44 protein-coding genes and 2 pseudogenes (2 of these 46 cut by a window edge) are annotated in these 57,272 nt (G+C 65.5%); 16 read left to right on the forward strand and 30 right to left on the reverse strand.

Going from position 1 to position 57,272, the window contains the following annotated elements; genetic code table 11:
- The 9 genes and pseudogenes from ACOAPY_RS20350 to desA all read right to left on the reverse strand — a co-directional run.
- Positions 1-811, reverse strand: partial view of a S8 family serine peptidase gene (locus ACOAPY_RS20350; protein WP_465154519.1) — the 5' portion only. It extends 566 nt beyond the left edge of the window; the window shows 811 of its 1,377 coding nt (coding positions 1-811); its start codon is at positions 809-811; its stop codon lies beyond the left edge, outside the window.
- The gene (locus ACOAPY_RS20355; protein WP_465154520.1) at positions 808-1,431 is read right to left on the reverse strand and encodes an anti-sigma factor family protein; all 624 of its coding nucleotides are present in this window, start codon (positions 1,429-1,431) and stop codon (positions 808-810) included. Before ACOAPY_RS20355 ends, ACOAPY_RS20350 begins: the two co-directional genes overlap by 4 nt.
- 60 nt (positions 1,432-1,491) lie before the next feature.
- On the reverse strand, positions 1,492-2,055 hold the full coding sequence (locus ACOAPY_RS20360) for a sigma-70 family RNA polymerase sigma factor (protein ID WP_465154521.1): 564 nt from the start codon (positions 2,053-2,055) through the stop codon (positions 1,492-1,494).
- On the reverse strand, positions 2,052-3,593 hold the full coding sequence (locus ACOAPY_RS20365) for a hypothetical protein (RefSeq protein WP_465154522.1): 1,542 nt from the start codon (positions 3,591-3,593) through the stop codon (positions 2,052-2,054). Before ACOAPY_RS20365 ends, ACOAPY_RS20360 begins: the two co-directional genes overlap by 4 nt.
- Before the next feature lie 37 nt (positions 3,594-3,630).
- Positions 3,631-5,784 carry a TonB-dependent receptor gene (locus tag ACOAPY_RS20370; RefSeq protein ID WP_465154523.1) on the reverse strand — a complete coding sequence of 718 codons (2,154 nt, stop codon included), beginning with the start codon at positions 5,782-5,784 and terminating at the stop codon, positions 3,631-3,633.
- Positions 5,785-5,843: 59 nt separating this feature from the next.
- Positions 5,844-7,415 carry a CARDB domain-containing protein gene (locus ACOAPY_RS20375; RefSeq protein WP_465154524.1) on the reverse strand — a complete coding sequence of 524 codons (1,572 nt, stop codon included), beginning with the start codon at positions 7,413-7,415 and terminating at the stop codon, positions 5,844-5,846.
- A 78-nt stretch (positions 7,416-7,493) separates the two neighbouring features.
- Positions 7,494-7,946 carry a methyl-accepting chemotaxis protein gene (locus ACOAPY_RS20380; RefSeq protein ID WP_465156886.1) on the reverse strand — a complete coding sequence of 151 codons (453 nt, stop codon included), beginning with the start codon at positions 7,944-7,946 and terminating at the stop codon, positions 7,494-7,496.
- Between the two features lie 90 nt (positions 7,947-8,036).
- Positions 8,037-8,810, reverse strand: a pseudogene (locus tag ACOAPY_RS20385) (PAS domain-containing protein); the annotation flags it as partial.
- A 141-nt stretch (positions 8,811-8,951) separates the two neighbouring features.
- A complete protein-coding gene (gene desA / locus ACOAPY_RS20390) occupies positions 8,952-10,136 on the reverse strand; it encodes a delta-9 fatty acid desaturase DesA (protein WP_076581329.1) in 1,185 nt (394 codons plus the stop codon).
- 167 nt (positions 10,137-10,303) lie between these two features.
- On the opposite strand from desA, the gene dibA reads away from it, so the two are divergent.
- Positions 10,304-12,574 carry a phosphodiesterase DibA gene (gene dibA / locus ACOAPY_RS20395; protein ID WP_465154525.1) on the forward strand — a complete coding sequence of 757 codons (2,271 nt, stop codon included), beginning with the start codon at positions 10,304-10,306 and terminating at the stop codon, positions 12,572-12,574.
- 6 nt (positions 12,575-12,580) lie between these two features.
- Here dibA and ACOAPY_RS20400 read toward each other — a convergent pair whose 3' ends face one another.
- From ACOAPY_RS20400 to ACOAPY_RS20430, 7 genes are all read right to left on the reverse strand, one after another.
- The gene (locus ACOAPY_RS20400) at positions 12,581-12,796 is read right to left on the reverse strand and encodes a TOBE domain-containing protein (protein ID WP_076427208.1); all 216 of its coding nucleotides are present in this window, start codon (positions 12,794-12,796) and stop codon (positions 12,581-12,583) included.
- Positions 12,797-12,841: 45 nt separating this feature from the next.
- Positions 12,842-13,642, reverse strand: coding sequence for an aliphatic sulfonates ABC transporter ATP-binding protein (gene ssuB, locus ACOAPY_RS20405; RefSeq protein WP_286948668.1), 801 nt, complete (start codon positions 13,640-13,642; stop codon positions 12,842-12,844).
- Positions 13,639-14,433, reverse strand: a complete 795-nt coding sequence (gene ssuC / locus ACOAPY_RS20410; protein WP_465154526.1) for an aliphatic sulfonate ABC transporter permease SsuC — start codon at positions 14,431-14,433, stop codon at positions 13,639-13,641. The genes ssuB and ssuC overlap by 4 nt, the downstream gene beginning before the upstream one ends.
- Before the next feature lie 160 nt (positions 14,434-14,593).
- Positions 14,594-15,742 carry an FMNH2-dependent alkanesulfonate monooxygenase gene (ssuD, locus tag ACOAPY_RS20415; protein WP_465154527.1) on the reverse strand — a complete coding sequence of 383 codons (1,149 nt, stop codon included), beginning with the start codon at positions 15,740-15,742 and terminating at the stop codon, positions 14,594-14,596.
- Between the two features lie 148 nt (positions 15,743-15,890).
- Positions 15,891-16,859 (reverse strand): sulfonate ABC transporter substrate-binding protein, encoded by a 969-nt coding sequence (locus tag ACOAPY_RS20420; protein WP_465154528.1) that lies wholly within the window; start codon positions 16,857-16,859, stop codon positions 15,891-15,893.
- 104 nt (positions 16,860-16,963) lie between these two features.
- On the reverse strand, positions 16,964-17,557 hold the full coding sequence (gene ssuE, locus ACOAPY_RS20425) for an NADPH-dependent FMN reductase (RefSeq protein WP_076427198.1): 594 nt from the start codon (positions 17,555-17,557) through the stop codon (positions 16,964-16,966).
- 9 nt (positions 17,558-17,566) lie between these two features.
- The gene (locus ACOAPY_RS20430) at positions 17,567-18,205 is read right to left on the reverse strand and encodes a peroxiredoxin (RefSeq protein ID WP_465154529.1); all 639 of its coding nucleotides are present in this window, start codon (positions 18,203-18,205) and stop codon (positions 17,567-17,569) included.
- A gap of 205 nt (positions 18,206-18,410) precedes the next feature.
- Between ACOAPY_RS20430 and ACOAPY_RS20435 the strand changes: the two genes are divergently transcribed.
- A complete protein-coding gene (locus ACOAPY_RS20435) occupies positions 18,411-19,406 on the forward strand; it encodes a sulfate ABC transporter substrate-binding protein (protein WP_280054907.1) in 996 nt (331 codons plus the stop codon).
- Positions 19,407-19,475: 69 nt separating this feature from the next.
- On the opposite strand, the gene ACOAPY_RS20440 is transcribed toward ACOAPY_RS20435, so the two are convergent.
- Entirely contained in the window at positions 19,476-19,676 is a 201-nt protein-coding gene (locus tag ACOAPY_RS20440; RefSeq protein WP_465154530.1) for a hypothetical protein, read from the reverse strand.
- Between the two features lie 33 nt (positions 19,677-19,709).
- On the opposite strand from ACOAPY_RS20440, the gene ACOAPY_RS20445 reads away from it, so the two are divergent.
- Positions 19,710-20,330 (forward strand): LysE family translocator, encoded by a 621-nt coding sequence (locus ACOAPY_RS20445; RefSeq protein ID WP_465154531.1) that lies wholly within the window; start codon positions 19,710-19,712, stop codon positions 20,328-20,330.
- Positions 20,331-20,379: 49 nt separating this feature from the next.
- On the opposite strand, the gene ACOAPY_RS20450 is transcribed toward ACOAPY_RS20445, so the two are convergent.
- From ACOAPY_RS20450 to ACOAPY_RS20465, 4 genes are all read right to left on the reverse strand, one after another.
- Positions 20,380-21,099: an ABC transporter ATP-binding protein gene (locus ACOAPY_RS20450; RefSeq protein WP_280001173.1), complete on the reverse strand. Its 720-nt coding sequence runs from the start codon at positions 21,097-21,099 to the stop codon at positions 20,380-20,382.
- Between the two features lies 1 nt (position 21,100).
- On the reverse strand, positions 21,101-21,949 hold the full coding sequence (locus ACOAPY_RS20455) for an ABC transporter permease (RefSeq protein WP_465154532.1): 849 nt from the start codon (positions 21,947-21,949) through the stop codon (positions 21,101-21,103).
- Positions 21,950-21,955: 6 nt separating this feature from the next.
- A complete protein-coding gene (locus ACOAPY_RS20460; protein WP_465154533.1) occupies positions 21,956-22,945 on the reverse strand; it encodes an aliphatic sulfonate ABC transporter substrate-binding protein in 990 nt (329 codons plus the stop codon).
- A gap of 78 nt (positions 22,946-23,023) precedes the next feature.
- Positions 23,024-24,358 carry an OprD family porin gene (locus ACOAPY_RS20465; RefSeq protein ID WP_465154534.1) on the reverse strand — a complete coding sequence of 445 codons (1,335 nt, stop codon included), beginning with the start codon at positions 24,356-24,358 and terminating at the stop codon, positions 23,024-23,026.
- Positions 24,359-24,701: 343 nt separating this feature from the next.
- Between ACOAPY_RS20465 and ACOAPY_RS20470 the strand changes: the two genes are divergently transcribed.
- From ACOAPY_RS20470 to ACOAPY_RS20480, 3 genes are all read left to right on the forward strand, one after another.
- A complete protein-coding gene (locus ACOAPY_RS20470) occupies positions 24,702-25,676 on the forward strand; it encodes an aliphatic sulfonate ABC transporter substrate-binding protein (protein WP_465154535.1) in 975 nt (324 codons plus the stop codon).
- Positions 25,666-26,892 (forward strand): acyl-CoA dehydrogenase family protein, encoded by a 1,227-nt coding sequence (locus ACOAPY_RS20475; RefSeq protein ID WP_465154536.1) that lies wholly within the window; start codon positions 25,666-25,668, stop codon positions 26,890-26,892. Before ACOAPY_RS20470 ends, ACOAPY_RS20475 begins: the two co-directional genes overlap by 11 nt.
- Positions 26,893-26,993: 101 nt before the next feature.
- Positions 26,994-27,305 carry a hypothetical protein gene (locus ACOAPY_RS20480; RefSeq protein WP_465154537.1) on the forward strand — a complete coding sequence of 104 codons (312 nt, stop codon included), beginning with the start codon at positions 26,994-26,996 and terminating at the stop codon, positions 27,303-27,305.
- A gap of 36 nt (positions 27,306-27,341) precedes the next feature.
- Here ACOAPY_RS20480 and ACOAPY_RS20485 read toward each other — a convergent pair whose 3' ends face one another.
- The 4 genes from ACOAPY_RS20485 to ACOAPY_RS20500 all read right to left on the reverse strand — a co-directional run bounded on the left by ACOAPY_RS20485 (position 27,342) and on the right by ACOAPY_RS20500 (position 31,919).
- Positions 27,342-29,051, reverse strand: coding sequence for an amidase (locus tag ACOAPY_RS20485; RefSeq protein WP_465154538.1), 1,710 nt, complete (start codon positions 29,049-29,051; stop codon positions 27,342-27,344).
- Between the two features lie 235 nt (positions 29,052-29,286).
- Positions 29,287-30,198, reverse strand: a complete 912-nt coding sequence (locus ACOAPY_RS20490; RefSeq protein ID WP_465154539.1) for a sigma 54-interacting transcriptional regulator — start codon at positions 30,196-30,198, stop codon at positions 29,287-29,289.
- A gap of 89 nt (positions 30,199-30,287) precedes the next feature.
- Entirely contained in the window at positions 30,288-30,869 is a 582-nt protein-coding gene (locus ACOAPY_RS20495; RefSeq protein ID WP_465154540.1) for an RBBP9/YdeN family alpha/beta hydrolase, read from the reverse strand.
- A gap of 99 nt (positions 30,870-30,968) precedes the next feature.
- A complete protein-coding gene (locus ACOAPY_RS20500; RefSeq protein WP_465154541.1) occupies positions 30,969-31,919 on the reverse strand; it encodes a GGDEF domain-containing protein in 951 nt (316 codons plus the stop codon).
- A 266-nt stretch (positions 31,920-32,185) separates the two neighbouring features.
- Between ACOAPY_RS20500 and oscA the strand changes: the two genes are divergently transcribed.
- The 7 genes from oscA (at position 32,186) to ACOAPY_RS20535 (ending at position 38,025) form a co-directional block, all read left to right on the forward strand.
- On the forward strand, positions 32,186-32,368 hold the full coding sequence (gene oscA, locus ACOAPY_RS20505) for a sulfur starvation response protein OscA (protein WP_465154542.1): 183 nt from the start codon (positions 32,186-32,188) through the stop codon (positions 32,366-32,368).
- A 122-nt stretch (positions 32,369-32,490) separates the two neighbouring features.
- Positions 32,491-33,489, forward strand: coding sequence for a sulfate ABC transporter substrate-binding protein (locus tag ACOAPY_RS20510; RefSeq protein ID WP_465154543.1), 999 nt, complete (start codon positions 32,491-32,493; stop codon positions 33,487-33,489).
- Positions 33,490-33,589: 100 nt separating this feature from the next.
- The gene (gene cysT, locus ACOAPY_RS20515) at positions 33,590-34,408 is read left to right on the forward strand and encodes a sulfate ABC transporter permease subunit CysT (protein WP_076427156.1); all 819 of its coding nucleotides are present in this window, start codon (positions 33,590-33,592) and stop codon (positions 34,406-34,408) included.
- A 10-nt stretch (positions 34,409-34,418) separates the two neighbouring features.
- Entirely contained in the window at positions 34,419-35,291 is an 873-nt protein-coding gene (cysW, locus tag ACOAPY_RS20520) for a sulfate ABC transporter permease subunit CysW (protein WP_465154544.1), read from the forward strand.
- Between the two features lie 3 nt (positions 35,292-35,294).
- Entirely contained in the window at positions 35,295-36,284 is a 990-nt protein-coding gene (locus ACOAPY_RS20525) for a sulfate/molybdate ABC transporter ATP-binding protein (protein ID WP_465154545.1), read from the forward strand.
- An 82-nt stretch (positions 36,285-36,366) separates the two neighbouring features.
- Entirely contained in the window at positions 36,367-36,945 is a 579-nt protein-coding gene (locus ACOAPY_RS20530) for an MliC family protein (RefSeq protein WP_465154546.1), read from the forward strand.
- Positions 36,946-37,347: 402 nt separating this feature from the next.
- Positions 37,348-38,025, forward strand: a complete 678-nt coding sequence (locus tag ACOAPY_RS20535; protein WP_465154547.1) for a hypothetical protein — start codon at positions 37,348-37,350, stop codon at positions 38,023-38,025.
- 60 nt (positions 38,026-38,085) lie between these two features.
- On the opposite strand, the gene ACOAPY_RS20540 is transcribed toward ACOAPY_RS20535, so the two are convergent.
- Positions 38,086-38,988: a LysR family transcriptional regulator gene (locus ACOAPY_RS20540; protein WP_465154548.1), complete on the reverse strand. Its 903-nt coding sequence runs from the start codon at positions 38,986-38,988 to the stop codon at positions 38,086-38,088.
- Between the two features lie 178 nt (positions 38,989-39,166).
- Here ACOAPY_RS20540 and ACOAPY_RS20545 point away from each other — a divergent pair, with 178 nt between their 5' ends.
- Positions 39,167-40,348, forward strand: a complete 1,182-nt coding sequence (locus ACOAPY_RS20545; protein WP_465154549.1) for an acyl-CoA dehydrogenase — start codon at positions 39,167-39,169, stop codon at positions 40,346-40,348.
- Positions 40,349-40,490: 142 nt separating this feature from the next.
- Positions 40,491-41,714, forward strand: coding sequence for a CaiB/BaiF CoA transferase family protein (locus ACOAPY_RS20550; protein ID WP_465154550.1), 1,224 nt, complete (start codon positions 40,491-40,493; stop codon positions 41,712-41,714).
- 3 nt (positions 41,715-41,717) lie between these two features.
- On the opposite strand, the gene ACOAPY_RS20555 is transcribed toward ACOAPY_RS20550, so the two are convergent.
- Positions 41,718-43,196 carry a FadR/GntR family transcriptional regulator gene (locus tag ACOAPY_RS20555; protein WP_465154551.1) on the reverse strand — a complete coding sequence of 493 codons (1,479 nt, stop codon included), beginning with the start codon at positions 43,194-43,196 and terminating at the stop codon, positions 41,718-41,720.
- 82 nt (positions 43,197-43,278) lie between these two features.
- On the opposite strand from ACOAPY_RS20555, the pseudogene ACOAPY_RS20560 reads away from it, so the two are divergent.
- A pseudogene (locus ACOAPY_RS20560) lies at positions 43,279-43,362 on the forward strand (hypothetical protein); the annotation flags it as partial.
- A 51-nt stretch (positions 43,363-43,413) separates the two neighbouring features.
- On the opposite strand, the gene ACOAPY_RS20565 reads toward ACOAPY_RS20560, so the two are convergent.
- From ACOAPY_RS20565 to ACOAPY_RS20575, 3 genes are all read right to left on the reverse strand, one after another.
- The gene (locus tag ACOAPY_RS20565; protein WP_465154552.1) at positions 43,414-48,969 is read right to left on the reverse strand and encodes a calcium-binding protein; all 5,556 of its coding nucleotides are present in this window, start codon (positions 48,967-48,969) and stop codon (positions 43,414-43,416) included.
- Between the two features lie 611 nt (positions 48,970-49,580).
- A complete protein-coding gene (locus ACOAPY_RS20570) occupies positions 49,581-53,825 on the reverse strand; it encodes an RHS repeat-associated core domain-containing protein (protein ID WP_465154553.1) in 4,245 nt (1,414 codons plus the stop codon).
- 63 nt (positions 53,826-53,888) lie between these two features.
- Positions 53,889-57,272: the 3' portion of a fibronectin type III domain-containing protein gene (locus ACOAPY_RS20575; RefSeq protein WP_465154554.1), read on the reverse strand. The gene runs 3,099 nt beyond the window's last position; 3,384 of the gene's 6,483 nt are visible here — the last part of the coding sequence; its start codon lies off the right edge, out of view — the gene reads right to left on this strand; the stop codon is at positions 53,889-53,891.

A 57,272-nucleotide genomic window follows, 5' to 3' on the forward strand; every position in this document is an offset into this window, starting at 1 on the left:
GGACACGGCCGACCAGCAGGGCCGCCACCGCCGTGCCATGGCGCTGCGCCTCGGCGCTGCGGGCGGCGTACTGCGCCGGCGGCAGGCTCTGGTAGTGCAGATCGGCGCCAGCGAACTCGGCCAGCGCGCTGTTCACCGGGCCATCGAGCATCGCCAACTGCAGGCCACGCCCGCATTCGGTCGGTGCCGGTTGGCCACGGCCCATGGCGCGCTGGCCCCAGTTGCGCAGCTGCAGCTCGGCCGCATCCGGTTGCGCCAGCGGTCGGTAGCGCTGGTTGAGCTCCTGCTGCCAGTCCGGAAAGCGCGCCCGCAGCTCGCGTTCCAGCTGCAGCACATCGGCCTCCGCCGGCAGGCGGAACACGCTGAGCACCAGGCCCAGGCTGGGCAGCTGCTGGCGGCGCAGGATACGCAGGCCGAGAGGCTGCAGCGCCAGGCGCTGCCGTTCGGCCTCGGCCCGGTCGGCAGCGAACACCAGCCACTCGCGCAGCGGCGGCAGATCGTCCGCCGGCGGCGGCGCCACGCCGCGCCACTGCACCGGCGCGGCCTGCAGCGGTGGCTGGTCGAGCAGGCTACCGCTGCGCCGCGGTGGCGGTATCGGCGGCGGACTGGGTGCCGGCGCCACCCCGGGTAAGGGCGCGGCAGGAGCAGGTGCCGGCACGGCAGCCGGAGCTGGCGCCGGCGCGCTCGGCGCCGGGCTGGGCGCAGGGCCACCCGGCACCGGCACACTGCTGGAGGGTGCGCCAGTGGGGTCGCTGGCAGCCTGTAGCGGCAGGCTCAGGAACAGCACCAGCAGCAGCGCCCAACGCCTCATGGCTGCTCCCGCGCCAGCAGCGCGGCGTGCTGCACCACGGCCTGCTGTTGCAGCCACTGCAGCAGGGCCTGGCCATCACGGAAGCGCTTGTCCGCCGGCACATGCACCTGCACCACGCCCAGCGCCGAGGGGCCGTCGACCAGCACCGCGTCCAGCTCCAGCAACAGAGCCCGAATCTGCTGCCACTGGGCATGCTCGACGAAGCGCAGCTGCACCCTGTAGCCCCCGCTGAGCACCTGCTCACTGCCGCCACTCTGCAGCTGCCAGTCGCTGTCGACCTGTGCCGGGCGCATCAGGATGCCCAGCTGCAGGGCGATCACCAACGCGGCCGCGGCGGCCAGCCCCGGCTTCCACCAGTCGCGCCGCGGCGCCGGCCGCGCCTCCTGCTGCAGGCTGCGCTGCAGCCGTGCCCAGCCCAGCTCAAAGGGCGGCGCCTCGTGCGCCTGCTCCTGCTCGCGCACGGCAGCGGCCAGGCGGCGCAGCACTTCCAGCTCCTCGCGGGCCTCGGCCGAGCGCAGCAGCAGGGCCTCCACGGCGGCCAGTTCGGCGCCCTCCAGGGTGCCGTTGAGGTACCAGGGCAGCAGCTCCAGCAGCGCCCGATCATCGAGTTCAGTGTTCATGCTTCACCTCCAGGGTCTGTGCCACTGAGTCGTGGGGGGCAGCCCGAGGGTTCATTGTGTTCATGGCGCAGCACCGCCCAGCAGGCGGCGCAGGCACTGCAGCAACTGCTGCTTGGCGTGCAGCATGCGGGTCTTCACGGTGCCGTTGGGGATGGCCATGATCTCGGCGATCTGCGGGTAGGACAGCTCCTCGAAGAAGGTCAGGTAGACCACCTGGCGATGGCCGTCCTTGAGGCGGTCGAGGCACTGGCGCACCTGCGCGCCCTGCTGGCCCAGCTCGATGGCCAGGCTGGCCGGGCAGGCCTCGCCGGCGGCCTCGTCCTCCAGCGCGGCCTCGTCGAGCAACTCGGTCGGGCGCTTGCGGCGCAGCAGGTCGATCGACTTGTAGCGGGTGATCGACAGCAGCCAGGTGCGCACCTGCGACTGCCCGGCGAAGGTCGCGGCGCGCCGCCACACCTCCAGCATCACCTCGTTGAGCACTTCGGCAGCGTCCGCGCCGTTGTGCAGCGTGCGCAGGGAGAACTGGTAGACCACGCCGTGGAAGCGCTCGTAGAACTGCCGCAGCGCACGCTGGTCGCCGCCGGCGATGCGTTGCAGCAGTTGCTCGTCGGTATCGGTGCTCATGGCTGGTAGCGCACTCTCCATTCCTGGCTGCGGCCGATCATCGCGCCGCCCTGGTCGTGGGCGGTAACCCGCCACAGATAGTACTGCCCCGGCTGCAGCTTGCTGCGCAGCAGCGGCGAGAGTGCGCTGCGGTTCACGCTGGCCGGCAGCAGCATGCCGGCGACGAAGCTGGGCGACTCGCCGAGCACCGCGCCGTCGTCGCCGCGCGGGCCGTCGGCGGCGAACAGCTGCAGCTGGTAGACCACCGCGCCCGCCACCGGCTGCCAGTGGAACTGGCTGGCGCCATCGACCGCACCCTCGCGCGGGCCGGCCTCGATCAGCGGGCCGCGGCGCAGCTCGCCGGAGCCGAGCACCTCGTACACCGTCTCCACCGTCAGGCCGTCCAGCGGGCAGCCGGCGTCCACCACCAGGGCATCGGCCGGGATCAGCTCGCGGTTGGTCACGCAGAAGCGCACGCGGTACTTGCCGGCCTTGTCGGTGGGCAGCGGCGGGCTGTTGAGGCTGCTCTGCTGGGCATTGCGCAAGTAGCTGCGCACCAGGGTCAGGGTGCGGTACACCGGTTTGCCCTCGGTGCTGCCTGGTTCGGCCACCTGCCAGCGGCCTTCCAGCAGGCCGTTGCCGCTGTAGGCCAGCAACACCTTGGCCAGCAGATCGGTATTGGCCGGCACCACCTTGACCCGCTGGTTGTCGCTGAAGCTGAGGCTCAGGCGCTGCACCAGCAGCTCGCCGCTCTGGTTCTCGCGCGGCGCGCGCAGGCCGCTGGCGACCAGGTTGAGGGTGACCTGGCTGCGCAGACGCGAGCTGCCACCGATGAATTCACGTTGCAGAAGCAGCCGGCGCAGGCCGCGCGCGTACCAGCCCTGCACGATGGCCGCCGGCAGCTCCAGCTCCTCGCGCAGCAGGAAGGGGCCGCCGCCCTCGGCGGCAAGACGCCCTCCGAGTGTCGTCAGCACGCTGCCGCTGGCGGGGTCGATCACCCGCGCCTGGGTGGAACTCACGCCATCGCTGTAGCCCTGGCTGGCCACCACCTGCCAGGCCAGCGCCAGCCGGTTGTTCTGGCTGGCCAGCAGTTGACGCTGCGCCGGCTGGATCTGCACCGCGCGTAGCGCACCGGACACCGCCGGCAGGATCAGCACCTGCTGGGCGCGTACGGTGCCACCACCGGACACCGGCGAGAAGTCGCGCACCAGCAGCACCCGGCGCAGGCCGTTGGCCTGCCAGGCCTGCACCGTGGCCTGGGGCACGGCAATGAACTCGCCGAACAGGAAGGGCCCCGTGCCGCCCTGGCTGAGCGTGCCGCCGACCGTGGCCAGGACGGCGCCGCCGGAGGGGTTGACGATGCGCGCCACGGGCGAGGCAGCGCCGGTGGAGTGGGCAGAATCGCTGGTGACGGTCCAGTTCACCGCCCAGTTGTTGTCCTGATTGGCCAGCAACTGGCGCTGCGCCGGTTGCGCGCTGGCGCCCAGCAACACGGCCTCGGCGGCCAGTGGCAGCCAGGGCAGCAGCACGGCCAGGAGGAGTCGAGGGAGAGCTTTCATGGTTCACCTTCCGCCCGCGCCAGGCGCGGGACTCTCATCAATAGTTGTGGGTATCCCAGCGCAGGTCGAAGCCCAGCAGCAGCTGCCAGTCCTCCTGCGCCTGGTCATAGAGGCGACTGTCTTGCTGCGCGTAGCTGCCCTTGAGGAACCAGTCCAGCCCCGGGCTCAGCCCGTCGGGCTGGGCCACGGTCCAGGTCAGCTGCAGATGGGCGCTCTGCTGCAGCACGCTGTCGCCGAGGAAATCGGTGTCGCCCAGGTGGCTGGTGTCGCGGCCACGGTAGTAGGAGGCATTCAGGCGCCAGCGCTCGGGCACGATCTGCCAGGCCAGGTCCAGGCCACGGCTGATGCCGCGGTAGACGTTGTCGTCGTCGGTTTCCTGCAGCTTGTTCCACTGCCAGCTGGTGGACAGGCTCAGCGAGTCCAGCGGCATGTAGCCGACCTGCAGGGTGGTGAAGCGGTTGCGCTGGTCCGACGGCGGCTCGTAGATCAGGTAGCCGTTCTGCTCGACCGCCTGCGAGCGGTCATCGGTGCCCTGCACGGTGTGCTGCACCGACCAGTTCCAGCGCGCGTGGTAGAAGCTGGCGCCGAACAGCGACTCGCGGGTGCGGTCGTCCAGGTCGAAGCCAACCCGCTGCGCGTCCTCCTCGTCCTGCCGGCGGCGGGTGTTGCTGTAGCCGGCGTTCAGCGAGGGCAGGCCGAGCAGGCGCCAGGGCAACGCCTCGCCATCCACCGTCGGGTAGTAGTAGAGGTTGAGCACGCGGCGGTCGGCGATCTGGTCGGCCACCTGGTCCTGATCGTCGAGGTTGTTGGTCTCGCGCGCCAGCTCGGCATCGAGCTGCAGGTTGCCCAGGTAGCCTTGCCAGTTGAGGCGGTCCAGGCGCAGGTCGCCGGGCAGCGACAGGTTGCCCAGGGTGAAGAAATCCAGGCCCACCTCGCGCCGCTGCAGGGTCAGGTTCCACTGGTCGAAGGGCCCGGCCGGGAACCACTGGCCGGAGCTGAACTGTGCCTGCAGGTCGTGTGAGGTGTCGTCCTGCTCATCTTCGCCACGACCGAGGCCGTCGCTGTCGAAACTCGACCACGCATAGTCGGCATGCAGCCACAGGCTGTTCTCGCCCAGGCGCGAATCCACCGCCAGGTTCCAGCTGTCGCCGCCGTAGCGGGTCTGCTGATCCGGCGACAGCCAGGCGGTGCCGCTGTCGGTGGTCTCGCCGTTGATATAGGCGGCGCTCAGCTGCAGCAGCTGCGGGTCGTCCTGCAGCGGGGTGAAGGTGAGCAGACCGCCGCTGCTGCGCTCGCTGCCACTCTGCGGGAAGCCGAGGCGGCGGTTGTAGTCGGTCAGCGGCTCGCTCTGCAGGCCGAACACATCCAGCTGCAGCGGCCCCTCCAGCGCATCGCCCAGGGTGACCACGGCGCCGCGACGCTGGTAGGCGCTGAACAGCAAATCCTCGCGCAGCACGCCGTAGTTGCCCAGGGCCACGCCCTGGCGCTGCAGGCCACTGCCGCGCGTGGCGGCCAGGCGGTAGTTGGGCAGCTCCCACTCGTTGCCGGTGGGGTTGTTCTCGCTGAGGTTGTCGTACAGCGCATCAACCTCGGCCTGCCACTGCCAGTCACCACCACCGCCTTCGCCGCGATAGCTGAGGCCGCCGTTGCTGGCGTAGCGCGGGGTGTCCGGATAACTGGCCGCATCCTTCTCGTCGACCCGGTAGCTGTTGCTGAGCAGGCCGTAGAGGGTGTAGCGATGCGCCGGCGAGGACCCGACCTGAGCGGCCTCGCCGGCGTCGGCCGGCAACGGCCCGACCAGCTCGTCCGCGACGGCCACCTCGCCTTGCGGCGCAGCACCATCCTCCGGCAGCGGTGCGGCGCCAACCTGCACCTCCGCCTCCAGCAGGGTGGCGACGTTGCCATCGGCGTGGAACACCATCACCAGCAACGGGTGGCTGCCCTCGCCCAGCGGGCCGCTGAGGTCGAGGAGAAACGCGGCGTCGCTGCGACTGACCAGCGCGGTGACGTCGTAGCCGTCGAGCTCGACGGCCAGCTGGTCGCCCGCGCCGACGCTTTCCAGCCCCGGCACGCTGAAGCTCAGCTGGGTCTGCCCGGGTTCGAGGGTCAGCGTCTCCGCGGCGCCGGCCTGGCCGACCAGCCCGGCCAGCAGCAGCGCACAGCAGTGACGGTTAAGGTGCAGGAGTTTCATGGCCTGTTCCTGACGTTCGCACCAGCGGCCGCCCACGCCTGGCGGGCGGTCGGCGTGGCTCACTGGGGCAGGACCGGAGCGCGCAGCGGCGCCCGGCCGGGTTGGGTTTGGCCACAGTTGCGCACTTCCACCGTGACCCGTGCTTTGTTATTGCTCTCGTTGCTTTCCCCAACCTGCTGCTGGTCATCGACCGACAGAGTCAGCAGGTGCGTGCCGTTGCCCAGGTAGATCAGGCCGGACACCCTGTGTTGCGCGCTACCGCCCAACCCAGCAATGGCCGCGTGGTGCAGCTGCTGCTGGTCCTCGCGCACACGGCTGACGAAGGCGCCAGCTGCGGCCTTGCCCAGGTTCATCACATCGTAGACCAGGCGCAGCTCGCAGCGCCCCTCGCGTTGCCGGCCCGCCTGGCTGGCGTCGACCTGGAGGCTGCCACCCCACTGGCCGGTGGTGCTGCCGATGGTGAGCCCGGGCGCATAGGACAGGTCGATCTGCGCCGGCCTGGGTTGCGGCGCGCTCAGCTGATCCGGGGCCGGCTTCGGCGGCTCCTTGCAGGTCACCTGGTAACCGGCGCTGGCACGCTTGGCCTTGCTCCAGTCCTGCTCGCCGGCTGGCAGCACGCGCAACTCGACCTGGCCACTGTGCACGTTGTCGGCATGCGCCTTGAGCGGCAGTCCGCCTTGCTGCGCCTGCGGCTTGGGCTGAGCCAGCTTGAGGTTGCCACCGCCGACCTTGCCGATGTCCTTGAGCTGGGTGCTGACACTGCGCCAGCCGCTGGTGTTGAGAGTGGTGGTGTAGACGGGTCCCAAGCCGCCGTTGTGCGCCCAGCGGTACTGCACCTGTTTCTGCCCCTGATTGCCCTTGAGCGTGCCCTCGGCCTTGAGGGTGACCGGGCAGCTGCCGCTATAGGGCGTCGGCTCGACCTTGAGCTTGGGCGCTTCCAGGGCAAAGGCAGCGGCCAGGTCCAGGCCCTGCGGCTTGGGTGCGCTGGGCGGGAACGGATAGCCCTCGCAGAGGGTTTCCACCTTCACGTTCTGCCAGGCATGGGCGTTGAGCTCGTCCAGCCCCGCGCACTGCAGAAACACCACGCCACCCAGCATCGGCTTGTCGCTGGCCGGCAGACGGTGCGCCTGCCCCAGCACCTGGCGCAGCTCACGCCCCTTGCCCAGCTCCGCCTTGAGGTGGGCATTGCAGGCCTGCACGGCGGCATTGGCCAGCTGCGCACCAACCGGCACGGCGATGCTGCCGCTGCTGCTGCGGGCGTTGTGCTTGGACTTGATGGTGATCCAGTCCTTCTGCGCCAGACGCTTGTGGTAGGCGTAGTAACTGTGCGGGTTGGCCTGGCTGTTGTCGTTGAGCCACCAGATCAGTCGCTCGATCTTGCGCACGCCCCGGCACTCGACCTGACTGGTGGCCTGCCACACCAGCTGCTGGCCGGGTTCAACCGAACTGTAGCGGGTACCATCGGACTGCACGCGGATCACCGGCAAGGCGCCGGTCTGCTTGACCTCGATGCTCTTGATACCGGTGAGCAGATCGCCCGGCGTGATATTGCGTGGACGGTAGGCATCCTCGGCCTGAGCGAAACCTGCCAGCAACAGGCCGAGAAACAGAGGGATAACTGTGCGTTGCATGACCGGGCTCTCCTGCCGGGTGGATGACACCCCTCAGTCGTGCGCCGGCCCGGCAGCGGTTCACTTTTTTACGAGGATTCAGTCCTGAAATGCCTGAGTGAACTGACCAATAGCGTCGACCACCCGCTGCGCCTCATCACGAATCTCCAACATGACCTCACCGGCCTGGTTAGCAAGACGCACACCCTCCTCCACCTTGCCCTGGCTGCCGCTCATGCCAGCTACCGCCCGATGCGCCAGCTCCTGGTTCTGCTGCACGACCTCGTTGATCTCGATCGTTGCCTGACTGGTTCGCGCCGCAAGGTTGCGCACCTCATCAGCCACCACAGCAAAACCACGACCTTGCTCACCGGCACGCGCTGCTTCAATGGCGGCATTGAGCGCTAGCAAATTAGTCTGCTCGGCAATGCCGCGAATCACCTGAACAATGCTGCTGATGCGCTCTGACTGGTTGCTTAGGGCCCCTATCTGCTGAGATACCTGGCTCAACTCATCGGCGATTCCGCGCACGACCTGTACGGTCTCCTCCACGGTGGCAGCACCTTTGACGGCGCTCTCATCCGTCTCGCGAGCGATATCGAAGGCCAGTTGCGCGGCCGCCGATTCGGCCTCCCGGTGGTCGACCTGGGCGGTAATGTCGCTGGCGAACTTGACCACCCCGTAAAGCTTGCCATGAGCGTCAAAAAGCGGGTTATACGTGGCGCGCAACCAAACCACACGTCCACCTTTGGCAATACGCTTGAAGCGATCAGAGATGTATTCGCCCTGATTTAAGCGCTGCCAAAAACGCCGATACTCATCACTGGTCGCCTCCTTCGGCTCACAGAACAGGCTGTGATGCTTGCCACGGACTTCCTCAAGCCTATACCCCATGGTCTGGAGAAAATTCTCATTGGCCTCGCAGACCTCGCCCAGCAGGTTGAACTCGATCACCGCCATTGAGCGCTCGATTGCCTTCAGCAGACTGTTATGCTGGTTTTCGACTTGAATCTGCCGGGTAATGTCAGTGGCTATCTTGACCACCCGATCTACGCGACCGGCAGCATCGCGCACTGGCATGTAGCTGGCTTCCAGCCAAACTTCCCGCCCATCCTTGGTGCGGCGCATGAAGCGGTCGCTGAAGCTCTCGCCCTGAGCCAAACGTCGCCAGAACTGGCTATAGTCCGGGCGATTCAGCATCTCCTGGGAACAGAAGATCCGATGATGCCGACCCCGCACCTCGTCGAGGCTGTAACCAACCACGCCAAGAAATGCCGCGTTGGCATCGACGATCTCGCCCTGTGGCGTGAACTCGATTACCGCCATGCTCTGACGAATAGCCGCCAACAGCTGCTCGCTCTTGTAGAGCCTTTCCTGGCATTGCTGCAGCTCACTGCGTGGAGAGAATCCAAACATGATGACCTCGGCGAGAGGGGGCACAGACTGAAATGTCTAGGCGAGAGGAGTTCGCCTGTCCACCTCCGCGCTATCGGCGTTTCTGAGGCCCCCTTTAACGAAAAAGCCCGCCAATCGGCGGGCTTTTCTGACTGACCAGGCTCAGGCCGTGGCAGGGCGTAGCGAGTAGGTCTTGAGCTGCTCGGCGAAGTCGCGCAGCGACTGGATACCGCTGGCCTCGGCCTCGTGTACCCACTGCTTGATCGCCTCCAGCATCTCGTGGCCGTTGCTGCTGGTCCTGACCCAGATCTGCTGCAGAGCGATGCGCTTCTCGTAGATCACCTTGAGCGCCTGGCTCTGCTCCAGCATCGCGGCGATGCGCGCCTGATGGGTCTCGTCGAGCAGGCTGGTCTCGCGCGACAGCAGACGCTTGGCGCGGCGGAACAGGTGGCGGGCCGAGGCATCGGCCTTGGCCAGCTCCTGCTGCACCAGCGGCTTGATCACCAGCTTGCGGTACTGCGCCATGATCTGGAAGCGGTTGTTGAGGATGGCCATGGCGGTATCCATGTCCAGGCTGCGCTTGCCCTCGACGCGGTGGGCAATGGGCGCCACGCGCTGCACCTTGGCCAGACGCAGGAAGCTGAACAGCTGGATCCAGGCCCAGCCCAGGTCGAACTCCCACTTCTTCACCGACAGCTTGGCGCTGTTCGGGTAGGTGTGGTGGTTGTTGTGCAGCTCCTCGCCGCCGATCAGGATGCCCCAGGGCACCAGGTTGGTGGCGGCATCACGGCACTCGAAGTTGCGGTAGCCAACGGCATGGCCCAGGCCGTTGATCACACCGGCTGCCCACACCGGGATCCACATCATCTGGATCGCCCACACGGTCATGCCGAGCACACCGAACAGGGCCAGGTCGATGATCGCCATCAGCGTCACGCCGCCAATCTGGAAGCGGCTGTAGAGGTTGCGCTCGATCCAGTCATCCGGGCAGTTCTTGCCATAGATGCGCAGGGTCTCTTCGTTCTTAGCCTCCGCCTGGTAGAGCTCCGCGCCCTTGCGCAGCACGGTGCTCAGGCCCTTGATCACCGGGCTGTGCGGGTCATCGACGGTTTCGCACTTGGCGTGGTGCTTGCGGTGGATGGCCGTCCACTCGCGGGTGTTCTGGCCGGTGGTCAGCCACAGCCAGAAACGGAAGAAATGCTTGAGTGCCGGGTGCAATTCCAGCGCGCGGTGCGCGGAGTAGCGGTGCAGGTAGACGGTGACGCTGACGATGGTGATATGGGTCAGCACCAGGGTGACCGCCACCAGTTGCCAGGGCGACAGGTCGAGTAAACCGTTGTACCACATGTAGGGTGTAGCCTCGCGGGGAAGAGAACGACTGTAAACTCAGTCTCCCCGGCATTATCCCCAAGCTGCGGGAGAATGCCAGTGCGCCGTTAGACGAGAATGCACTGGATGCCGTCTTATCTATAATGTGCGGCATTTCGCAAAACTCGCCCCCGACCAGTTCCCCCATGATTATTCAGCGCAAACCGCTGCAGCTCACCCTGCTTTACCTGATCGCCTCGGTGTTCTGGGTGCTGTGCAGCGATACCCTCCTGCTGGGTCTGGGCTTCGACCGTGAAACCCTCAGCCACTTCCAGACCCTGAAAGGCCTGGGCTTCGTGCTGCTCAGCAGCCTGGTGCTCTATGCCGTGCTGCTGCGCCACTGGCGCAAGCAGGACCAGGCACGCCGGGAACTGAAGGAGAACGAGGAACGCCTGGCCCTGGCGCTGGATTCCGCTCAGGAGGGCATGTGGGACTGGGACATGAAGAGCCAGCGGGTGTTCTACTCGCCACGCTATTGCGCCCTGCTCGGCTTCACGTCACAGGAGTTCGGCCAGGACCAGCAGGCCTGGATGTCGCGCCTGCATCCGGATGACCGCAAGATGGCCGAGGAGCGCCTGCGCGCGCTGCTCGAGGAGCGGACAGCGCATTACGAGGGCATCTTCCGACTGCGCCACCGTGATGGCGAATACCGCTGGATCTACTCTCGCGGGCAGCTGCTGCTCGACGCCGCCGGCCGGCCGGATCGCTTCATCGGCACCTCCAGCGACATCACCCAGCGTCGCGCCGACGAGGACAGCCTGCGCCAGGCCGCGGCGGTCTTCGACAGCACCCTCGAAGGCGTGCTGGTCACTGATCGCGATATGCGAATCGTGCACGTCAACCCGGCATTCAGCCGCATCACCGGCTATGCCCCCGAGGATGTGCTGGGACAGTCGCCGCGACTGTTCAAGTCAGGGCACCACGACCTCGACTTCTACAAGAGCCTGTGGCACGCCCTGGAACAGCGTGGTTCCTGGAGCGGAGAGATCTGGAACCGGCGCAAGGGCGGCGAGATCTTCCCGATGTGGCAGTGCATCCGCAGCATCCATGACGAGAACGGCAACCTCAGCCACTACGTCGCGGTGTTCTCCGACATCAGCGCGATCAAGCGCTCGCAACGCGAACTGGACTACCTGGCGCACCACGACCCGCTGACCACGCTGCCCAACCGCCTGCTGTTCGGCGAACGCATCGAGCAGGCGTTGCAGCGCGCCCGCCAGGACGGTCGCCGTGGTGCTCTGCTGCTGATCGACCTCGACCATTTCAAGATCGTCAACGAAAGCCTCGGTCACAGCTTCGGCGACCGCCTGCTCAAGCTCATCGGCACGCGCCTGAGCGAGGGTCTGGGCAGCAAGGTGACGCTGGCACGCCTGGGCGGTGACGAGTTTGGCCTGCTCAGCCACGACGGTACTCAGGCCGAGCAGGCTTCCTCGCTGGCGCAGCGTGTGCAGGATTGCCTGGCGCAGCCGTTCATCGTTGACGAGCAGACCATTTTCATCGGCGCCAGCATCGGTATCAGCCTGTTCCCCGACGATGGCGACTCGGTGGAGCAATTGCTGCGCAATGCCGACTCCGCGCTGTTCCGTGCCAAAAGCAGCGGGCGTCAGGCGTTCAGCTTCTACAGCCAGGACATGACGGCTCAGGCGCGCCTGCGGGTGAAACTGGAAGCGGAACTGCGTCAGGCACTGGAACATGACCAGCTGCGGGTGCACTACCAGCCCATCCACCGCCTGAACGACCATGCCCTGATCGGCGTCGAGGCCCTGGTACGCTGGCAACATCCACAGCGCGGCCTGGTGCCGCCGGGCGAGTTCATCCCGGTGGCCGAGGACAGCGGCCTGATCGGAGCGATTGACGCCTGGGTACTGGAGCAGGCCTGCGCGCAGATGGTGCGCTGGCAGGCGCAGGGCGTGCCACTGGAGTTCGTGGCGGTGAACGTCTCCAGCCGCCTGTTCAGCCGGGGCGAACTGGATCAGCGAGTCGAGCACGTCCTGCGTGAAACCGGGCTGGAGCCGGCGCGCCTGGAGCTGGAAGTGACCGAAAGCGCGGTCATGGACGACGCCGACCGTGCCCTTGAGCTACTGCGTCAATTGCAGGGCTTCGGCGTGCGCCTGGCCATCGACGACTTTGGTACCGGGTATTCCTCGCTGGCAAGGCTCAAGCGGCTGCCCGTGAACAAGCTCAAACTCGACCAGAGCTTCGTCCGCGGCCTGCCGCAGGACCATGAGGACGCCGCCATCGCGCGAGCTGTCGTCAGCCTTGGCCAGAGCCTGGGCCTGCGCGTGCTGGCCGAGGGTATAGAAACCGAGGAGCAGGCCAACTACCTCCAGCAGATCGGCTGTGGCTACGGCCAGGGCTACTGGTTCGGTCGCCCGCAACCGGCCGAGCAGTTGCGGGTGGTCACGCACACGGCCTAAAGCGCCTTAGAGCTTGGCAATCGACACCTCGGTGGATTTGACGAAGGCGATCACCTCACTGCCTACCTGCAGCTCCAGCTCGCGCACCGAGCGAGTGGTGATCACCGAGGTGACGATGCCGGCAGCGGTTTGCACGTCGATCTCCGAGAGTACGTCGCCAATCACGATCTCCTTGATGGTGCCCTTGAACTGGTTGCGTACGTTGATGGCTTTAATGGTCATGGTGTTGCTCCTTTGAGGTAGCCCGGAAACAGTCCGGGAGAGGGGTTACAACGCCCAACGCAGCTGCGTGGGCAGGGGGGAAACGGGGTCCGGCTGCGTCGGCAGCTCGGGCAGCGCCAGCACCCGGCCGAGCACCTCGGCCTCCAGCGCGGCCAGGCGCGCCGAGCCGCGCTGGCGCGGGCGGGGCAGGTCGACGGCCAGGTCCAGGCCGATGCGGCCGTCCTCGATCAGGATCACCCGGTCGGCCACCGCCACCGCCTCGGCCACGTCGTGGGTCACCAGCAGCACGGTGAAGCCGTGCTGCTGCCACAGGCGCTCGATCAGCTGCTGCATCTCGATACGGGTCAGCGCGTCCAGTGCACCGAGCGGCTCGTCGAGCAGCAGCAGGCGCGGCTGATGGATCAGCGCGCGGGCCAGCGCCACGCGCTGCTTCTGCCCGCCGGACAGGGCCGCCGGCCACTCCTGGGCGCGGTCGGCCAGGCCGACGGCGGCCAGTGCCTCGCGGGCCCTGGGTTTCCAGTCGCCGGACAGACCCAGGCCGACGTTGTCGATCACCCGCTTCCACGGCAGCAGGCGGGCGTCCTGGAACATCAGCCGGGTATCCTCGCGGGCGGCGGCCAGCGGACCGTTGCCGGCCAGCAACTGGCCGCTGCTGGGTTGATCGAGGCCGGCCAGCAGGCGCAGCAGGGTGCTCTTGCCGCAGCCGCTGCGGCCGACCACGGCGACGAACTGCCCGGCCGGGATGTGCAGGTCGATGCCCTGCAGCACCTCGCGCTCGCCAAACGCCTTGCGGATGCCTTTCACCGCGAGGGGAATGCCCTGGCGGATGCTGTGCAGGGCGGTCATCGCACACCTGCCTTGGCCTGGTAGGCCGGGTGCCAGCGCAGCCAGGTGCGCTCGAGCAGGCGAGCGGCCACATCGGCCAGCTTGCCGAGTACCGCGTAGAGCAGAATGGCCAGCACCACCACGTCGGTCTGCAGGAACTCGCGGGCGTTCATCGCCAGGTAGCCGATGCCGCTGCTGGCGGAAATGGTCTCGGCGACGATCAACGTGAGCCACATGAAGCCTAGGGCGAAGCGCACGCCGACCAGGATCGACGGCAGCGCGCCGGGCAGGATTACCTGCCAGAACAGGGCGAAGCCCCTGAGGCCATAGCTGCGCGCCATTTCCACCAGCGCCGGGTCGACATTGCGGATGCCGTGGTAGGTGTTGAGGTAGATGGGGAACAGGGTGCCGAGGGCGACCAGGAAGATCTTCGCCGCCTCGTCGATGCCGAACCACAGAATTACCAGCGGGATCAGCGCCAGGTGCGGCACGTTGCGGATCATCTGCACCGAGCTGTCGAGGAAACGCTCGCCCCAGTTGGACAGGCCGGTGATGAAACCGAGCAGCAGCCCCAGGCCGCCGCCGATGGCGAAGCCGATGGCGGCGCGCTGCCCGCTGATGGCCAGGTGGGTCCAGATCTCGCCGCTTTCCAGCAGCGCCCAGCCGGCCGCGATGACCGCGCTCGGCGCCGGCAGGATGCGGGTGGATAGCCAACCAGCCACCACCGCGCCCTGCCAGATCGCCAGCAGGGCCACGGGCAGGGCCCAGGGCGCCAGGCGGCGACCCATGTTGTGTAGCCTGTGCGTCGACATGCTCAACGCTCCTTAACTGTGAGTGTGGACAACCACCCTCTCCCCCAGCCCCTCTCCCGCAAGCGGGAGAGGGGAGCCAAGCCCGTGCCGGCGCACTGGCGGGCAGCGTAGGTCTGCTCCCTCTCCCATTGATGGGAGAGGGCTGGGGAGAGGGTGCCTTTTAACTGGCCGCAGCCGCCTTGGGCAGAATGTCGCTGGAGATCATTTCGCCGAACGGGCTGACGTAGCCGCGCGACGCCGGGCGTTCCGGCTGGGCGATGTCCAGGTGCGGGAACAGCAGCTCGGCGACCCGGTACGACTCCTCCAGGTGCGGGTAGCCGGAGAAGATGAAGGTGTCGATGCCAAGGCCGGCGTACTCCTTCACCCGCGCGGCCACGGTCGGGCCATCGCCGACCAGCGCGGTGCCGGCGCCGCCACGCACCAGGCCGACCCCGGCCCAGAGGTTGGGGCTGACTTCCAGGTTGTCCTTCTTGCCGCCATGCAGGGCGGCCATGCGCTGCTGGCCGACCGAATCGAAGCGCGCCAGAGAGGCCTGGGCGCGGTCGATGGTGTCCTGGTCCAGGTGACTGATCAGCCGGTCGGCGGCGGCCCAGGCCTCTTCGTTGGTCTCGCGCACGATCACGTGCAGGCGAATGCCGAAACGCACCTCGCGCCCTTGGGCCGCGGCCTTCTCGCGCACGGCGGCGATCTTCTCGGCCACCGCGGCCGGCGGCTCGCCCCAGGTCAGGTACAGCTCGACCTGCTCGGCGGCCAGGTCCTGGGCGGCCTCGGAGGAGCCACCGAAGTACAGCGGCGGGCGCGGCTGTTGGAGCGGCGGGTAGAGCAGCTTGGCGCCCTGCACCTGGATATGCTTGCCGGCGTAGTCGACCGTCTCGCCCTCCAGCACGCGGCGCCAGATGCGGGTGAACTCGACGGAGGCCTCGTAGCGCTCCTCGTGCGACAGGTGCAGGCCGTCGCCGGCCAGCTCATCCGGGTCGCCGCCGGTGACCAGGTTGAACAACGCGCGGCCGCCCGACAGACGATCCAGGGTCGCCGCCTGGCGCGCGGCCACGGTGGGCGAGATGATCCCGGGGCGCAGGGCGACCAGGAACTTCAGGTTCTGCGTCACCGGGATCAGCGAGGCAGCCACCAGCCAGGAGTCCTCGCAGGAACGCCCGGTGGGGATCAGCACGCCACCGAAGCCGAGGCGGTCGGCGGCCTGGGCGATCTGGGTGAGGTAGCCATGGTCGACGGCACGCGCGCCTTCGGCGGTGCCGAGGTACTTGCCGTCGCCGTGGGTGGGGAGGAACCAGAAGATATTCAGGCTCATGGAGTGGTCTCCTTGAAAAGTCGTTCTCCCCTCTCCCCTTGGGAGAGGGGTCGGGGCGGCCCGCGCAGGGGTGAGGGAAGAGCCGGTCTGCGCCATCCCCTCACCCGGCCCTTAGGGCCACCCTCTCCCGGAGGGAGAGGGGGTCATGTCACTGCTGGGCCACCTTGGCCGAAGCCGGAGGAGTCCAGATCACGTCCTTGATGCTCAGGCGCTTGGGAATCAGCTTGAGGTCGCTGAAGGTGTCGGCGATCTTCTGCTGCGCCTCGACCACAGCCGGAGTGATCAACTGCGCACCGTAGGCCTGGCGCTCCACCGCCGTGCGGGTGATTTCCGGGGCCAGGCCCAGCAGCGGTGCCACCTGGGCGGTTGCCTCGGCGCTGTTGGCGCGGGTCCACTCGCCAATGCCACGGATTTCCTCGACCAGCACGCTGACCACTTCCGGGTGCTTCTCGGCGTAAGGCCTGGCGGCCAGATAGAACTGGTGGTTGGCCACCAGGCCTTCGCCGTTGCGCAGGGTGCGCGCCTGCAGCTGCTGCTCGGCGGCGGCCTGGAAGGGGTCCCAGATCACCCAGGCATCGACGCTGCCACGCTCGAAGGCGGCGCGCGCATCGGCCGGCGGCAGGTACACGGGCTGGATATCGCTGTACTTCAGACCGGCGTCTTCCAGGGCACGTACCAGCAGGTAATGCACGTTGGAGCCCTTGTTCAGGGCGATCTTCTTGCCCTTCAGCTCACTCACCGACTGAATCGGCGAATTCTTGGGCAGCAGGATCGCCTCGCTACGCGGTGCAGGCGGCTCATGGGCCACGTAGAGCAGGTCGGCGCCGGCGGCCTGGGCAAATATCGGCGGGGCCTCGCCGGTGGTGCCGAAGTCGATCGAGCCAACGTTCAGTCCCTCGAGCAGCTGCGGGCCGCCAGGGAACTCGGTCCACTGCACCTCGATGCCCTGCTCGGCCAGGCGCTTCTCCAGCGAGCCCTTGGCCTTGAGCAGCACCAGGGTGCCGTATTTCTGATAGCCGATTCGCAGGGTCTCGGCCTGAGCTTGAGTGATGGCGCCGAAGGAAATGGCCGCAGCAAACAGGGCGACCAGGCTCCGACGCAAAGTGATAGTGCGCATGGCGCTCTCCTTTGCAATTCGTGATTTAGGTGTCGACCTGCTCGCCCGTTGGCGGGGGAGTAAGGAAGGTTGTTGCATGTATCGCGGGTTTCACCCGCGTCAATTCAGATGCTCCAGCGGGCGTTCACCAGCCGGTCGTTCAACAGCTGCGGGTCGATCGGCCGGGGGCGGCGCGCCAGGGCGGCGAGCAGCTGGTCCAGCGACTCGTCGAGACGCTCGCGCAATTCGTCGTCGATGCGGGCGGGGAGGTCCCCTTCCGCATAGGCGATCTGCTTGTCCACGGCGAACACGCCGGGGAGCATTTCCTGGGCCTTGAGCGCGGCCAGCACCGGCTTCAGCGCGTAATCCACGGCCAGCAGGTGGGCCGGGCTGCCGCCGCTGGCCAAAGGCAACACCGCCTTGTGCGCCAGGGCGCGCTCCGGCAGCAGGTCGAGCAGTACCTTGAGCGCGCCGGTGAACGACGCCTTGTACACCGGCGTCGCCACCACCAGGCCGTCGGCGCTGGCCACCGCGGCCTGCAGCTGCTGCACGGCGGGGCTGGTGAAGTCGGCGTGCAGCAGGGCCTCGGCCGGAAAATCACGCACGCGCAGCAGGCTGACTTCCAGGCCGTGACCCTGCAGGTGCTGGCGGGCGTACTCCAGCAGCAGCTCGGTGCGCGAGCGCGCTGAGGGGCTGCCGGACAACAGAACCACGTGCATGGCGGCCCCTCAGCGGTTCGGCTGCGGGGTCAGACGCAGGTAGGGTTTCACCGCACGATAGCCCCTGGGGAAACGCTGGGCGATTTCCGCCTCATCCTTGAGCGACGGCACGATCACCACCTCGTCGCCGTCCTGCCAGTTGGCCGGGGTGGCGACCTTGTGCTGGTCGGTCAGCTGCAGCGAGTCGATGACGCGCTGGATCTCGTGGAAGTTGCGCCCGGTGCTGGCCGGGTAGGTGATGATCAGGCGCACCTTCTTGTTCGGATCGATGATGAACAGCGAACGCACGGTCAGGGTATCGTTGGCGTTGGGGTGGATCAGGTCATACAGGCCGGAAACCTTGCGGTCGGCGTCGGCGATGATCGGGAAGTTGACGCGGGTGTTCTGCGTTTCGTTGATGTCATCGATCCACTTCAGGTGCGAGTCCACCGGGTCCACGGAAAGGGCGATGACCTTGACGCCGCGCTGGGCGAAGTCGTCCTTCAGCTTGGCGGTGAAACCCAGCTCGGTGGTGCACACCGGAGTGAAATCGGCCGGGTGGGAGAACAGCACGCCCCAGCTGTCACCCAGCCAGTCGTGGAAACGGATGCGGCCTTCGCTGGAGTCCTGCTCGAAATCGGGGGCGATGTCGCCCAGACGGATGCTCATGGTGTTGCTCCTCAGAGGTTCGTTGCGTGGGGCTCACTATGCTCAGGAACGAAATGGAATAAAAAGAATAAATAACGATTTATTTATTCCATAAAGAGATATGAGGGTCCCAACAAAAAAACATAAGCATCTAATCAATTATTCTTTCAAAGAATAAAAATCCGCTTCTATAGTCGGCGGCGTTATCCGAATCCAAGGACGTCCGATGAAACGCCTACTGCCCCTCTCCCTGCTAGCCGCCAGCTTCGCCCTGGCCACTTCCGCCCAGGCGGCAACTCTGCTCAACGTCTCCTACGACGTGATGCGCGACTTCTACAAGGACTACAACGCCGCCTTCCAGAAGCACTGGCAGGCCGAAGGCGGCCAACCGCTGCAGATCCAAATGTCCCACGGCGGTTCGAGCAAGCAGGCAAGGGCGGTGATCGACGGCCTGGCCGCCGATGTGATCACCATGAACATGGCCACCGACATCAACGCCCTCGCCGACCACGGCGGCCTGGTGCCGCGGGACTGGGCCGCGCGTCTGCCGGACAACAGTGCGCCCTTCACCTCCGCCACCGTGTTCATCGTGCGCAAGGGCAACCCCAAGGCCCTGCAGGATTGGCCGGACCTGCTCAAGGACGGCGTGCAGGTGGTGGTCCCCAACCCCAAGACCTCGGGCAACGGTCGCTACACCTACCTCTCCGCCTGGGGCTACGTGCTGCAGAATGGCGGTGACGAGGGCAAGGCCAAGGCCTTCGTCGGCAAGCTGTTCAAGCAGGCGCCGGTGCTGGATACCGGCGGCCGCGCCGCCACCACCACCTTCATCCAGAACCAGATCGGCGATGTGCTGGTGACCTTCGAGAACGAGGCCGAGATGATCGCCCGCGAGTTCGGCCGCGGCAGCTTCGAAGTGGTCTACCCGAGCGTTTCCGCCGAGGCCGAGCCGCCGGTGGCGGTGGTCGACAAGGTGGTGGACAAGAAGGGCACCCGCGCCGAAGCCGAGGCCTACCTGAAGTACCTGTGGTCGGAGGAGGGCCAGCGCATCGCCGCCAACAACTACCTGCGCCCGCGCAACGAGAAGATCCTCGCCGAGTTCGCCGACCGCTTCCCCAAGGTCACCTTCTTCAACGTGAACCAGACCTTCGGCGACTGGCCGAGCATCCAGAAGACCCACTTCAACGATGGCGGCGTGTTCGACCAGATCTACACCGCGCAGTGACCGCGTCCCCCCTCTCCCCCTGGGAGAGGGGAAGGGGGTGAGGGACTCTCACCCCGTCCGCCGCTGCATTCATGACACCACCGGCTCGGAGCGTTTCAGGCCCATCAGTTCCGGCTCGAAAAACAGCAGCACCAGCAGCGCCTGGCCGATGACGAAGATGTGGCCGAGCTGGCGCTGGAGACCTTCTTTCCGGCCGACGAGGCCGGCGCCTGATATCTGCGCTCGCTGGCGCAGAGCTGACGGCTTGCAGGATGGCGAATCTACCCCCATCTTGAGCAGCCCATCAGGAAAACGGACTGCGCCATGCTCGAACTCGTCTCGGTCATCACCATTACCCTGCTCGCGGTGATCAGCCCCGGCGCCGACTTCGCCATGGTCAGCCGCAACAGCATGTTCCTCTCGCGCCGCGCCGGTCTGCTCACGGCGCTGGGCATCAGCCTCGGCGTGCTGGTGCACGTGACCTACTCGATGCTCGGCATCGGCCTGCTGATCTCGCAGTCGATCCTGCTGTTCAACCTGGTCAAGTTTGCCGGCGCCGCCTACCTGATCTGGCTCGGCATCAGCATGCTGCGCAGCCGCAAGCTCGATCCGCAGCAGGTAGTCGCCGCGCCGCAGCTTAGCGACTGGCAGGCGCTGCGCATTGGCTTCCTGACCAACGCGCTGAACCCCAAGACCACGCTGTTCGTGGTCGCTCTGTTCACCCAGGTGATCAGCCCGGACACCGCCACCCTGACCCAGCTCGGCTACGGCCTGTTCATGTCCGCCGCCCACCTGTTCTGGTTCGCTCTGGTGGCCTATGGCTTGTCCTCGGAAGCGGCACGCGGCCTCGTCGCCCGCAGCCGGCACTTGATCGAGCGCGCCATCGGCGGTGTGCTGGTCGCCCTGGGGTTGGGCCTGGCAGCCTCGTCGTTGCAGCGCAGCTAAAAAAAAACCGGGCCGTAGGGCCCGGAAATGCTTCCACCTTGAGGTTCGTTTACAACGTCAGCTCGGTCAGTGCCTCGCCGCGCAGGTAGGCCAGCTCCACCGCGCGGCGGTCGCGCGGGTGGGGCAGCGGCACGGCCAGTTCACGCTGGATGCGACTGGGGCTGCCGCCGAGGATCAACACCCGGTCGCTGAGATAGAAGGCCTCGTCGAGATCGTGGGTGACCAGCAGCAGGGCGATGCCATAGCGGTCCGCCAGGCCCACCACCAGGTCCTGCAGCTTCATGCGGGTGAAGGCGTCCACCGCGCTGAACGGCTCGTCCAGCAGCAGCACCTGCGGGCGCTGGTACAGGCCGCGGGCGATGGCCACGCGCTGGGCCATACCGCCGGAGAGCTGCTTGGGCAGCTTGCTGCCCTGGCCGGCGAGGCCGACATCCTCCAGCAGTTGCTCGATCCACTCGGCGTCGGCGCCACTACCGGCGGCGAAACCAACGTTCTGCGCCACATTCAGCCAGGGCATCAGCCGTGGCTCCTGAAACACCACGCCGATGCCCGTGCCACCGCCGAAATCGAGCAACGGGTTATGCGCCAGACCGCCGGTGAAATCCTGGTCGAGGCCGGCGGCGATGCGCAGCAGGGTACTCTTGCCGCAGCCGCTGGGGCCGAGCAGGCTGACGATCTCGCCCGGCGCCAGGCTCAGGTCGACGTCTTCCAGCACGCGCTGGCCGGCGAAGGCCTTGTGGATGCCGCGCAGTTCCAGCAATGCACTCATCTCAGCCCTCCCCGCCGACGAAGCTGTCGCGCCAGTGCAGCGCGCGGGTTTCCAGCTGCTTGAGCAGGCCGTCGCTGAGCTTGCCGAGTACGGCGAGCAGGAGGATGGCGGCGATCACCAGGTCCGGACGCGAAGTCTCGCGGCCGTCGCTGAGCAGATAGCCGAGGCCCTGGGTGGCGGCGATCAGTTCGGCGGCGACGAGGAACATCCAGCTCAGGCTGAGCGCCCCGCGCAGCCCGGTGAACAGGCTCGGCAGCGCCGCCGGCAGGAGGATGCGCCGGGTCAGCGCGACGCCGGACAGGCGATGCAGGCGACCGACCTCGACCAGCTTGCGGTCGACGTTGCGGATACCGGCGAGCAGTGCCAGGTACACCGGGAAGAAGGCGCCCAGGGCGATCAGCACCACCTTGGGCGTCTCGTCGATGCCCAGCCAGAGCAGCAGCAAGGGCACCCAGGCCAGGCTGGGGATGGCGCGCAGGGCCTGGAAGGTAGGTTCCAGGTAGCTCTCGGCGCGCCGGCTGAGGCCGACCCAGGCACCGATCAGCACGGCCAGCGCCGCGCCGATGGCGAAGCCGGCAGCGACCCGCGCCAGGCTGACGCCGATATGCCCCCACAGCTCGCCGCCGGCGGCCAGCCACCAGAGGGTCTGGCCGACCTGGCTGGGCGCCGGCAACTGATGCGCCGGTATCCAGTCCAGGCGCACCAGCGCTTCCAGCAGCGCCAGCAACGCCAGCGGCAGCGCCAGCCCACGCCAGTTACCTGCATAGAGGCGCCGGACAGCGGGTGAACGCTCACGCGACACCGTCGCGCGAACGGCCAGCAGGGTGGCGAGCAGACTGCTACCGGGCATGGCTCACTACTCCGTCTTGGCCACCGGCTGGCCGATCACACCGGCGGCCAGCTGCGGGCTGATCAGCTGGTCGACCACCGCGGCCACGTCGGTACCCGGGCGCACCAGCTGCTCGTCGAGCAGGATCGGCGCGGCGGCCTTCAGCGCGGCGACGTGCTCGGCACCCGGCTGCGGGTTGCTGAAGTCGGTACGCGACAGTTGCAGCTTGGCCACTTCCAGCGGCAGCTTGGCCTCCCTGGCCAGCAGCTCGGCAGTCTGTTGCGGATGGGCGAGGGTCCACTGGCGCGCCTCTTCGTACGCGGCGATGACCTTGCCGATCAGCTGCGGCTGATCCTTGAGGAACTTGTCGCTGACGTTGAGCACGCCGTAGCTGTTGAACTCGACGTTGCGATAGAGCAGGCGCGAGCCGGCCTGCAGCTGGCTGGCGGCCAGGTGTGGATCGAGACCGGCCCAGGCATCCACGTCGCCGCGCTCCAGGGCCACGCGGCCATCCGGGTGCTGCAGGTGGACGATCTCCACGTCGCCCTTGCCCAGGCCGGCGGTGTTCAGGCTGCGCAGGAGGAACAGGTAGGGGTCGGTGCCCTTGGTGGCGGCGACCTTCTTGCCCTTGAGGTCGGCCAGGGTCTTGATTGGCGAATCCTTGGGCACGGCCAGAGCGGTCCATTCCGGGCGGCTGGCGATGTACACGGTCTTCACCGGGCTGCCGTTGGCACGGCTGAGCACGGCGGCCAGGCCGGCGGTGGAGGCGAAGTCGATGCTGCCGCCATTGAGGTATTCGAGGGAGCGGTTGCTGCCCTGGCTGAACACCCACTTAACGGCGATGCCCTCGGCGGCCAGGCGTTTTTCCAGGATGCCCTGGTCTTTCAGCACCAGGCTGGTCGGCGCGTAGTAGGCATAGTCGAGGCGGACTTCCTTGGGCGCGGCAGCCTGCGTGCCCAGCGGCAAGGTGGCGGCCAGCAGGGCGGCGAGCAGATAGCGGGGTTTGAAGCTTTTCATGGGGAATCTCCCTGGACTCTGGGTGAGACCTTCCCGGCCGATGGCGGCCGGGTCAGGAGAAAGGTGAAGCCTGGCCGGTCAGAGGAGAGACAGGGTGTAGCTGACGATCAGGCGGTTTTCATCGACGTCGGTTGCGGTGGTGTTGCCACGCAGTGAGGCGTTTCGCCAAGAGAAACCGAGGCCCTTGAGCGCGCCTTCCTGCAGCACGTAGTCGAGGCGGAAGTCGCGCTCCCATTCCTTGCGATCACCGCCGACAGCATCGATGTTGTCGCCTGACAGGTAGGTGGCGGTGGCCTTCAGGCCCGGTACGCCGACCTGGGTGAAGTCGTAGGCATATTCGGCCAGCCAGGTACGCTCGCCGGCGGAGAGGAACTTGCCGATCTGGCGGTCGGTGATCAGGTAGGCAGTGGAGCCGTCACCCTGATTGAGGAACGGGAAGGCGCTGTCGCCCGAGACCTGCTGGTAGCCTGCGCTCAGTGCATGGCCCCCGAGGGTGTAGGTAAAAAGAGCGCTCCAAGTATTGTTATCCACCTCGACGCCAGTCACCCGGTTGGCGGCATTGATCTCGCCCTGAGCCAGGTAGCCTTCAGCTCGCCCGGCAACGCTGCCGTTCTTGCCATCGGAATCGCTGCGGAAGTAACGCAGGTCGGTCTTCAGCGCACCCGGACCGATCGCCCAGCTATGGGTCAGGCCGAGGAAGTGCTGTTTGTAGAAGTCTTCCAGGTTGCCGTAGTAGTACTGAGCCAACAGGTCCTTGCTGATCTTGTAGTCGGCACCACCGTAGTAGAACTTGTTGCTGTCGGCCTGAACGCCTCGCACTGCAGTGGCACCAGCGATACGCAGGGAGATATCGTCAGTAGACGAGCGAGTCTTGGTGTGCTCCAGCTGACCGGCAGTGAGGGTCAGGTTGTCGATCTCGTTGGAAGTGACCTGGCCACCCTCGAACAGCTGCGGCAGCAGACGACCGTCGTTGAAAGTCACCACTGGCAGCTTCGGCTGCAGGGTACCGAGGCGGGCCTCGGTCTTTGACAGGCGCGCCTTGGCAGTAACGCCTGCCTTACTGTAGTCGTCTACGGCCTTGCCATCGCTGTCCAACGGGAACAGTTGGCCAGGCTTGCGGCTGTCACTCACGTCTCCATCGCCACCGGCATCGAGCTTGAGGCCAACCAGGCCGACCGCGTCCACGCCGAAACCGACGGTACCCTCGGTGAAGCCGGAGGTGTAATTGAAAAGGAAGCCCTGGCCCCATTCATTGGCGGCGCTGCGGTCATCGGCAGTGTTCTTGGTGTTCAGGTCGTAATAGAAATTGCGCAGGCCGAGGGTGGCCTTGCTGTCTTCGATGAAACCGGCGGCGGACGCCTGCTGGGCGATCACGCCGAGGGCGACGGCCAGGGCCAGGGTGGACTTGTTCATGCTCGATGCTCCAGATGCTGTTCTTGGTCTAGTGCTGGGGCCCGGGTTGGCGGGGAGCCCCTGATTGATCGGGCTCGGTGCGGTGGTCCGCTGACGGCTTGGCGGCCAATCTAGGGGATTTTGTTAATCCCTAAAAAGAATTGTTTTTCACTTTTATAAAACTAAAAAGAATAAAAGAAGAATTCAGTACTGCGCATAAGCTAATGATCAAAAAGTATTTGAGCGCTACTTTTTAGATCGCTTAGCTTGAAAGCCACCGGACCACCGGACTTCCTGCCTTCACCCGAAGAGTCCCGTGTTCCGCCGCCTCGCCTGGCCGGGACGCCCCACCACGAGGTCCGTCATGTCCCGCTTTCCCTTCTCCCGCCGCAGCATGCTCGGCCTTGGCCTGAGCCTCGGCCTGCTCGCCGCCCTGCCCGCCCAGGCCGACACCCCGCTGCGCATCGGCTACCAGAAGTCCTCCACCCTGATCAGCCTGCTGAAGAGTCAGGGCACCCTGGAACAAGCCCTGGCCGACCAGGACATCCGCGTCAGCTGGCACGAGTTCGCCAGCGGCCAGCCGCTGCTCGAGGCACTCAACGTCGGCAATATCGACCTGTCCGCCGATGTCGCCGACACCGTGCCGGTGTTCGCCCAGGCCGCCGGCGCGCAACTGGCCTACTTCGCCCGCGAGACCCCCTCGCCGGCCGCCCAGGCGATCCTGGTGCAGGACGGCTCACCGCTGCGCAGCCTGGCCGACCTCAAGGGCAAGAAGGTGGCGGTAACCAAGGCCGCCGGCGCCCACTACCTGCTGATCGCCGCACTGGCCAAGGCCAACCTGAAGTTCAGCGACATCCAGCCGGCCTACCTGACCCCGGCCGACGGCCGCGCCGCCTTCGAGAACGGCAAGGTCGACGCCTGGGTGATCTGGGAACCCTTCCTCAGCGCCGCCCAGCGCCAGCTGCCGACCCGCACCCTGGAGGGCAGCCAGGGTCTGGCCAGCTACCAGCGCTACTACCTGACCAGTAGCCGCTTCGCCGCCGAACATCCCGAGGTGCTGCAGACCGTGTACAGCGAACTGGCCAAGGCCGGCGACTGGCTGCGCGCCAACCCGGCCGAGGCGGCGCGGATTCTCGGCCCGCTGTGGGGCAACCTCGACCCGGCCATCGTCGAGCAGGCCAACGGCCGGCGCAGCTACCAGGTGCGTCCGGTGGAGCCGGACGGCCTGGGCGAGCAACAGAAGATCGCCGATGCCTTCTTCGCCGAGGGCCTGTTGCCCAGGGTCGTCGACACCCGCGCCGTGGCCACCTGGCAGCCGGAGGCCGAGCATGTCCAGTGAAGCCCGCCATCTGCACCCGCAGGCTGAGCCGCTGCTGGATGCGCGGCTGTTCCCCGCCGACTTCGGCAACCTCACCGTCAAGGTCGAGCGCCTGGCGCGCAAGCTGGCCGAGAGCGCGGTGGAACGCGACCGCCGTGGCGGCCATGCGCGTGCCGAGCGCGAGCTGATCCGCGACAGCGGCCTGCTGAACCTGGCCATCCCGCAGCGTTTCGATGGCGCGGAACGGCCCTGGCCGGAGATCTACCGTATCGTCCGCCACCTAGCAGCCGCCGACAGTTCGCTGGCCCACCTGTTCGCCTTCAACCACCTGCAGGTGGCCACCGTCCTGCTGCACGGCAGCGCCGAGCAGCAGCGCCACTGGCTGGGCCGAGCGGCGCGCGAGCGCTGGTTCTGGGGCAACGCCAGCAATGGCCGCGACCTCGGCCTGCAGCTGCAGGCGCGCGAAGAACACTTCGAGCTCAACGGGCGCAAGTCGTTCTGCTCCGGCGCCCTCGGCGCCGACGCGCTGGTGGTCAGCGCGCCGCGCGCTGGCAGCGCCAGCGATCGGGTGTTCCTGGTGCTGCCGGCGCAGCGTGAGGGCCTGGCGATCAACGACGACTGGGATGCCTTCGGCCAGCGCCAGACCGACAGCGGCACGGTGCAGTTCGAGAATGTCTTCGTCGACCGCGACGAGCTGCTGCTCTCCGGCGGCCACAGCCCGCGCAGCAGTCTGCGGGTGTGCGTGTCGCAGCTGATCCTCACCCAGCTCTACCTGGGCAACGCCCAGGCCGCCCTGGACGGCGCCCTGCGCTACGTGCGCGAACAGGCGCGGCCCTGGGCCGGCGCAGAGGTCGAGGCAGCGGTCGAGGATCCCTTTATCCAGAAACGTTTCGGCGAGCTCTGGCTGCTCTACCGTAGCGCCCTGCTGCTGGCCGAGAACGCTGCCGAGCGCCTGCAGCGGGCCTGGGAAAAGCCCGCCCTGGGCGCGGCGGAACGGGGCGAACTGGCGTTGCTGATTGCCGAGGCAAGGGTAGCCTCGGCCCGCGCGGCGCTGGAAATCACCAGTCAGGTGTTTGAGGCCATGGGCGCGCGCGCTACCGCTTCGCACTATGGCTTCGACCGCTTCTGGCGCAATGTCCGGGTGCACAGCCTGCATGATCCGCTGGACTACAAAGTGCGTGACATCGGCCAGTGGCTGACCCGCGGCGTGGCGCCGACGCCGTCGCTGTACTCCTGAACGCGCAAGCCGGGCGCGGCGGCATTTTGTCCGCGCCGGGGGCAGACTTTTCCGAGTGACTGTGTAGAATCCCGCGCCCGAAAAAAGCAGGAGTCACTCGATTGGTCACCCACTACTTCACCGCGCCAGAGAACGTTGCATGCGGGCGCGCGGGCGCGAACCTGAACGGTAGCCAGGACCTGGCCGAGGTGTCGTGCAAGCTCTGCCTGCGCTCTGCCGACAAGAAGGTCAACGAGCCCGTGCGCAAGACCCCGAGCCTGGCCGAGCTGCGGGCGGCCGCCAAGGCGGAGAAGGCCGCGCAGGCCGAGGCCGCTGCCAGCCAGCGCACCGTACGGGTAGCGCGCGGCGAGTGGCAGCAGCGCCTGGCGCAGCTGCCGGGACGCAGCCGACTGCCGCGCGGCATGGCTCGCTAAACCGGAACCCCGTGGCGCCGCCACGGGGCATGGCCGCTAGCGGCGCACCAGCGGTGGTGTGCGCGGCGGCACCTGGCGCTTGCTGCCAGTGGCCTCGAAGGCCGCGGCCAGGCTCAGCAGCTGGTTGTCGTCATAGGCACGACCGGCAAAAGTCAGCCCCACCGGCATGCCGATATCGGCCATCACGCCCATCGGCACAGTGACGGTCGGCACGCCCAGGTGGCGGATGGCCAGGTTGCCGTTGGCCACCCAGATACCGTTGCTCCAGGCGATGTCCGCGGACTGTGGATTCACGTCGGCATCCGCCGGGCCCACGTCGGCGACGGTGGGGAACAGCACGGCGTCCAGGCCCTGCTGCGTCATCCAGTCTTCCAGGTCGAGCTTGCGGGTCTGCTCCAGCCCACGCAGGCCGGCCGCCAGGGTCTCGATCTGCTCCCAGGTCTTGAGACCGCGCTTGGCCATGTTGACGTACTCGTCCATGCCGGCCGCCAGGTCGTCCTCGCGGTTGGGCAGGGTGCCCGGGTCGTGCGGGAATATCTGCGGCCCGTCGACATCCGCCAGCCGGTTCAGCTTGGGGTCGCCATTGGCGCGCAGGAAGTCGTCGAACGCCCAGCCCGACAGCTCCCACAGCTCGTCATGGAGGAACTCCGGGCTGACGATGCCGCGGTTGAACACGGTGGGCGCGCCGGGGCGGTCTCCCTCGCAGTTGGACACCAGCGGGAAATCGACCTCGACCACTTCGGCCCCGGCCGCTTCCAGCGTCGCGCGCGCCGCCTCCCAGAGTGCGATCACCGACGCGCGGGTGTGGATGCGTTGCCCGGTAGGCCCGCCGATGCCGGGCTTCTCGCTGGTGCCGGCCAGTTCGTCCTTGTTGATGTACATGCGCGGCACGCCCAGGCGCTTGCCCTTGAGCACGGCCGTGCCCTTGGCCAGCGCCAGGTAGGACGCCGGGCGCACCTCGGACGGTTTGGGGATCGGCACCCAGGGCTGCAGGCGCCAGAGATCGCCACGCGTGTCCGGATCATCAGCCACCACCAGGTCGAGCACTTCCAGCAGGTCGGCCATGGTCCGCGCGTAGGGCACCACCACGTCCATGGTCGGCGTCAGCGGCCAGTTGCCGCGCACCGAGATCACCCCGCGCGACGGCGTATAGGCACACAGGCCGTTGTTCGAGGCCGGCCCACGGCCGCTGGACCAGGTTTCCTCGGCCAGGCCGAAGGCGGCGAAGCTGGCGGCGGTGGCGGTACCGGCGCCATTGGACGAGCCGGAGGCGAAGGGCGCGGTCAGGTACTGCGCGTTGTACGGACTTTCGGCGCGGCCATAGACGCCGCGCTGCATGCCGCCGTTGGCCATGGGCGGCATGTTGGTCTTGCCCAGACAGATGGCGCCAGCGGCGCGCAGGCGCTCGATGGTGAAGGCGTCGCGCTGGGCCACCAGGTCCTTGAAGGCCGGGCTGCCGGAAGCGGCGGTGAGACCCTTGACCAGGTAGCTGTCCTTGGCCGTGTAGGGAATGCCATCCAGCGGGCCGAGGGTCTCGCCACGGGCACGCCGGGCGTCGGATGCCGCGGCCTCCTGCAGCGCCTCAGGGTTACGCACCACCACGGCATTGAGGCGGGTGGCGGAGTCGGGGCCGTCGTAGGCGTCGATCCGGGCCAGGTAGGCCTCGACCAGTTCGACCGCAGTGGTGCGGCCGGATTCGAGCGCGGCACGCAGCTCGGCAATGGAAACCTCGGTTACCTCGATCATCTTGTCCCCGCTGGAGGCTTTGGTGCACGGCGGATGCCTGGGCATGCCGAGCTTTGGAATTGGAGCGTCAATTATGTCGAACAGATAGTCGATTATGTCAAACAGCTCTGTTTGAGCACTGCCAGCAAGCGGATGACTGGGGAAAAACCGAGACGCCGTTTGCCCTGCTCCGGCCCACCATTCTGCAGCCCGCCCAAGTCCCAACGTTAGTCGGATTTGCGGCAAAGAAGTGCAGCTATCGGCCGATGGCCGGCGAGCATTGAAGCCGTTCCAGCAACCGAGCGCGCTCCAGCGGATCGAGGCGGGCAATCTGCCGTTCGAGATCAGCGACCGGCAGATTGAGATGCTGCGGCAGGATCTCGTCGCCGCTGCTGACCAGCAGGGCGAAGTGAATGACGTTCTCCAGCTCACGGGTGTTGCCGTACCAGGGGTAGCTCTCCAAAGCCACCTGGGCAGTCGCGCCGATCTGCGGGATCGCCAGGCCCAGGCGCTGGGCATAGATGCCGAGGAAGTACTCGGCCAGCGGCAGGATATCGCCAGGGCGTTCGCGAAGTGCCGGCAGCGGCAGACGCCCCTCATCCAGGTAGTGATAGAGACGCTCATTGAACTTGCCGGCCGCCACCGCCTGGGCCAGATCGATGCTGGTGGCGGCCACCAGGCGCACGTCGACTGGCACGGCCTGCTGGCTGCCGACGCGCAGTACCTCGCGGGTCTCCAGTGCTGCCAGCAGCCTTTCCTGCAGGGCCAGCGGCAGATCGCCGATCTCATCCAGGTATAGGGTGCCGCCATTGGCCGAGCCGAACCAGCCGGCCCGGCTGCTGGCGGCGCCGACATAGGCACCCGCCGCATGACCGAAGAGCTCGGCCTCGCCCCACTGCGAACTGATCGAGCCGCAGCTGACGGAAACGAACAGACCACCCCGCTCGCTTTCGCGATGCAGGTGACGCGCCAGCAACTCCTTACCCGTGCCGGTTTCGCCGACGATCAATACCGGCAGATCGACGATCGCCAGGGCATTGGCCTGCTCGCGCAGTTGCCGTGAGCGCGGATCGACGAACACCAGCGCCTTGGCGCGAATGCTTAGCGGGCTTTTCTCGGCATCGCCGAAGGTCAGCAGGGCCTGTTGGGGAGAAGCGGGGCGGCTCATGTAACGTACTCGTCTCGACGCGAGCCGCCGCCACGCGGTGGCTCAAATGGTAATGAAATGACGCCAACGGCGCGGGCGCACTCGCCGGGTCATGCGCGCCGGCGCTCCAACTGCTCGATCTGCCGCTGCAGGCGGTACAGATAGGCGAAGCCCTGCTCCCAGCGCTGATGCCCGGACTTCACGTTGATGTGACCTGCTCCTGGCAGGATCGCCGCCTGGCTGCCCCAGTCGCGGGCCAGTTGCAGCGCGCGCTGCGCACTGGCGGCATGGTCGTTGTCCGAGCCCACCAGCAGGCTGGGGAAAGGCAGCAACTCGCGGGAGATGGGGGCGAACCCCTGCAGGGCCTCGGGGCAGTTGGCGCGTTCGACATCGGCCGGCGCCACCAGCAGGGCGCCGCGCACCTTGCGCAGCGAAGCCAGCGGCGCTTGAGCAGCCCAGCGGGCCACTGTCACACAGCCAAGGCTATGGGCCACCAGAACCAGCGAACCCCGGGCTGCGGCGACCTGCCGCTCGAGGGCCGCGACCCAACTGTGCGGATCGGGGTTGAACCAGTCTGTCTGCTCTACCCGACTGGCATTCGGCAGACTGCGCTGCCAGTGGCTCTGCCAGTGGTCGTCCGGCGAGCCCTGCCAGCCCGGCAGGATCAGGTAGTGAGTCGTTTGACTGGCCATGTGCGAGGCCTCCTCGAATGCGTTTCGAGGGCCAGTCTAGGCAGGATGGGACCATCAATGAAGGAATAAGAATTTATTTACTTATTCCACGATGAACTATCAATCAATCACGATGCAGTCCTTGCCCCGGCGCTTGGCCTGGTACATCGCCGCATCGGCGCGCGCATAGAGGTCGTCCAGCACATCGCCTTCGCCAAGCAGGGTGATGCCCTGGCTGATGGTCACACCGAAGTTCTCGCCATCGCTGGCGAACTGCAGGCGCTGCACCTCGCGTTGCAGGCGCTCGGCCACCTGTCGCGCCTGCTCGGCGTCGCAGTTGGGAAACAGCGCGGCGAACTCCTCGCCACCGATGCGCCCGAACAGATCGTCGCGGCGCAGCACATAGGCGCCGCAGTGGGCCACCCGCTGCAACACACGGTCGCCCATCTGGTGACCGTGGGTATCGTTGATTTTCTTGAAGTCGTCGATGTCGAGTAGCAGGAACGACAGCGGCTGGCCGCTGCTGCGCGCCTCGGCGAACAGTTGCCCGGCACACTCGAAGAAGTGTCGGCGATTGCTCGCGCCGGTCAGCACGTCACGGGTGGCCAAGCGGTGCAGCTCGCTCTGCAGGGCCTTCTTCTCGGTGATGTCCTCGGCAATGCCGACGACCAGTCTGGTCGGGCTGACGAAACACTTGTCGCTGAGCCAGCGCACTTCACCATCGCCCCGGATGATGCGGTACTCGCGCTGCTCCACCGACCCCAGCTCGTGCACCGAGGCCAGGCTGCGGGCGGCGTACTCCATGTCATCCGGGTAGATGCTGTTGAGCCACTCGTTGTAGTCGGCCAGCAGCAGCGCGGCGCTACGCCCGAAGATCTGCTCGTAGGCGGGGCTGACATAGACCACCCGCTGCTGGTCCCAGTCGAAGGCCCAGAGCACGGCATTCAGGCTGCCCAGCAGGCTGCTCACCAGCAGCTCGCGCTCACGCAGGCGTTCGACCTCGCCCCTGCTGTGCAGCAGCGCCAGGGTCAGGGTTTCCAGTTCGCTGGGAGCCTGCTCGTTGTCGTCCATCGGACGCCGCCTCGTGACATTCATGCACAAAGCCTATGGCGCTGCGACCACGCTGGCGATGCTGGCACCTGCGGGTTGTGACGAGCGGCAGAATTTTCGACTCCGTGGTCAGGAAGCGGGAACCCGCGCCTGATTTGGCGGTATCTACGCCGCCATAGATCTCAAAAGAATAAATAAATCATTAAATATTCTTTTTAAGACTAAACCACATGGCCCTACTATCCGCTCCACGCCCACCCCGGGCACCACTCCAAGGAGCAGAAGTCATGAGCGCAACCCTCAGAAGCGTCGAAGGCCAGGACGAAGCCGGCATTCTGCGTGAAATCCAAGTCGCCCTGCAGAACCTGCGTTTCGGCGCGGTGGAAATCACCGTGCATAACGGTCAGGTCGTGCAAATCGAGCGCAAGGAAAAAATCCGCCTGCAGCACCAGGCCAGCAAAACCGCCTGACTCCAAGACCACCCGACCGGACCTCCGGAGGGCGTATCGCCACTGTTTTCTGGCCGCGAGCACACCCCTGCAGCGCCCAACCCCATAAAGCCAAGCCCATACGTCTTCTCAGGAGCAGTTCCATGTCCATCCGTCGATTCGCCCTGGCCGCACTGGCCTCCGCCCTGTTCTCCGGCCAGGCCCTCGCGGCCAACGAGATTCTCAACGTCTCCTACGACCCAACCCGCGAGCTCTATCAGGAGTTCAATGCCGCCTTCAACAAGCACTGGACCGCCCAGGGCAAGGAAGCGGTGAAGATCCAGCAGTCCCACGGTGGCTCGGGCAAGCAGGCCCGCGCGGTGATCGACGGCCTGCGCGCCGATGTGGTGACCCTGGCCCTGGCCGGCGACATCGACGAACTGCACAAGCTCGGCAAGCTGATCCCGGAAAACTGGCAGGAGCGTCTGCCGCAATCCAGCACCCCCTACACCTCGACCATCGTGTTCCTGGTGCGCAAGGGCAACCCGGAAGGCATCAAGGACTGGGATGACCTGGTCAAGCCGGGCGTGGAAGTGATCACCCCCAACCCGAAGACCTCCGGCGGCGCACGCTGGAACTTCCTGGCCGCCTGGGCCTATGCCCAGCAGAAGTACGGCAGCGAGGCCAAGGCCCAGGAGTTCGTGCAGAAGCTGTACAAGAACGTCCCGGTGCTGGACACCGGCGCCCGTGGTTCGACCATCACCTTCGTCAACAACCAGATCGGCGACGTGTTGCTGGCCTGGGAGAACGAGGCCTTCCTGGCGCTGAAGGAACAAGGCGGCGACCAGTTCGAAATCGTCGCGCCGAGCCTGTCCATCCTGGCCGAGCCGCCGGTGGCCGTGGTCGACAAGAACGTCGACAAGAAGGGCACCCGCGAAGTCGCCACCGCCTACCTGCAGTACCTGTACAGCGAGGAAGGCCAGCGCATCGCCGCGAAGAACTTCTACCGTCCGCGTGACGAGAAGGTCGCCGCCGAGTTCGCCAAACAGTTCCCGCAGCTGAAGCTGGTGACCATCGACAAGGACTTCGGCGGCTGGAAAACCGCACAGCCCAAGTTCTTCAACGATGGCGGCATCTTCGACCAGATCTACCAGGCCCACTAAGAGTCATCCGTAGGGCGAGTGCGACCCGCGCGATAAGCCATCACCCGGCCTCGTGCGGGTTTCACCCGTCCTGCCCACCCCAAGAACAAGGGACATAGCAATGTCACGCCGCATTTCCCCCGTCATACCCGGCTTCGGGCTGACGCTGGGTTACACCCTGGTGTACCTCAGCCTGTTGGTGCTGATTCCCCTGGGTGCCATGTTCGTGCACGCCGCCCAACTGAGTTGGGCCGAATTTTGGGCCATCATCAGCGCACCACGTGTGCTGGCTGCGCTCAAGCTGAGCTTCAGCACTGCCTTCGCCGCCGCCCTCCTCAATGGTGTGATCGGTACCCTGCTGGCCTGGGTGCTGGTGCGCTACAGCTTCCCCGGGCGCAAGATCATCGATGCGATGATCGACCTGCCCTTCGCCCTGCCCACCGCCGTGGCCGGTATCGCGCTCACCGCGCTGTATGCCCCGGCCGGCCTGGTCGGCCAGTTTGCCACTGAGCTGGGCTTCAAGATCGCCTACACCCCGCTGGGCATCACCCTGGCGCTGACCTTCGTCACCCTGCCGTTCGTCGTGCGCACCCTGCAACCGGTACTGGCAGACATTCCGCGCGAGGTCGAAGAGGCCGCCGCCTGCCTGGGTGCCAGGCCCTTTCAGGTGTTCCGCCATGTGCTGCTGCCGGCCCTGCTGCCGGCCTGGCTGACCGGCTTCGCCCTGGCCTTTGCCCGTGGCGTCGGCGAGTACGGCTCGGTCATCTTCATCGCCGGCAACATGCCGATGAAGACCGAGATCCTGCCGCTGCTGATCATGGTCAAGCTCGACCAGTACGATTACCACGGTGCCACGGCCATCGGCGTGCTGATGCTGGTGGTGTCCTTCATCCTGCTGCTGCTGATCAACCTGCTGCAGCGCCGCATCGAACGCCCATAAGGAGGCCGCCATGAGTAGCACCGTTCTGTCGTCCTCCACCCTGGCCAATGATCAGCGCCGTGGCAGCCCCCTGGGTCGCCGTGTACTGATCACCGGCGCGTGGCTGACCTTTGCCCTGTTCCTCCTGCTGCCGCTGTTCGTGGTGCTGAGCGAAGCCCTCAAGCTCGGCTTCGGCACCTTCTTCAGCGCCCTGCTGGAGCCAGACGCGATTGCCGCGCTGAAACTGACCCTGCTCGCCGTCGGCATCGCCCTGCCACTCAACCTGGTGTTCGGCGTGGCCGCCGCCTGGTGCGTGAGCAAGTACGAGTTCCGCGGCAAGAGCCTGCTGGTGACCCTGATCGACCTGCCGTTCTCCGTCTCACCGGTGATCGCCGGCCTGATCTACGTACTGCTGTTCGGCGCCCAGGGCTTCTTCGGCGAATGGCTGCAGGACCGCGACATCCAGATCATCTTTGCCCTGCCCGGCATCGTGCTGGCGACCATCTTCGTCACCGTGCCCTTCGTCGCCCGTGAACTGATCCCGCTGATGCAGGAGCAGGGCACCCAGGAGGAGGAAGCCGCGCGCCTGCTCGGCGCCAGTGGCTGGCAGATGTTCTGGCACGTGACCCTGCCCAACATCAAATGGGGCCTGATCTACGGCGTGGTGCTGTGCGCTGCGCGGGCCATGGGTGAGTTCGGCGCGGTATCGGTGGTGTCCGGGCATATCCGCGGCTACACCAACACCCTGCCGCTGCACGTCGAGATTCTCTACAACGAATACAACCATGTCGCCGCCTTCAGCGTCGCCAGCCTGCTGCTGGCCCTGGCGCTGATCATCCTGCTGCTCAAGCAGTGGAGCGAATCCCGTCTGTCCCGCCTACGTCACAGCGACGCGGAGGAATAAGCCATGTCCATCGAAATCCGTAACGTCAGCAAGACCTTTGGCGCCTTCCGCGCGCTCAACGAGATCAACCTGGATATCCACAGCGGCGAGCTGGTGGCCCTGCTCGGCCCCTCCGGCTGCGGCAAGACCAGCCTGCTGCGCATCATCGCTGGCCTGGAGACGCCGGACGCCGGCAGCATCCAGTTCCACGGCGAGGACGTGTCCAACCACGACGTGCGTGATCGCAACGTCGGCTTCGTGTTCCAGCACTACGCCCTGTTCCGCCACATGACGGTGTTCGACAACGTCGCCTTCGGCCTGCGCATGAAGCCCAAGGGCGAACGCCCGAGCGAGGCGGAAATCGCCGAACGGGTGCACGAATTGCTCGGCATGGTCCAGCTCGACTGGCTGGCCGACCGCTACCCGGAGCAGCTGTCCGGTGGCCAGCGCCAGCGTATCGCCCTGGCTCGCGCCCTGGCGGTGAAACCCAAGGTGCTGCTGCTCGACGAACCCTTCGGCGCCCTCGACGCCAAGGTGCGCAAGGAACTGCGCCGCTGGCTGGCGCGCCTGCACGAGGAAGTGCACCTGACCAGCGTGTTCGTCACCCACGACCAGGAAGAAGCCATGGAAGTGGCCGACCGCATCGTGGTGATGAACAAGGGCACTATCGAACAGATCGGCTCGCCGGCCGAGGTTTACGAGCAGCCGGCCAGCGACTTCGTCTACCACTTCCTCGGCGACTCCAACCGCCTGCACCTGGGCGACGACCAGCACCTGCTGTTCCGTCCGCACGAGGTGTCGCTGTCGCGCCTGGCCCTCGACGAGCACCGCGCGGCGCAAGTGCGCGACATCCGCCCGCTCGGTGCGATCACCCGAGTAACGCTCCAGGTGGAAGGACAGGACGAGCTGATCGAGGCCGAGGTGATCAAGGATCACAGCAGCCTGGAAGGTCTTGAGCGCGGCGCCCAGTTGTTCTTCAAACCTGGGCGGCATCGACCCGACACCCTGCGTTGAGCCACTGCCCCTGAGGGCAAACTCGCGCCGGGCCGCCTCATCCTGGGCTAGGCTTCTGACCAAGCCCGAGATGGAGATCCTTATGCGTACGTTTGCCCTTGCTCTGACCCTGCTGGCGAGCCAGTCACAGGCGGCGCAACCCGCCTTCGACTGCAGCCAGGTCAACGCCGGCAGCATCGAGCAGCAGATCTGCCAGAGCGATGCGCTCTCGGCACTGGACCGGCAAATGGCCGAGGTCTACAAGGCCGCGCAGCAGAAGGCCGGCAACGAACATCCCCCGCTACTCAAGGCCGAGCAGCGGGGCTGGATCAAGGGGCGCAACGACTGCTGGAAAAGCGACGATCAGCCCACCTGCATCGCCGACAGCTACCGCCTGCGCATCGCCGAGTTGCAGGCGCGCTACCGGCTCATCGAGGCCACAGGCCCGATCTTCTACCAATGTGACGGCAACCCGGCCAAGGAAGTGGCCGCCACCTTCTTCCGCACCGAGCCACCGACCGCCATCGTCGACTTCGGCGACAGCAGCTCGCTCATGTACCTGCAACCGGCCGCCAGCGGTGCGCGCTATCAGGGACGCAACGAGAGCTTCTGGGAGCATCAGGGTGAGGCGACGGTGGTGTGGGGCTATGAAGCGCCCGAGATGAAGTGCAACGCCCGCTGATGCTGCCCGCCACCGCCATGAGTTTCCCTGTCCGCGCTGGCGTTCGCGTGCGGCCGGGCAGTTCCGTGCAGACCGCCAGCCATGCCGAAGCCCGCCGCATACCCCGGACGGCCATGCACCTGGCATCAGGCAGCCCTGGACCCTCTAGCTCATAAAGCCGGACCGTCACGGCGGCGGCGCCAGAATTGCGATACGAATCACTCTTTTGGCTCATCCTTTGCTATGACAAGCGCAGTAGGCTGTTGCCACTGTGCCGATGGCCGCCCTGCCTTCTGACATCACGCACCGACAAGAATAATTAGGGAGCGACCGGGGATGAATCGTAATTCTTTGATTCGATTGTATTTTTCGCTATTTATCGGGATTGCGGCGAGCTTCTCTGCCGTGGCCCAGGCCGCCGCCATGACGGCCGCCGAACAAGTACAGGTGTACGCCAGCCGCGCCACCAGCAGCCTGCTGCTGGTCCGTGGCGAGGGCTTCCAGGAAGAGCATCTGCAGCGTCTGGAAAAGGACATCGCCGATCTGGAGACATCTGCCCAGGCGGCCATGAGCGCCAGTTCGGAAATTCCCGGATTGACCACCAAACTTGTTACCCAGTTACGCCTGGGTGTTTCCTTTGGCCCCAACGAAGACAACATGCCCTGGGAATATCCTCAGGATCTGGCCAAGGCCCTGCGTGAACTACTGACCGTGGCACGCGGCGTGCCCAACGCCGACCCGCTCGGCGAGCTGCCGGCACAGGTCGAGTACCTCGCCGTGCAGTACCTCAGCCGCTCCTATATCGGCAGCTTCGAGATCGCTCGCGAGCAGCCGGACAACTATGTCGGCCAGGACGAGCGCATCCTGGTACCGCAGATCGACAAGGAACTGGGCAGCCTGGATGGCAAGGCCAACCCTGCCGTGGCCAAGCTGCAGACCCGCTGGAAGTTCCTGCGCGCCGCGCTGATGGACATGAACAGCGGCAGCAACGCCCTGGCCAGCGCCTCGGGCCGCGCTTTTGCGCCGACCACCGTGGATCGCCATGCACGCTCCATGACCGGCCAGTGGATGAGTCTCGGCCAAGTCGCCGGCTCGCTCTGAGCAGCATGTGCTAAAGCAAGCCGGGCCAATGCCCGGCTTTTTCATGCCCGCCGTATCGCCTTATGCCACGCCGCGATACTCGCGCGCCGCCTGCAGCAGCCAGTCGCGGAAAGCACGTAACGCCGCAGACTCGGCCTTGCGCTCTGGAATCATCAGCCGGTAGGCCCTGTCGCTGCTCAGCAGTGCCGCCGGATGCGCCGGCACCAGCAGGCCGGCGTCCAGTTCACGCTGGATGAGAAACGGCGGGATCAGCGCTACGCCCATGCCATGCATGGCCGCCTGGGCCAGCATGGAGAACAGCTCGTAGCGCGGCCCGCTCATATCGCGCGGCACGTTCAGGCCCTGTGCAGCGAACCACTGACGCCAGGCGTAGGGCCGGGTGCTCTGCTGCAGCAGCGGCAGGTTGGCCAGCTCGGTGGCGGCAAACTGCGTGCGCTCGCCCAGCAGCTCCGGGCTGCATACCGGCAGCGGCTCCTCGGGCATCAGGTAGTGCGCCTCGGTGCCCGACCAGTCGCCATCGCCGAAGTAGATGGCGGCGTCGAACTCGGTGTCGGCGAACAGGAAAGGCCGCGTGCGGTTGGTCAGGTGCACCGTGACCTCCGGGTGCAGACGCTGGAACTCCTTGAGGCGGGGCACCAGCCACTGGGTGGCGAAGGTCGGCACCACGGCCAGCTCCAGCCCCTGGGCGCCCTGCTGGCCCATGGCGGCCAGGGTGTCGCGCTCCACCGCATCCAGCTGTGCGGCCACCTTGCGACTGTAGGCCAGGCCCGCCTCGGTCAGCTTCACGCCCCGCCGCGAGCGGCGAAACAGCTCGATGCCGAGGAACTCCTCCAGTCCGGCGATCTGCCGGCATACGGCGCTCTGGGTCAGCGCCAGCTCGTCGGCAGCCTTGGTGAAGCTCTGGTGGCGGGCGGCGGACTCGAAGGCCACCAGGGCCGCGGTGCTGGGAATCTTGCGACGCATGTATGCCTAAGCCTCACTCATAAGCAGCAAAAAAGCTGATTCAGGCTATCTCGAAGTGAATTTTACGCACAACAGCGTGCGAAATACTCGTTTGCCGCCCGCGCCGCGCAGGCCTAGTCTTTCTCCACTGCCCGGCTTCGCGCCGGCCCTTCACTGCCACCGCTTCGAGGATTGCACCATGGCCGCCAAGGCAAGCTTCAACTGGATCGACCCGCTCCTGCTGGACCAGCAGCTGACCGAAGAAGAGCGCATGGTGCGCGACAGCGCCCAGCAGTTCGCTGCCGACAAGCTGGCCCCGCGCGTGCTGGAGGCCTTCCGCCACGAGCAGACCGACCCGAAGATCTTCCGCGAGATGGGCGAGACCGGCCTGCTCGGCGCCACCATTCCCGAAACCTACGGCGGCAGCGGCCTGAACTACGTGTGCTACGGCCTGATCGCCCGCGAAGTGGAGCGCATCGATTCCGGCTACCGCTCGATGATGAGCGTGCAGTCGTCGCTGGTGATGGTGCCGATTTACGAGTTCGGCAACGAGGCGACCAAACAGAAGTACCTGCCCAAGCTGGCCAGCGGCGAATACATCGGCTGCTTCGGCCTGACCGAGCCGAACCACGGCTCCGACCCGGGTTCGATGATCACCCGCGCCAAGAAGGTCGACGGCGGCTACCGCCTGACCGGCAGCAAGATGTGGATCACCAACAGCCCGATCGCCGACGTGTTCGTGGTTTGGGCCAAGGACGACGCCGGCGAGATCCGCGGCTTCGTGCTGGAAAAAGGCTGGGAAGGCCTGTCCGCGCCGGCCATCCACGGCAAGGTCGGTCTGCGCGCCTCGATCACTGGGGAAATCGTCATGGACAATGTGTTCTGCCCCGAGGAGAACGCCTTCCCCGACGTGCGCGGTCTGAAAGGTCCGTTCACCTGCCTCAACTCCGCCCGTTACGGTATCAGCTGGGGCGCCCTGGGCGCCGCCGAGTTCTGCTGGCACACCGCGCGCCAGTACACCCTGGACCGCACCCAGTTCGGCCGCCCGCTGGCGCAGACCCAGCTGATCCAGAAGAAGCTGGCCGACATGCAGACCGAGATCACCCTGGCCCTGCAAGGCTGCCTGCGCCTGGGCCGGATGAAAGACGAGGGCACCGCCGCGGTGGAGATCACCTCGATCATGAAGCGCAACAGCTGCGGCAAGGCGCTGGATATCGCGCGCATGGCCCGCGACATGATGGGCGGCAACGGCATCAGCGACGAGTTCGGCGTGGCCCGCCACCTGGTCAACCTGGAGGTAGTCAACACCTACGAGGGCACTCACGACGTCCACGCACTGATCCTAGGCCGTGCCCAGACCGGTCTGCAGGCGTTCTTCTAAGTCACTTTGGCCGCGCGTCTTTCTCCCCTCGCCCATTTATGGGAGAGGGGCAGGGGGAGAGGGCGATATTCCGGCGCACCAACCTTCCCTCTCCCTAGCCCTCTCCCGCTAGCGGGAGAGGGGACTTCTCCGAGAGATCCATATGCCCGGCGCCCTGTCCCATTTGCGTGTTCTCGACCTGTCCCGCGTGCTCGCCGGCCCCTGGACCGGGCAGATTCTCGCCGACCTCGGCGCCGAGGTGATCAAGGTCGAGCGCCCCGGCAGTGGCGACGATACCCGTCACTGGGGCCCGCCCTACATCAAGGATGGCACCGGCAACGACAGCCGCGAAGCGGCCTACTTCCAGTGCGCCAACCGCAACAAGCAGTCGCTGACCCTGGATTTCACCCAGCCCGAGGGCCAGCGCCTGGTGCGTGAGCTGGCAGCGCAGTGCGACGTGCTGCTGGAAAACTTCAAGGTCGGCGGTCTGGCGGCCTACGGCCTCGACTATGCCTCGCTGAAAGCGGTCAACCCGCGACTGATCTACTGCTCGATCACCGGCTTCGGGCAGGACGGGCCCTACGCCAGGCGGGCAGGCTACGACTTCATGATCCAGGGCCTCGGCGGCATGATGAGCCTGACCGGCAAGCCCGATGGTGAGGAAGGTGGCGGTCCCATGAAGACCGGCGTCGCCCTCACCGACCTGCTCACCGGCCTGTACGCCGCCATCGGCGTGCAGGCCGCCCTGGCGCACCGCGACAAGACCGGCGAAGGCCAGTACGTCGATGTGGCGCTGCTCGACGTGCAGGTGGCCTGCCTGGCCAACCAGGCGATGAACTACCTGGCCACCGGCGTTGCGCCCCGGCGCATGGGCAACGCCCACCCGAACATCGTGCCCTACCAGGACTTCCCCAGCGCCGATGGCAATTTCATCCTCGCCGTGGGCAACGATGGACAGTTCCGCAAGTTCTGCGAGGTCGCCGGCCTACCGGCTTTGGCCGACGACCCGCGCTTTTCCACCAACAAGGCGCGAGTCGATCACCGCGCCGAGCTGATCCCTCTGCTGCGCCAGGCCACGGTGTTCAAGAGCACCGCCGAATGGGTGACGCTGCTGGAGGCGGCCGGCGTGCCCTGCGGGCCGATCAACGACCTGGCCCAGGTGTTCGCCGATCCGCAGGTCCAGGCCCGCGGTCTGCGCCTCGATCTACCCAACAGTCTGGGCAGCACCACGCCCCAGGTGGCCAGCCCACTGCGCCTGTCCGCCAGCCCGGTCGAATATCGCAATGCGCCGCCGCTGCTCGGCGAGCACAGCGACGCCGTGCTAAAGCGCCTGCTCGGCCTGGATCAGGAGCAGATTGCCGCGCTGCGCAATGCCGGCGTGGTGTAGGACCTAGTCCTCGGCCAGGCCGAAACCGGTCTCGATCAGGCGCAGCTGATCAAGCATGCGCCGCCGGGCCAGGCTGGGGTCACCGGCCAGCACCGCCGCCCCCAGGCGCGCCTGGTGCTCGCCGAGGTGCTGCAGAATCCACTGTGCCACCGCGCCGGTCGGGTAGCTCTCGGCCAATGCGCCGAGCAGCCGCACGAACAGCGCCAGCGCCCGGTTGCCGCTGAGCTCGGCCAGGCACAGGTCGAGTTCACCACTGCGCCGCAGACGCTCCGCCCCACTGGCACGCTGCAGGCTGTCCAGCAGTCCCTGCAGGCGCTGCCGCCCGGCAGCGTCCAAGCGCTCAGCCGCGAGCCCGGCCACCGCCAGCTGGAGGTTCTTCCACACCGCATGAAAATGCTGGCTGAGCGGCTGTGTCTGGCCCAGGTACTCCACCGCCAGGCGCACGGTGTAGCTGGGGTCCGGTGTGGCCACCAGCAGGCCGCCACCAGGGCCGCGCCGGCTGCGCACGATGGCGTGCAGCTCGAGCGTGCGCACCGCCTCGCGCAGCACCGCGCGGCTGACACCATGCCGCGCCTGCAGGTCCGGCTCGGCGCCGATCCGCGCACCACTGCCAAGCCCCGAAGCACTGATGTTGCGGGCGATGACCACGGCCAGGCGGTGGGCGCTCTTGTCGTAGACCCGCGAGAAGGCAAAGTCGGGAGCCGCCGCCAGCTCGGTCATGGCCGAGGTGGGGCCATGACTCAGACCGCCGCGCAGTTCGATGAGCAGCTCGCGGGTCAGGCGCAGCTTGTCCTGGATGCGCTCGCGGGCGCGTAGGCCGTCACCGCCGATCAGCGCTTCCAGCAACTCGATCTTCAGCCGGCGCACCTGGCCGAACACTGCCTGCACCCGCGCCCGGCCATGCGCGTCGCGCGGCGTGCGGCCGCTGACGGTGACACATTGCAGGGCTTCAAGGATCAGGCTGATCGCCGCATTGCCGGAAACCCGGCAGATGAAGTCGCGCACCTCGGCAAGCAGGTGCAGCTCGACGTTGAAGCAGCCGGGCTGCTCCTGCCCGAGCAGCTCGATCAGTTCCCGCGCCCGCGGGATGTCAGGCTCGTCCAGCCGCTCGGCGGCCAGCAGCACCGCCTGCGACTCGATCAGCGCTCGCGCCTCGTACAGTTCGCCAAAGCTGACATCGATCAGTTCCAGGTAGGTGGCCAGCGCCAGCGCCGCCGAGTCGCGCGCCGGACGACTGATCACCAGGCCACCACCGCTGCCACGGCGCATATTGGCCACGCCGTGGCGCTCCAACTGGCGTATCGCCTCGCGCAGGGTGGCCCGGCCGATACCGTAGCGCTCCATCAGCTGCGCCTCGGAGCCGAACACCTGGCCGACCGGCCAGCCAATCGCGCTGATGTCGCGCTTCAGCGCCTCGGCCACCCGTTCGGCCAGCTTGGCCGGCCGTGTCGAAACCAGGAGAGAACCTGATTGATCCGACATATTTGCCATCCATTCCATGGAGAAGGCGTCACTTTAGTCCATTTTTCCATAACTTAGTAAAGCACCAGGGCAACAGCTGCAGGCGCGGCGGATCAACGTCAAGCTCGGCGTACAGCGCCGCCCCCAGGCCGTGGCCCGGGCCAAGGCGGAGGGGTGGCTGGCTTGAGCCAGAAAGCAAACGGCCCCCATTAAGGGGGCCGTTTCATAAAGGCCGAATCTACTTCTTCCAAGCCTTGGCCAGAGCCGCCACCAGCTGACTCTGCTGTGCAGCAGTGCGCTTTGTGGGCACGGAGGACATACCAGCCATGACTTTACGCAGCGGCTCGACTTCATCGACCGGCAAGACCTCGCCATCCAGCAATTCGATGCGCTCGATGCGATTCAGCGGATTGCTGAACCAACCCCTGATGGTGATCTGGTCAAGCCCCTTAACCAAACGCAGGTCATTGCCCGACTGGCTGATCCAGATACTGGCTGGCGTCCAGGGCGCCTCTAGGACCAGGCGATCAATGTCCCCCTCGCGCCCCTTGTCCTCGATGACATCGCGACCATCACCCTCGGCGAACCGATAGACATCACCACCGCCACCACCAATCAGGGTGTCGTTGCCCTGGTTGCCGAGCAGTACATCCGCATCGACGCTGCCGATAATCCGATCATTACCCACCCCACCTTCGAGCTGGGCAATACCCACCAGACGAGTCGCGGAGAAGTCCAGGACATTGCTGGCCGCCGTGCCCACTAAGCGGTTGAAGCCACCGTCACCATCGATCAGCTCGATACCATTGACCGCAGAGAAGGAGCTGAACGTCAGGGCATCGTCACCCGAACTACCCAACAGACGATCGAAGCCCTCACCACCCTTCAGAACATCGACCTCACTGCTGTCGCCATAGAACAGGATCGTGTCATCGCCCAGTCCACCGTCGATGGTGTCGACGCCAGGACCACCGTCAATGACATCGTTGCCGGCGCTGCCACGAATCGTGTCGGCACCACCTTGTCCATCGATCCGCGAGATGCCTTGCAAAAGGGTGTCTGTGAAGTACAGGGTATTGCTCGCATCGTCACCGGTGACGATGTTCACGCCATCGCCACCGTCGATCAGCTCGACACTGATGCTCCCGCCGTAGTAGCTGAAACCGATGCGATCATCGCCAGACGAACCCTGGATCTTATCGGCGCCGTCGCCACCGGTGATACGGTCATGGCCCTGCGCGCCGGTGACGAGGAAGGTGTCGTCCCCCTTATCACCCAGCAGCTCGTCGTTACCGGCACCGCCGATGATCACATCGCCAGCCGTACTGCCGATGATGTAGTCATTACCCCCCAGGCCATCGATCGCCTCGATGTCACGCAGCTCGGTAACGCGGAAATCCATGCTGTCCGCGTCCGCCGTGCCTTCGATACGGTTGCGGCCCTGAGCGCCATCGATCAGCTCCACACGGTTGGTGCTCGTGTAGTTGCTGACGCGAATGACATCGTCGCCTTCCCCGCCCAGAATCTGGTCATATCCAGCACTGCCGTTGAAGGTGTCGGCAGACTCGTCGCTACCCAGCACGATGAAGGTATCGTCGCCACCCTCGCCATAGAGGGTATCCTTACCGGCGCCACCGATCAGCACATCGTTACCCCCGCGACCATAGAGCACATCGTCGCCCGCCTGGCCCTCTATGGTGTCGTTGCCGCTGGTGCCGGTCAGCGTGTCGGCACCTTCGCCACCCGTGGTGACCGGCTCTGGAGTGCCAGGCTCGACGACCCAGTGCACACGGCTGAACAGTACCGGCTCATTGGCAGGTTGGCGCAGCACGATGCTGTCGTGAGACTGACTGCGAGTACCGCTGAGCACCTTGCTGAAACGCACCTCGGCCGCCCCTGCCAGGCTGACACCGGCCCCCTGGATAGAAGGCACAGCCGTGGCGGTGGTCAGTGCGACACCGGTATTCGACAGCTCGGGACGCACTGTGACATCGACCATGCCGTCGGCATCCACGTCGGAGCGGGAGATCACCTGATAGTGGCAGACGAACAGCTCCTGCCCCTCCCGCTCATTGTCCGCAGTGGTCAGCAGTACATCCTGCGGGTCCAGTCCGGCAAAGTCGCTGTCGCTGCTTTGCAACGGCAGCAGCTCCAGGCCAACGGACTGAGCACCGTCGATGCTGCAGTCGTCCACGCCACGCACACGAATGCGTTGCGGCTGCTGCCAGTTCTCCGCGGTGAAGTACAGGTACGGCTGCTCGTTGAGCAGGCGGGCCTCGGACTCGTCGCCGAGGGCCAGGTTCAGCATCACGCTCTGGCCCGGCTTGGGACCGCGATCCAGAGCGACCTCGACCTCGGCCACGGCCTCACCGAACTCGTCGAGTTGCAGGGAGCCTATCGGGGTGACGCGCACCTGCGGAGTCGGCGGCAGCAGGGTCATGCTGCAGCAGGCGTCAACGGTCACGTTGCTGGCAGCATCGCGAATCACCGCACTGATGCGATAGGTGCCGGGCTGCACACCAGCCAGCGACCACTCGAAGCGGTCAGCGTCGCCGTCCTGATCCTCCGCCAGGCCAGTGGCAATCGGCTGGCCATTGGCGAACAGATCGATGGTGGCCGCGCTGTCCGGGTCCTGGTCGGTCCACTGAATGATCACGCTGCCACCGGTCAGGGTCTGCTCGGCATCCGGCAGCACGAAACTCAGGCCAGGCGCATCGTCCACGCCGTTCTCATTGACGAAGAACTGCTGCCAGCCACTCCAGGGGGAGCTCAGGCCGGTAGCGTCGATGGCACGCACGCGCCAACGATAGTCGCTGTTGTCCTGCAGCGGGAATGACGGCGACCAGCCCAGTTCACTCACCACCTGGGTGGCCAGCGGCTCATTGTCATTCAGGGTATGCAGGGCGAACTCGTAGCTCAGCGCATCGCCATCCGGGTCGACCGCCGGGTGCACTTCCAGACGCGGAGTGCGTACTTCCACCCAGGCACCGCTCGCCGGGTTGGAGATAGCCGGAGTCGCCGGCGCCTCCTGGGACTGGTTGACCTGGAAGCGGCCGGTGACCCAGGCAGACTCCTGTTCACCATCGCTGGCACGGGCGCGCCAATGGTAATGCTGGTTCTCGACCAGGGTCGCCGGCACGCTCCACTCGATCCGCCCCTGAGTCGCGGTGATCCAGTCAGAATCAATCACGGCGCCCGAGTCGAAACGCTCGCTGGTGTCGATCTGAATGCGATAGCTGAGCGGCTGACGCTCCGGATCACTCGCCGGGTCCAGGCGCAGCACCACACCCTCGGCCTTGTCGATGCGCTGATCCTGCAGCGGCCAAGCCAGAACGGGCTCGCTCGGGGCTTCGTTGCTCAGGCTCACGCCGAACATGCTCGGCTCGCTACGGGTCACTTCGCCATGCTCGTCGACCGCCTCCACCAGCCACAGGTAGAAGCTGTTCTCCTGCAGCTCGGTCGGCGACTGCCATTCGGTCACGCCGCTCTCACCCGGCAACAGGCCGGTCACCTCCACTACGGGCTGGGTGAACTCGTCGTCGTCCTCGCTGAACACCCGCACCCGATAACTCAGGGCATCCTTGTCCAGATCGAAGCTGTTGTTGAACTGGAAGGTCGGACGCGTGCTTGCCACCAGCCCCATGGGCGTCGGGTTGAGCAGGGTCGGCGCGCTCGGCGCGTCGTTGGCCTGGTTGATGAAGAAGCGACCATTGACCCACTCGCTGCTGCCGCTGGCGTGGGTGACCCGCGCGCGCCAGTAGTAACGACGGTTGTCATGCAGGGTGGCGTTGCCGATCAGATCGCCTTCGGCCACGGTCCACTGGGTATGGCCACTGCCTTCCTCGATCTCGTCGGATTTGGCCAGCAGACGGCCGAAGTTCTCGTCCTCATACAGCTCGAACCAGTACTTGAAGTTCTTGCCCTGGCCGTTGGCGCTGTTCTGCACCCGCAGGGTCGGATAGAGCGCGGTCACCTCAGCGTTGTCCGCCGGCACGTCCAGCTGCGGTGGCAGCGGGGTCAGCTCGGCCTCCTTGGGGTCGGAACCTTGGTCATGCTCATCCAGGTCGCTGATGCCATCGCCATCGAAGTCGCCGTTGCCGTCGCGGTCGAGATTGCCGAACTGCTCGCGCTCCCAGGCGTCGTCCATGCCGTCGCCGTCGTTGTCGCCCTCGCGGAATACGCGGATGCCCACCGGCAGGGTGGTATCCAGAGCGCCATCGGAGCCGCGGAAGTTCACCACATAGCGCCCGGCCTGTCCCTGCAGCGGGGTCCAGTAGAAGGTGCCGCTGCCGCCGCCATCATCCTTGAAGGTTGCTCCTGTCGGCAGGCCTTCGGCGAACAGCTTGGGCACGGTGCCATTGGGGTCGCTGGCGCGTACCAGGAAGCCGACCTGGCCACCCTCGTAGGTGCTGCGGTCGGAGATCGGCATGAATACCGGAGGCTTAGGCTCCTGGGTCAGCTCACCGAATTCCACCGTATACTGAGCGTCAGGGGTGGTATCGAAGATATTCAGGTAGTACTTGAAGGTCACGCCATCCTCGGCGCGCTCCTTGCTCAGCCAGGCGTTGTGCGAGGACAGTGCCATGCCATTGCTGCGCACCACACGCTGCAGGCCCTTGCTGCCGGCATAGGGGTCGGCCACGCGCACATAGCCATAACCCGGCTGCACATCGCTGACGAGCAGGGTACGCAGGGTCGAGCCGCCGCCGAGGGCGCCCTTCAGGCTCGCCACCGGGGCACAGTCGACGCAGGGGGCATTCTCGGCCTGGCCCACGCTGTCAGACTCGAACACATAAAGCTCATCGCCGACGAAGGCGAGGAAGTCTCGGACGCGGTCGCGGGTCGGCAGGTCGACCACTACATCGCGCAGCAGGAAGTGGGTATTCACCGCATCCAGCAGGGAGGTCATCTTGCCGCCCAGCTCGTCCGGGTGCGAGAAGGATGCCTTGAAGTCGATGAACTCGCCGGACAGCGAGCTCTCCATCAGCCAGCGCCCGTTGCGGTTCTTGCCCGGCGCCACCGCGCCGAAGTCGATCAGCAGGGTTGGCGCGGCCGGCGCCTCGTCGACGAAACTGTGGGTAATGCGGAAGTTGATCGCCAGGCCCTGATCGTTGCCGACGATCTTCGGCTGGGCCGACTCGATCTTCAGGTTCTTGGCCTCGCCACGGCCGCTGTTGCGCACGCGCACGCCAAGGGTATAGGGCTCAGGCGCCTCGATGCCGGGGGTGAAGGCATCGTCGGCAATCACTTGCTTGGTCAGGAAGTAGTCGAGGGTGAGCTCCGGCTGCGGTTTGACCGTGATGGTGTCGGGGGTCACCGTCAGGGACTCGGTCTTGCCACCGGCGTTGTAGCTCAGGCTGGCACCAACGTTGTAGCGCTTGCCGGACAGGCCCTCGCCGGCGGCACCGGCGGTGGGGATGATCAGCCAGCGCAGTACACCGCTGGCCTTGGCCGGCACCACGCCATTGGTGATGGCGCCATCGGCCCCGGACTGCAGGCTGTTGACGTTGTTGCTGTCGTCCAGCCGAATGAAAAAGGCCGCATCGGTGGCATTCGGGTCGGAACTGGCCTTGACCACATTGCCATTGTCATCCTCGAACAGCACATTGACCTTGAGGGTATCGAGGTTGATGGTGTCCAGGCCATTGTTGATGCGCATGGTGGCCTCGAAGGCCTGCCGCTCCAAGGTCAACTCCTGGGCGATCTCGATCAGCACCACCGCACACAACTTATCCTCGGCCCAGGCGCCGACGCTCCATAGGGCCAGCAGGCCGGCCATCCATTGCTTGAACATCTTTCCCCCAACTCCCCCGATGGCCGACCCTTGCGCCGACCAAGTAATAAAAAAACCGCTTATCTTCCAGGTACGGGAATATTTCCGCACCTTTTCATATCCACTCAACGTAGCGATGTTTCGGCCGCCGCCAAGCCATGTTTCGCCGCGACAGCCAGCACCACATTTGGAGGAGTGCCCCGATCAGCGCGGGTCAATGACCCACCCTACAGGGCCATAAATCCGCCCTCGTAGCGAGCGATCTCAAAGCCCAAACCTATCCACATAAAAGGAGGCCGCACAAAAAATGAGAGCCCCCCCACAAAACATCAACGATACATACGTATATGAGTGGAACCCCCATGCCTGAAAGAACAAGAGCAAAGATAGAGGCATATAAAACCCACCTCGCCCACTCTTAAAGCCAGAAGCCAGCTTTGAAATACTCCCAATAAAAATCAGGATGGGGGCAACAAGAAACAGGAACACGACGTATAGCCCTTCGGCCCTAACCTCACCCTCCCCAATCAACTGAACAAGGCTCGCACACCCCAGAACTATCAACCCTAAAGAAACCAAGAAAACTATAAAATTCACAACATAGAAAAATATCTTCATACCATACTCATAACTCACATATTCACCCACCAATCTCTTGCCGGCTTCCAGAACGGGTCGTCATTGGTATACGGATAAGGATAGTTACCACCGTAGCACCTCTTAGCAACACCGCACTGACTAAAGCACTTATTATGGTACTCATCAATGCATTTATTAGCCGTACAGCCTCCACCAGGTTCATTTCCAGGCTGACAGTCCTGCGGCGGAACTTGACACTCAGGCTTTTGCCTAGCCTGTCTATCAGACTCGACTAAACACTTTCTTATACAATTTCTAACGGAGGCATCTGCATAGCTACTACCATCACCAGCCTTAGAGCTAACGTAACTACACGCCTTCAGAAAATTGTTAGCACCAACAGAGTCCAACGTGGACTCACCTCGACATATTTTTGCAGCACCTTCATGATATTTACACTTGTTCTCCTCTGCCACCTGATCATAATATGAACAGGGCGTGTAATCGTCTTGTTCCTCTGGCTCCTGCCCCTTAAGATCCATCTTTCCAATTGGACTTCCCCCGACATAACCATACCGATTGACCCCACCTCTTAATCCAATCGGATCGCTTTCTATATAGCGCCCCGAGCTTGGATCATAGTCCCGGAAATAGTTGTAATGCAGCCCAGTTTCCTGGTCGAAGTACTGGCCCGGAAAACGCAGCGGGTTATTGAGGGCGCTTAGGGTTACGGTCGTTTCGCCAAAGGCCTGCGCCTTGGCTCGCCAGGTCACCTCACCACTCTTCAGGAAGGCCACTTCCGGGGTGCCCAGGTGACTGGTGCCGTAGTAATGCACCTGCAGGCCCTGAGCATTTGCCGCCTTGGCGCGGGTGAACAGCGGCTGGCTCATCCATGTCGCGGTCGGATCAAAGGCATACTCCTGCTGCAACTCGCCCTGAGCGTCGTATTCGCCCACCAGGCCTTCTTCGCTGTACAGGTAGTAGGTGGTGGTGCCCTGCTGCGGCAGGGTCTTGCTGATGCGCTGGCCCAGCGGGTTATAGGAATAACGAGCCAGCAGTTGGCCGTTCTTCTGCACCGCCACCAGGCGTTCACGGGCGTCGTACTGGTACAGCCAGTGATCGATACCGCCGCTCTGAACCAGGTTGCCATCGGCCTGCAGGGCGCCACGCTCGATCAGATGGCCATCGCGGTTGTAGCGGTAGCCGATGCCGTCATGGCTGACCAGCTGGTTATGGGCGTTGTACTGCCACTGGGTGATATCCAGCTCGCCCTTGCTGGTTGCTTCGTCCAGACGGTTGCCTACGCCGTCATAGGCATAGGCCTCGTTCTTCCGGCCATCCTCCTCGGGATATTTGGCTTCGGTAAGGCGGTACAGCTTGTCGTAGCCGTAGGTAGTCTTGCCGCCCTGGCCCTCGATGGCGGTGATATTGCCCGCCGCATCGTATTCGTACTGGCTGCTCAGAATCGGATTGCCAGCCACATCTTTAAGCACCCGACTCTCATAGCGCTGCAGGCCGTCGTAGCTGAAGCTGTACTGGTTGCCACCGGGGAACAGGGTGCTTTGCGGCATCATCCAGTTGAAGTCCTGGAAGCTGATGCTGCCTTCATCCGGAATGCTCACGCCAGCCAGGCGACCATGCGGGGTATAGCGGTAGCCGTAGGTCTGCTGCTCCGGCGTGGTATAGCTGGCCTTGCGACCATTGAGGTCGTAGGTGTACTTGATGGTCTTGCTGAAGACTGGGTCGGCCTGCTTGTAGGTGGTGGTGATACTTTCCACCCGACCCAGCACGTCGTGGGTGTAGACCGCCTTGCTGGTTTCGTCTTCGTAGTTACCTAGAAGATTCAATACGGTGTAGCCATATTCGATAGTGCTATTGGCCACTCCACCTTCAACTGCTGCAGCGCTGGCGAAATGATCAATACGAGTCAGGCGATTGGCGTCATCGTAGTAATAGGTGCTAATCCGGCCGTCCGGAGTGGTGACTTGTTTGAGGTTGCCCAACTCATCGTAAACATCTCGGCGCTCGTTGGTCAGTGTATCGCCGTTACCAACCTTGACCTCAGCGACTACCGTATCGCGGGCATCGTAGCGGAAACGGGTGATACGACCAGCGGGGTCGGTTAGCTGTACAAGGTTGCCGCGCCTGTCATAGGCATAGCGGGTTACCCCACCTTCAGCATCCCTACTGCTAATCAACCGCCCCATTCCGTCATAGCTCTTACCTGTGGGATTGTTCGCTGCATCGACCTGCACCGCCAACAAGCCATCCTCTAGGTATTGATATTGAGATCGTTGGCTCTTGCTTCCCTCTCGCTCACCATAGTGACGCACATTACTCAGCCGCCGCTCGCGACTGTCGTACTCGTAGCGCTCCTGATAGGTCGGGTAGTCGATACCCGCAAGTCGATCCTGCTCGTAGCGATACTGAGTGGCATTGCCGCCCTGGTCCTTACGCGCAGCCAGTCGTCCACGATTGTCGTATTGGCTTTCTCGGCGGTTGCCATAGGCATCCACCACCGCCACCAGATGCTGGCTCGCATCGTATTCAAACTGAGTACGTGCATTCGCCGCGTCAGTAATGCTCTTGGCTAAGCCAGCTGCATTCGGCTCGATGGATGTTATTGCTCCATTCGGCTGCTGCATACTGATCCGCTGCCCCAGATCGTTATACCCGTACAGCGTCTCCTGATTCAGCGGCGTCTTCAGGCTCTTCAAATTGCCCGCCGCATCGTAGGTACTGGCCCATGTCTTGCTCAAGGCGTTGGTAACGGTGAGGACATTGCCCAGCACATCGTGGGTATAGCGAGTCTCGTAACCCAGCGGGTCTCGCTCCAGGTTGCGGTTGCCCTTGTCGTCATAGCCGTACTGCCAGCTCGCTGCCGGGGTCTGCGCTGCGTCGTCGCCCGGCCGGTCTTCCTGCTCCAACTGACCCAGGGCGTTGTAGCGATAGCTGGTGCGCGTCTCTTCCGGCAACCCCGCCGCCTCGATCAGTTCGATCAGGTTGCCCTTGGCGTCGTAACGGTACTGGGTCTTGATGTCCCGCTCGTTGATTGTTTCAGCCACTCGATTGGTCGCTGGGTCGTAGCTCTTCCGGATCTCGCTACCGTCCGCGTACTGCACACGGATGACCTGGCCATAGCGGTTGTACTCGGTCAGGGTACGGTTACCGTGGGCGTCCTCTTCGGTCATCTGCGCCACGTAGGGCGACGGCGCGCGGCCCTGGCGCTGCGAGATTTCCTTGCTCACCGACAGGCTCTTGCCGCTGATGCGGTAGGCCTCGGCCACCTTGCTCATGTCACTGGAGCGGTCCGACAGCAAATAGCTGCGGCTGAACTGGGTCTCGCCGTCCAGCTGTTCACGCACCAGTTGGCCCAGGCGGTCGTACCAGCGTTCGGTGACCAGGCCGGCTTCGTTCACGGTGCGCAGGTAGTACTGTTCCTGGTTTTCGTCGTAGCGGTAGCTGTACTGGGTGAAGCGGCCGTCCGGCAGGCGGTGTTCCTGGACCTTGTCGTCCTTGCCCAGGATCAGGGTGGTGCGCTGCTGCAGCGGGTCGCTGTAGCCGGCCAGGCCGTTAGTGTCGTAGTGGTACTGCCAGCGTTTGCCTAGCACGTCGGTCACCGCGCTCAGGCGGCTGCCGCTATACTCGTACTTCACTTCGCGGCCGCTGTAGTCCTTTGCGCTGGTGAGGTTGGCGCCGCTGTAGGTCAGGGTGATCAGGGTGACGCCGTGATGGTCCTTGATCTCGGCGATGCGACCTTCGGCGTTGCGCACCAGGGTCGTGCGGATGCCGTTGTGGTCTTGATAGCCGGTGATGCGGCCCTGGGCATCGTATTCGTTGCGGTTGCCCTGGGTGTCCTGCCAGCGGTAGCCGGCCAGGCCACGCTGCAGCGCAATCAGGGTGCGCTGCGGCAGGTTGTTGAAGTACACGTCCTGGCCCTGGGTGGTGCTGCTCGAGCGCAGGTAGCTTTGCCCGGCGCGCACGATGGCGTAGGGCTTGTCGGCGTTGGCCGGGTCGGCGGCACCCAGCGCCGGGTCCGCCGCGCCGAGGATCTCCAGATTCCCCCAGCGCTCGTTCCACACCCACTGGCCGTCCTTCCAGCTGCGCAGGATGCGCACCGGGCCGCCGAGGGCCTGCACCTGCAGGTCCAGCACGTCCAGGCGCAGCTCGCCCTCGGCGTAATGCGGCGTGGCAAACCGATGATCCAGGCCCGGCTTGGCATAGGCCAAACCAGCGCCCACTGCCATCACGCCCCCACACAACCACAGGCCCACTCGGCCAATAATGCCCTTCAACACTGCTCGCACTCCCTTGAACCGCGCCCTCCCGGGCGTGGGGTCCCTGTCGTTATTCGTTATGCATTACTTGCCGCCGCCATTGGCGCCAGGACAGTTACCACTCTCGCAGTCCGGCGGCGGCACGCATTGCTGGGTACTGCCAGACGATGGCCGAGGGATGTAGCTACCCCCACCCCAGCCACCACCGCCAGCCCAACCAGCACCAGCACCGCCACCGCCACCGCCCGCCCCCGGGCAGTACCCCCCACGCGAGAACCAACCCACGCTGGCACTACCCGGCACCATCGTGCCGTTGGCGCAGTAGCTCGAGTAGGTCACCGTGCCCCGGTAATCGAAGCTCCAGCATCCGGCCGCGCCATTGAGTTCATCGTCCGGATCGAAGCTCTGCAGTGCCACGATGCGGTAGGGCACGATCACCACATCACCGGCATGCAGCACGTTCGGCACTGCCTTCAGGTACTCGATCTTCGCCCGCGCATCCCCCACCGGCAGCTTCGCCTGCACGTTGTCGGCGCGCACCAGTCCATAGTTGGTCAGGGTCAGCTCACCCTGCAACACATCGCCCTTGCGCATCGCCGGCAGGTTGATCGACAGCGGTTCGATCATCACCAGCGCCGTCGGCACGTTGGTCTTGAAGGTCGCATCGAGGATCACTTCGTAGCGATCTTCCAGGGTGATTTCCTTCACCGACCATTCCACCGTCACCAACTTGCTCATCAGGAACACCGGTTCGGCCTGGGTCACGCCCGGCTTGATCCACAGCTGACCGGCCAAGTCTTCGTGGTCCCAGGCCGACACGCGATAGGTGTATTCGCCCGCCGGGATGTTCTCCAGCAGGGCCTGGCCGCGGTTGTCGGTGACCAGGCTGTATTCCTCGGTCAGCACATTGCGGTTCTGCAGTTTGATCTTCGCGCCGGCCAGGCCCGGGATCAGCTGGCCGTTGTCGTCCTTGGTGCCGGTGTAGATGTCCGACGCCTGGAAGATCACGCCACCTTCGCCCGACTGGGTGACCGCGGCTTCCATGGCGATATCCACTTGCGGGTGGTTGTCGCTCTGCAGGCGCAGGGTCACGTAGTAGTTGCCCTCAGCTACGGTTTCGCCCGGTTTGAAGGCGATGCTCAGCGGAATCGCCGAGCCCACCGCCAGGTCGCCCAGGCGTTCGGCGTTGCGCAGACTGACCCACGCTGGCAGGGCGCCGCCTTCGCTGTTGAGCAGGCTCAGGCGCACGTTGCGCAGCACGTCCAGGCCGGTGTTCTTCAGCGTCACCGTCTCGACCTGCTCCTCACCGCCACGTTTGAGGCCGGTGCGGATCTGGTTCGGGCTGACGTTGAGCACCGGCCGTGCTTCCACCAGGCTGTACTGGATTCGCGTCTGGCCGATCGGCTTGTTCAGCCCATCCGCCACGATGCGGTAGTCCAGCAGGCCGTTGGCCGCCGCGCTGTTGTCGCCACTGATGCGCAGGGTCAGGTTGCCGCGCTTCTTCGCCGCCAGGTTCATGGGCGCACTGGTCACGGCCTTGATCCCCGTCGGCAGGCCGTTGCTGCCCGCCGGCTTGACGTACTCCAGGCGCAGGTTGGTCAGCGGCGAGTCGTAACCCGCATCGACCACGATGGTCACCAGCTGCTCGTAGTTGCGCGGGAACTGCGTGTTCACGCTCGCCGGCGAGTAGCTCGCACCGGCAATGGTGAACTGGCCGTGCTGCGGACGGGTGGCGATACTCGGGTGCACCACGGACACCTGGTAGCTGCCGGAATCGTCGGCGGCGGTCTGATGTTCGTAGCGGAACTTGCCCTGGGCATCGGTGGTGACGCTGACCACCCGCTCGAAGCCGCGCACGGTCAGGACAACCTTGAGCTCGACATCGGCCAGCGGCGTGTCGTCGCCACGCTTGAGCGCGCGGCCGCTGAGCAGCACCTTGTCGCCCGCCTGCACCTGCTGCGGCGCGACCTGGGTCAGTTCGCCGTAGTAGGGGCTTTCCACCAGGGTCATTTCCCGGCTGCTGCGCAGGCCGCGGATCTTCTGCTCGGTGGGCAGACCGGTCTGGTAGTGCAGGAAGTCCGCTTCCAGACGCAGGCGCACCTGCTCCGGGGCAGTGGCCGGCACGTTGATGCTGAACGGACCGGTTTCCAGCATATCCAGCGCACCGACCCGGGCTACGGTACGACCGTCACGCACGGTGATCAGGCCGTTGCCGATGTTGGCCTTGATCGGCTGGCTGGCCAGCACGTTGCCCTGCAGGTCCTCCAGCACCAGGCGCATCTCGTCCGAGGCCTGGCTACCGTTGGCCTTGGCGGTGACCAGTTCGGTGGCCACGTCGGAGGGGTTCTCCAGGCGCAGACGGACCTGGGCAGCGCCGCCACGGGTCAGGTCGTCGGCCAGCAGCTGGACCAGCAGGGCGCTCTCACCGGCCTGCAGCGATTCGCGACGCTGGACCAGCACTTCCTCGCCCGACTGCGGCGCGTAGACCAGTTCACTGCTCAGCGGCACCACACCCGGCAACTCCGGGTAGCCGCCGATCACGATCGGCACTTCGCGCAGGCTGCCCGGGGCCACCTCGAAGTAGTCGGACAGGTGCTGCTTGAGCTGGCCGTTAACGTCGACATTGACCCGCAGACGCAAGCGGCCCAGGTCACTCTGGCTGTTGTTGCTGACCCGGTAGTGCAAGGTATTGAACAAGCCACGCTGCAGTTGCTGGTCGGCGCGCAGTTCGGCGCGCAGCGCCGGCAACAGCAAGGCATGCGGCAGGCTCTCGACCCCCTGGGCATCCACCGCGGTGACGCTGTAGCGGCGGTCCGCGCTCAGCGGCTGGGCCAGCCCCTGGTCCTGGTACTGCTTGCTCTGCAGCAGCTGGTTGTTGAGTTTCTGTGCGCTGCCATCGGCACCGACATAGACGTTGTAGCCGACTACGTCCTTGCCGCTGTGGTCCCACTGCAGCTGCGGCGCCTCGCCCTCGCGGTAGACGATCTTGAGGTCGCGCACTGGCAGCAGACCCGCATTCAGGTAGGCGGTGCCGGCCGGCGCCGATTCGTTACCAGCGGCGTCCACCGCAGTCACGGTGTAGGCGTGCTCGCTGTCGGACGGCTTGCTGTCCAGGGCGATCAGTTCCGGGATCTTGCTCTGCAGCGCCGTAAGCCCGGCGATGACGATCGGCTCGCCCTGGCCGACAGCGGCCCGGTACAGGTTATAGCTGTAGCTGCCCGGCTCCTCCGGCGCCTGCCAGCGCAGCACCACACCGGCACCGTTCATTTCCGCCTGCAACTGTTGCGGGGCGGCGGAGGCCTGGCTGTCTACCTCGACTTTTACCGCTTCACCGGGCTGGCTCACCGCCTCCTTGCCGTCATGCTCGCGGATGCTCGCTACCTGGTAGAAGTAGGCACCATCGGCCTGCCCGGCGAGCTGCAGATTGTCCTCAAAGGCCGCCTCGCGCACGCGCGCCAGCTCGACGAA

Source organism: Pseudomonas stagnisoli, assembly GCF_048595745.1.
GTDB classification, from domain to species: domain Bacteria; phylum Pseudomonadota; class Gammaproteobacteria; order Pseudomonadales; family Pseudomonadaceae; genus Aquipseudomonas; species Aquipseudomonas alcaligenes_A.

What these genes read in the sequence shown, in the direction of transcription:
- ACOAPY_RS20355 (WP_465154520.1), bottom strand. Translation starts at nt 1,431, where the DNA reads ATGAACACTGAACTCGATGATCGGGCGCTGCTGGAGCTGCTGCCCTGG.
- ACOAPY_RS20360 (WP_465154521.1), bottom strand. Translation starts at nt 2,055, where the DNA reads ATGAGCACCGATACCGACGAGCAACTGCTGCAACGCATCGCCGGCGGC.
- ACOAPY_RS20365 (WP_465154522.1), bottom strand. Translation starts at nt 3,593, where the DNA reads ATGAAAGCTCTCCCTCGACTCCTCCTGGCCGTGCTGCTGCCCTGGCTG.
- ACOAPY_RS20370 (WP_465154523.1), bottom strand. Translation starts at nt 5,784, where the DNA reads ATGAAACTCCTGCACCTTAACCGTCACTGCTGTGCGCTGCTGCTGGCC.
- ACOAPY_RS20375 (WP_465154524.1), bottom strand. Translation starts at nt 7,415, where the DNA reads ATGCAACGCACAGTTATCCCTCTGTTTCTCGGCCTGTTGCTGGCAGGT.
- desA (WP_076581329.1), bottom strand. Translation starts at nt 10,136, where the DNA reads ATGTGGTACAACGGTTTACTCGACCTGTCGCCCTGGCAACTGGTGGCG.
- dibA (WP_465154525.1), top strand. Translation starts at nt 10,304, where the DNA reads ATGATTATTCAGCGCAAACCGCTGCAGCTCACCCTGCTTTACCTGATC.
- ACOAPY_RS20400 (WP_076427208.1), bottom strand. Translation starts at nt 12,796, where the DNA reads ATGACCATTAAAGCCATCAACGTACGCAACCAGTTCAAGGGCACCATC.
- ssuB (WP_286948668.1), bottom strand. Translation starts at nt 13,642, where the DNA reads ATGACCGCCCTGCACAGCATCCGCCAGGGCATTCCCCTCGCGGTGAAA.
- ssuC (WP_465154526.1), bottom strand. Translation starts at nt 14,433, where the DNA reads ATGTCGACGCACAGGCTACACAACATGGGTCGCCGCCTGGCGCCCTGG.
- ssuD (WP_465154527.1), bottom strand. Translation starts at nt 15,742, where the DNA reads ATGAGCCTGAATATCTTCTGGTTCCTCCCCACCCACGGCGACGGCAAG.
- ACOAPY_RS20420 (WP_465154528.1), bottom strand. Translation starts at nt 16,859, where the DNA reads ATGCGCACTATCACTTTGCGTCGGAGCCTGGTCGCCCTGTTTGCTGCG.
- ssuE (WP_076427198.1), bottom strand. Translation starts at nt 17,557, where the DNA reads ATGCACGTGGTTCTGTTGTCCGGCAGCCCCTCAGCGCGCTCGCGCACC.
- ACOAPY_RS20430 (WP_465154529.1), bottom strand. Translation starts at nt 18,205, where the DNA reads ATGAGCATCCGTCTGGGCGACATCGCCCCCGATTTCGAGCAGGACTCC.
- ACOAPY_RS20435 (WP_280054907.1), top strand. Translation starts at nt 18,411, where the DNA reads ATGAAACGCCTACTGCCCCTCTCCCTGCTAGCCGCCAGCTTCGCCCTG.
- ACOAPY_RS20440 (WP_465154530.1), bottom strand. Translation starts at nt 19,676, where the DNA reads ATGGGGGTAGATTCGCCATCCTGCAAGCCGTCAGCTCTGCGCCAGCGA.
- ACOAPY_RS20445 (WP_465154531.1), top strand. Translation starts at nt 19,710, where the DNA reads ATGCTCGAACTCGTCTCGGTCATCACCATTACCCTGCTCGCGGTGATC.
- ACOAPY_RS20450 (WP_280001173.1), bottom strand. Translation starts at nt 21,099, where the DNA reads ATGAGTGCATTGCTGGAACTGCGCGGCATCCACAAGGCCTTCGCCGGC.
- ACOAPY_RS20455 (WP_465154532.1), bottom strand. Translation starts at nt 21,949, where the DNA reads ATGCCCGGTAGCAGTCTGCTCGCCACCCTGCTGGCCGTTCGCGCGACG.
- ACOAPY_RS20460 (WP_465154533.1), bottom strand. Translation starts at nt 22,945, where the DNA reads ATGAAAAGCTTCAAACCCCGCTATCTGCTCGCCGCCCTGCTGGCCGCC.
- ACOAPY_RS20465 (WP_465154534.1), bottom strand. Translation starts at nt 24,358, where the DNA reads ATGAACAAGTCCACCCTGGCCCTGGCCGTCGCCCTCGGCGTGATCGCC.
- ACOAPY_RS20470 (WP_465154535.1), top strand. Translation starts at nt 24,702, where the DNA reads ATGTCCCGCTTTCCCTTCTCCCGCCGCAGCATGCTCGGCCTTGGCCTG.
- ACOAPY_RS20475 (WP_465154536.1), top strand. Translation starts at nt 25,666, where the DNA reads ATGTCCAGTGAAGCCCGCCATCTGCACCCGCAGGCTGAGCCGCTGCTG.
- ACOAPY_RS20485 (WP_465154538.1), bottom strand. Translation starts at nt 29,051, where the DNA reads ATGATCGAGGTAACCGAGGTTTCCATTGCCGAGCTGCGTGCCGCGCTC.
- ACOAPY_RS20490 (WP_465154539.1), bottom strand. Translation starts at nt 30,198, where the DNA reads ATGAGCCGCCCCGCTTCTCCCCAACAGGCCCTGCTGACCTTCGGCGAT.
- ACOAPY_RS20495 (WP_465154540.1), bottom strand. Translation starts at nt 30,869, where the DNA reads ATGGCCAGTCAAACGACTCACTACCTGATCCTGCCGGGCTGGCAGGGC.
- ACOAPY_RS20500 (WP_465154541.1), bottom strand. Translation starts at nt 31,919, where the DNA reads ATGGACGACAACGAGCAGGCTCCCAGCGAACTGGAAACCCTGACCCTG.
- oscA (WP_465154542.1), top strand. Translation starts at nt 32,186, where the DNA reads ATGAGCGCAACCCTCAGAAGCGTCGAAGGCCAGGACGAAGCCGGCATT.
- ACOAPY_RS20510 (WP_465154543.1), top strand. Translation starts at nt 32,491, where the DNA reads ATGTCCATCCGTCGATTCGCCCTGGCCGCACTGGCCTCCGCCCTGTTC.
- cysT (WP_076427156.1), top strand. Translation starts at nt 33,590, where the DNA reads ATGTCACGCCGCATTTCCCCCGTCATACCCGGCTTCGGGCTGACGCTG.
- cysW (WP_465154544.1), top strand. Translation starts at nt 34,419, where the DNA reads ATGAGTAGCACCGTTCTGTCGTCCTCCACCCTGGCCAATGATCAGCGC.
- ACOAPY_RS20525 (WP_465154545.1), top strand. Translation starts at nt 35,295, where the DNA reads ATGTCCATCGAAATCCGTAACGTCAGCAAGACCTTTGGCGCCTTCCGC.
- ACOAPY_RS20530 (WP_465154546.1), top strand. Translation starts at nt 36,367, where the DNA reads ATGCGTACGTTTGCCCTTGCTCTGACCCTGCTGGCGAGCCAGTCACAG.
- ACOAPY_RS20535 (WP_465154547.1), top strand. Translation starts at nt 37,348, where the DNA reads ATGACGGCCGCCGAACAAGTACAGGTGTACGCCAGCCGCGCCACCAGC.
- ACOAPY_RS20540 (WP_465154548.1), bottom strand. Translation starts at nt 38,988, where the DNA reads ATGCGTCGCAAGATTCCCAGCACCGCGGCCCTGGTGGCCTTCGAGTCC.
- ACOAPY_RS20545 (WP_465154549.1), top strand. Translation starts at nt 39,167, where the DNA reads ATGGCCGCCAAGGCAAGCTTCAACTGGATCGACCCGCTCCTGCTGGAC.
- ACOAPY_RS20550 (WP_465154550.1), top strand. Translation starts at nt 40,491, where the DNA reads ATGCCCGGCGCCCTGTCCCATTTGCGTGTTCTCGACCTGTCCCGCGTG.
- ACOAPY_RS20555 (WP_465154551.1), bottom strand. Translation starts at nt 43,196, where the DNA reads ATGTCGGATCAATCAGGTTCTCTCCTGGTTTCGACACGGCCGGCCAAG.
- ACOAPY_RS20565 (WP_465154552.1), bottom strand. Translation starts at nt 48,969, where the DNA reads ATGTTCAAGCAATGGATGGCCGGCCTGCTGGCCCTATGGAGCGTCGGC.